The following is a 56,408-nucleotide window of genomic DNA, read 5'->3' as shown; positions in this document are numbered from 1 at the left end:
TGCCGAGCAGCTGGGTGATCTCCTCGCCGATCTCCTGGTGCGAGCGGCTGAGGCCCTTCCACTCCCCGCCGGGGGTCTGCTCGCGCAGGGCGCCGTGGGCCCGCTCGCGGGTGTGGCCGGTGCCGCGCTTCTTGGGGCGGAGCTGCTCGGGGCGCCGGGTGATCTCCAGCCGCCGCCCGCCGGCGGTCAGCTCCAGCACGACCTCGGTGAGGGTGCCGGGGTCGGCGTGGTCGCTGCGCAGGGTCAGGCCGGCGGCCTGCCGGGTGCCCGGGACGCTGCCGTAGAGGGCGTAGCAGACCGCGTCCAGGACGGAGGTCTTGCCCGCTCCGGTGGGCCCGTGCAGCAGGAAGAGGCCGGCGGCGGACAGCTCGTCGAAGTCGATGTGCTGGGTGCCGCCGAAGGGGCCGAAGGCGGTGACGGTGAGCCGGTGCAGTCTCAACGGGTCACCTCGCGGACAGTCTCGTCGAGCCGCACGGCGTCGAGCGCGGCGGTCAGCACAGCCTGTTCGGCGGCGTCGGGGCCCTGTCCGCCGCGCACATGGGCCACGAAGTCCTCGGCGATCTGCTGGTCGGTGCGGCCCCGGAGCCGCTGGGCGTAGGAGGCCAGCGGGTCCTCGGGGGCGTGGTCGGGCTCGAAGGCGAGGCTCAGCGTGTGCGGGAAGCGGCGGGCGAGCCGGGCCATGGGCTCGTCCGGCCGCACCGGGTCGGTGAGGGTCGCCTCGACCCAGGCCTCCGTGTGCGGCTCCAGCCGGGGGTCGGCCAGCAGGTCGTCCAGGCGGCCGCGGATCCGGGCGAGCGGGCGGGGCACCGGGCAGTCGACGCGCGCGGCGGTCACCGAGCCCTCGGCGTCCAGGTCGACCAGCCACATGGTCTTGCGATGGCCGGCCTCCGAGAAGGAGTAGGCGAGGGGGGAGCCGGAGTAGCGGATCCGCTCGGTGAGGGACTGGCAGCCGTGGAGGTGTCCGAGGGCGGTGTAGTGGACGCCGTGGAAGACCTCGGCGGGGACGGAGGCCACGCCGCCGACGGTGATGTCGCGCTCGCTGTCGCTGGGCGTGCCGCCGGCGACGAAGGCGTGGGCGAGGACGACGGCCCGGGTCCCGGCGGGCCGCGCGGCGAGGTCGGCCCGCACCCGGTCCATGGCGGCCTCCAGCACGGCCGCGTGGGCGGCCCGGTCGGCGCCCAGCTCGTCCCGGACGAGGGCGGGCTCGAGGTAGGGCAGCCCGTAGAAGGCGACGTCGCCGTGCGCGTCGGCGAGCAGGACGGGCGTGCCGCAGCCGGCGGGGTCGGTGCGCAGGTGGATGCCGACCCGCTCGATGAGGCCCGCGGCCACGCCGAGCCGGCGGGCGGAGTCGTGGTTGCCGGAGATCATGACCGTGGGCACGCCGAGGTCCGCGAGCCGGTGCAGGGCCTCGTCGAACAGCTCCACGGCGGAGAGCGGCGGCACCGCGCGGTCGTAGACGTCCCCGGCGACGAGCACGGCGTCGACGTGCTCCTCGCGCACGGTCCGCACGAGGTGGTCGAGGAAGGCGCGCTGGGCGTCGAGCAGGCTCACGCGGTGGAAGGACCGGCCGAGGTGCCAGTCCGATGTGTGCAGGATCCTCAACGCTCCGCTCCGCCCCGCATGTTCGTCTTCCTCCGCCGGTGATCCGCCGATGATGCCGTTGCCCCCGGTGCGCCGGGGGCGGGGTGCGCTCAGGCGTCCCCGTACGCCTCGCCGCCGAGTTCGAGGACGGCGGTGCCCGCGGTGGTGTCCGCGAGCCACGCCCGGAACTCCGGCAGGTCGGCCTCCGGCAGCCCGATCTCGATGCTGACCCCCGTACCGTAGGTCACATGGCGCACCGCGCGCCCCGTCGCCCGCAGTTCGTTCTCCAGTTTTCCGGCCCGCTGGTGGTCGACGGTGACCGTGGCCAGGCGGTACCGGCGGCGGGTCACGGTGCCGACGGTGTCGAGGGCCTCGCCGACGGCGCCCCCGTAGGCGCGGATGAGGCCGCCCGCGCCGAGCTTGATGCCGCCGAAGTAGCGGGTGACGACGGCCACGACGTACCGCATCTCGCGGCGCACCAGCATCTGGAGCATCGGCACGCCCGCGGTGCCGCCCGGCTCCCCGTCGTCGCTCGCCTTCTGGACGGAGCCGTCGGCGCCGATGACGTAGGCCCAGCAGTGGTGCCGGGCGGTGGGGTGCTCCTTGCGGATGCGCGCGATGAAGGCCTGCGCCTCCTCCTCGGTCGCGGCGGGGGCGAGGGCGCAGATGAACCGCGATTTGTTGATTTCCGTCTCGTGCACGCCCTCGTGCGCGACCGTCTTGTACTCGTCCTGCATCCCACCCGCCCTGTCCCAGCGTCTGACCTGGTCAAACAAGTCAATCGGGAATTTTACCCACCGGTGAGGCGGGCCGTGATGCGGGCCAGGGCCGCCAGGTCCTCCGGCGGGAGGGCCAGCAGGGCCGGGGGCGGGGTGCCGAGGATGTGCTCGGCGCGCTCGGCCGCCGCGCGGCCCGCCGGAGTGACCGAGACGATCTTGGAGCGGCGGTCCGCCGGGTTGGCGGAGCGTTCGACCAGGCCGCGGCCGGCCAGGTCGTCGACCACGAGCGTGGTGTAGGGCCGGTCGGTCACCAGCTGCTCGGCCAGCTCCCCGAGGGTCAGCGGTTCCCGGGCGATCCTGCGCAGCGCCTTGATGCGGAAGAAGCTCATGCCGAGCGCGTCGACCACCTCCTTGCGACGCTCGTTGCCGCCGAGGACGATCTCCCGGAGGTTCTTCCAGGCGCGGCGGGCGTCGGCGGTACGGGCGTCGTGGGCGGTCATCGTGTCGTCACCGGGATCCTGCTCTGTTCGCTGTCCAAACGGACCGCCGAGCGCTCGGCGGTCCGGGCCGCCCAGCGGCCGGTGGTGATCGTACCGATGACGAGGACGGCCAGTCCGCACACGGTGACGATCCACCAGCCGGTGCGCTGCGCCCCGGCCGCGGCAGCGCCGATGACGGCGACGCCGAGGGAGCTGCCGACCTGGCGGCTGGTGGAGGCGACGGCCGCGGCGACCCCGGCCCGGGAGCGGGGCATGCCGGAGACCGCGGTGTTGGTGATGGGCGCATTGACGAGCCCGAAGCCGATGCCGAAGACGACGTACGCGGCAGTCATCAGGAGGCCGGAGGAGGATCCGGCGTCGAAGGCCGCGAACATCACGCCGCTCGCGGTCATGGCGAGGCCCGCGAGCACGAGCGGCAGCCGGGGACCGCGGGCTGCCACGAGCCGGCCCGACAGCGGGGCGAAGACCAGGCACATGAGGGCCATGGGCAGCATGTGGAGGCCGGCCTGGAGGGCCGACAGTCCGCGCTCGTTCTGCAGGCGCAGGGTGTTGAGGAAGAGGAAGCCGCTGAGCGCGGCGAAGGCGCTGACGGCTGTGGCGGTGGCCCCGCTGAAGGGTGCGCTGCGGAAGAGCCGGGGCTCGACGAGGGCGTCGACGCGGCGTCGTTCGTAGCCGGCGAGGGCGGCGAGCGAGCCGGCGGCGACGGCGAAGCAGCCCAGGATGAGCGGCGACGTCCAGCCCGCGGCCGGACCCTCGATGACGCCGTAGGTGAGGGTGCCGAGCAGTGCGATCACCAGCAGCTGGCCGACGGGGTCGGGGCGGCGCGGCCGGGGCGCGCGGGATTCGGGCACGTAGCGGGCGGTGAGGGCGAGCGCCGCCAGGCCGACCGGCAGGTTGATCCAGAAGATCGCGCGCCAGCCGGTCGTCTCCACGAGCGCGCCGCCGAGGACGGGGCCGGCAGCCATGCTGATGCCGACCACGCCGCCCCACACGCCGATGGCGCGAGCCCGCTCCCGGGGGTCGGTGAAGGTGTTGGTGATGATCGACATGGCGACGGGGTTGAGCATGGAGCCGCCGACGGCCTGGACCGTACGGAAGGCGATCAGCCAGCCCAGGCCGGGAGCGAGGCTGCACAGCACGGATCCGGCGGTGAAGAGCACGAGGCCGGCCTGGAAGACGCGGCGGCGGCCGAGGCGGTCGGCGGTGGAGCCGGCGAGCATCAGGAGCGAGGCGAGCACCAGGGTGTAGGCGTCGACGGTCCACTGCAGTCCGGAGACGGAGGCGTGCAGTTCCTTCTGCACGGAGGGCAGGGCGACATTGAGGATGGTGTTGTCGAGGCTGACCATCAGCAGGCTCGTGCAGCAGATGGCCAGGACCAGCAGCCGATGGCGCCGGGAGATTTCGGGCACGGGACCCCCCAGTTGAGAACCCGGAGAATTAGTTGTAATCCTGCAATGGTTTAAAGAGTACAACTACCCGGGCCGGCGCACACAACACCGGTGCCGGATCACGGGAATGGTCCGGCAGGACGGCTCGTTGAGCGGGCATGTATGCAGAACCGGGGATCATCCGGAAGATCATCGAGGGGACCGGCGACACGTGGGCAGTGGTCGGTCTGTCGTCCAATGAACAGCGCGCCGCGTTCCGCGTCGCCGAGGTGCTGCAGAGTCACGGCAAGCGGATCGTGCCCGTCCATCCCAGAGCCGATGCGGTGCACGGGGAGCGGGGGTACGCCTCACTGGCGGAGATCCCCTTCCCCGTCGACGTGGTCGACGTGTTCGTGAGATCCGAACAGGCCGGCGGGATCGCGGACGAGGCGGTCCGGATCGGCGCGAAGGCGGTCTGGTTCCAGCTCGGAGTGATCGACGAGCAGGCGTACGCGCGGACCCGGGACGCCGGTCTGCACATGGTGATGGACCGCTGCCCGGCGATCGAGATCCCGCGGCTGCGCCGGTGACGGAAGGAGGGGCGGCCCGGAGCGGGCCGCCCCTCCCCGTTCAGCGGGCGGGCGGGACGGCGACGACCATCGTCATCCCGACGGGCTCCGCGCCGTCGTTGCGATAGGTGTGCGGGACGTTCGCCTCGAAGGTCGCCGACGTGCCGGCCGGCACGCGGTGCTCCGCGCCGTCCACCACGAGCGTCAGCTCACCGGCCGTCACCCGGAGCATTTCCACCGTGCCGGGCGGGTGCGGGTCCGAGGAGCTGTGGTCGCCGGGCACGATCAGCCACTCCCACAGCTCCAGCGGCCCGCGCGCCTCGGTGCCCACGAGCAGCGAGGTGTGACTGCCGGCCTCGGTGGACCACATCCGCACCACCTGGTCCTCCGGCACGAGCCGGACGCGCGCGCCCTGCTCGTAGTCGAGGAGGGTGGTGATGCTGACGCCGAGGGCGTCGGCGAGCTTGACCGTGGTGCCGACGCTGGGGTTCGTACGGGCCTGTTCGATCTGGATGATCATGCCGCGGCTGACTCCGGAGCGGGCCGCCAGGGCGTCGAGGGTGAAGTTGCGCTCGCCGCGCCAGCGCTTGAGGTTGCGGGCGAGCGACTGCGTGAGCTGGTCGAGATCGGTCACGATCCGTCACGTCCAATATATTAATTAATGAAGTTCAGCGGCCTGTACTACGGTGTAGGGACTCACCGTCCACCACACTGTACTGCGAGGTCTTCCCCATGACACCGGTCTTCGCCCTGGCCACCAGCCTCATGTGGGGGCTGGCCGACTTCGGCGGCGGGCTGCTCACCCGGCGCATGCCCGCCCTGACCGTGGTCCTGGTCTCGCAGCTGCTGGCGGTGGGCGCGCTGGGCACGATCGTGGTCGCCACCGGCGGCTGGTCCGAGGCCGGACCGCAGCTGTGGTACGCGGTGGCGGCCGGTGTGGTGGGCCCGGCGGCGATGCTCGCCTTCTACCGCGCGCTGGCGCTCGGGCCCATGGGGGTCGTCTCGCCGCTCGGCGCGCTGGGCGGGGTGGCCGTGCCGGTCGGCGTCGGGCTCGTCCTCGGCGAGCGGCCCGGGGTGCTGCAGGTGGCGGGCATCGCGGTCGCGGTGGCCGGGGTCGTCCTGGCCAGCGGACCGGGGCTCGGCGGGGCGCCCGTGCAGCGGCAGACCCTGGTGCTCACGCTGGTGGCGGCCTTCGGCTTCGGCTCGGTGATGGCGCTGATCTCCCAGGCCTCGCACAACCTCACCGGGCTGTTCCTCGCCCTGTTCGTCCAGCGGCTGTGCAACGTGGCCGTCGGCGCGGGCGCGCTCTACGCCTCCGTCCGCCGGGGCACGCCCGCGCTGCCGGCCGAGGGGTGGAGCGCGATCCGCTCGGCGCTGCCCGCGCTCGCCTTCGTCGGACTGGCGGACGTGGCCGCCAATGGCACGTACAGCGTGGCCGCGCACCACGGCCCGGTGACCGTCGCGGCCGTCCTCGCCTCGCTCTACCCGGTGGTCACGGCGCTCGCCGCCCGCGGCGTGCTGCGCGAGCGGCTGCGCACGGTGCAGGCGGCGGGCGCGGGCCTGGCCCTGGTGGGCACGGTGCTGCTGGCCACGGGCTGACTCAGCCCGCCCTCCCCCGGCCCGCCGCGGCGTCGCGGTGGGCCTTCGCCAGCTCCAGGTACATCGCGGCATTCACGCGAATGTGCTCGCGCTCCTCGTCGGTGAGCTGCCGCCGGACCTTGGCGGGCACCCCGGCGACCAGGGAGCCGGGCGGCACCTGCATGCCCTGGGGCACCAGCGCCTGGGCCGCGACCAGCGAACCGGCCCCGATCACGGCCCCGTTGAGGACGGTCGCCCCCATCCCGACGAGCACGTCGTCCTCGACGGTGCAGCCGTGCAGCACGGCGTTGTGGCCGACGGTCACCCGCTCGCCGACGGTGACCGGGAAGCCCGGGTCGACATGCACCGTGCAGTTGTCCTGGACGTTGCTGCCCGCCCCGATCCTGATCGGGCCGCAGTCGGCCCGCAGCACGGCGTGGTACCAGACGCTCGCGCCCGCGGCCAGGGCCACGTCGCCGAGCACGACGGACGTCGGCGCGGTGAACGCCTCCGGGTCCACCTCCGGCTCCTTGCCGCCCACACCCGAAACCAGCGCTTCCACTGCTTCCTCCTCGCCCGTCACACGATCATCGTCCGTGACGGCACGTTAGGCGACGGGGCCGCGGGAACGCGAAGGGGCCCCCGGCCTGAAGCCGGGGGCCCCTTCCGCCGTACGCCCCGTCACTCCGCGGCGGCGACCGGCTCCGTCTCGCGCGCCTGCTCGGCGTCGTGCGCGGCGGCGGCCTTCTTCGCCTTGATCCGCATCACCACGAACGAGCCCAGGCCGAAGAGGAGGGCGGCCACCAGGCCGAGCCAGGAGAACTTGCCGATCCACTCCTCGGCGACCTTGCCCACGGTGTAGATCAGCGCGACCGTGCCGCCGGCCCAGCAGATGCCGCCGAGCACGTTGGCGATGAGGAACTTCCAGTACGGCATCTTCAGCACGCCTGCGAGGGGACCCGCGAAGATCCGCAGCAGGGCGATGAAGCGGCCGACGAAGACGGCCCACATGCCCCACTTCTGGAAGGCGCCCTCCGCGGTGGCGACGTGGTGGGGGCCGAAGTGCTTGGGGAACTTCCGGCCGAGCCACTCGAGCAGCGGCTTGCCGCCCTTGCGGCCGATCAGATAGCCGATGGAGTCACCGACGATCGCGCCCGCGACGGCGCAGGCGCCCAGGACGTAGGGGTTGATGTGGTCCTGGGAGGCGGCCAGCAGCGTGGCGCTGACGAGCACGATCTCACCGGGAAGCGGGATGCCCAGGCTCTCCAGCCCGATGACCCCGCCCACCAGAAGGTAGACGGCGATCGCCGGTACTGTCTCGAGCCACTCCTGGATGTGCAACGCCGGTTCCTCCCCGGTTGACGCCTGATACCCGGCGTGCGCCCACGCAGGGACGCACGCCGGGAAGCCTACTGGAGGTAAGGACTCGTTCCGAGGCCGGCCGGTTGAGGGGAGGCGGCTACTTGTTCGGACGCAGGGTCCACACGACGGTCATCTCGCCCGTTTCCGCCCCGTCCTCCCGCGTGATCGAGATCCGCACCGGGAACTCCGGGCGCTCCCCCGCGTCCAGCTCCGCGACCACGTCGGCGGCCGGGCGGCCCAGCTCGGCGGTGGCGGTGACGGGGCCCATGGCGAGCTTCTTGTAGCCGATCTCGGCCCGTACGGCCAGCGGCACGGCCCGGGAGAGCTGGTCGCCGAAGGCGGCCAGGACGATCGCGCCGCTCGCCGACTCGGCGAGGGTGAACATCGCGCCGGCGTGCGGGCCGCCGACGTGGTTGTGATAGTCGGGCTGGTCGGGCAGGCGGACGACGGCGCGCTCCGGAGTGGCCTCCTCGAAGACGAGGTTGAGGGTGCGGGCCATGGGCACGGTGGCCAGGAGGGCGTCGCCGATCGCGGGCTGGGTCTGTGACATGCCGGTAAGTTACCAGCCGGTAGCAACGCCGGGAAGGGGTGCCGTAGTACAACTGTCGGAGCGGCCCTCTATGGTTATCGGCCATGTGGCCAGGACAGCAGCCGCCCGGGGGCGAGCAGAACCCGCAACAACCGAACCCGTACCAGCAGCCGGGTCCGCACCAACCCAACCCGTATCAGCAGCCGGGTTACCAGCAGCAGCCCAATCCGTACCAGCAGCCGGTCGGGGCGCAGCCCAACCCCTATCAGCAGCCGACCCAGCAGTGGCAGGCCCCGGCCGCGCCCCCCGGCGCCCCGCAGCCGCCGCCGGAGAAGCGCAGCAAGCGCACCACGGTCATCGCCCTGACGGCGGCCGTGGCGGTGGTCGCCGCCGCGGTGATCACCGGAGTGGTCGTCATGAAGGACGGCGGCAAGGGCGACGACCAGAAGGGCAACGAGGCCAAGACCTCGTCCTCCGCGCCCGCCGCGCCCTCGGCCTCGGCCTCCGCGAGCCAGGGCGGGGACTCCCCGGAGGACAACCCGCGCGCGGGCGGCGACGTCAAGCCGGTGATCGACGGCTGGAAGCCCGTCGTCAACTCCAAGCGGCACGACGCCTTCGACGTGCCGCCGGACTGGACGGTGGAACCGCCGTCGCAGTCCCACGCCTTCGGCGACGACAAGGGCCAGCCCATCGTCGTCATGTCGTCCACCGCCACGTACAAGAAGGACGAGTGCGCCAAGAACACGTCCCGGGGCGGTGCGGGCACCAAGGGCGCGCAGGGCGCCAAGAGCCCGGAGGACGCGGCCGAGACGGAGGCGCTGAACTGGGTGTTCGCGGCCTACGACCAGAAGAAGACCGGCAAGTTCGACACCACCAAGGCCAAGCCGTTCAAGAGCGACAACGGGCTGACCGGCGTCACGGCCTCGGCCACCGTCACCGGGGTCACGAAGACCGACAAGTGCTCCTCCGACGGCAAGGCCTTCACGGTGACCTACAAGGACACCTCCGGTGACCTGGCCACCTGGGTGCTCTACGCCGACAAGGGAGTGGACGGAGAGCTGCCCGACGACGTGATCCAGAAGATCATGAGCACGCTCCGTCCCCTTCCGTCCTCCTGAGACACGCCCTGAACCCCGAGCCGCCGGGCAGCCGTCAGCCCACGCTGAACGCGCCGCCCGGCGGCTCGGGCGACTGCACCGCGTCCGCGTCCGCCACCGGCACCGCCCCGCTCGCGAACCGGGCCAGGGCGGCGCCGTGCTCGACCCGCGCCGGGAAGGCGTCGGCCGCGGCGCGGCGGGCCAGCTCGGCGACGGGCAGCGGAGTGTGCGCGGCGACGAGGACGGCGTTGCCGAAGCGGCGGCCGCGCAGCATCGAGGGCTCCGCGATCAGGCACAGCTCCTCGAAAACGGCCGCGAAGGTGGCCACCTGGGCGCGGAGGAAGGCGAACGGCGCCCCGTCCGCCAGGTTGGCCAGGTAGTGGCCCTCCGGCCGCAGCACCCGGGCGGCCGTGCGCGCGTACTCGAGCGAGGTCAGGTGCGCGGGCACCCGGGAGCCGCCGAAGACGTCCGCGACGATCACATCGGCGGAGGCATCGGGAGCGGTCTCCAGCTCCCGGCGGGCGTCCCCCTGCCGCACCTCGATGCCGCAGTCCGCGGGCAGCGGCAGGTGCTCCTCGACCAGGGCGATCAGACCCCGGTCGGCCTCCACCACCCGCTGGCGCGAGCCGGGCCGGGTAACCGCCGTGTAGCGGGGCAGGGTGAGCGCACCGCCGCCCAGGTGGAGGACGTCGAGCGGCCGGCCCGGTTCGGCGACGGCGTCCAGGACGTGCGCGAGGCGCCGGGCGTACTCGAACTCGAGGTACGTGGGGTCGTCCAGGTCGACGTACGACTGGGGTGCGCCGTCGACGGTCAGCAGCCAGGCCCGGGAGCGGTCCACATCGGGCAGAAGCTTGGCGGTGCCCGAGTCCACATCGCGCGTCACGGGTATCGGTTCGTTCACCCCTTCATTCTGCCTGCCGGGGCGGCTCGCCCCCGGACCGCTGCGCCCGGCCCGTCCTGAAGCCGTCCAGCCACGTCTGGACCATGTGCCGGATCACCGCCCTGAGCTGCTGGGCGGTGAGCACCTTCTCCAGATGTCCCTGGCGCAGCGCCAGCCTCGCCCTTCGCTCGGCCGCCACGAACAATGCCATCCGGTCGGCCTGACCGTCCCGTTCCACAGCCCCTTCCCGCCCCTCTTCCATGGCAGCAACCCTAGGTCGGGCCCCGCTCGGGGGCACGTGATTTCCCGGCGGGCGGCCCGGGTGCCCGGACGCCGGGCGGATGATCGAGGACGACCGTTCGCCACCGTTCCGTTGCCATCTCCCGCGGAGCGCCTCACCAGGGCATCCGCGTCGGTTACGCTCCTTCGATGCTCGATCCCGCCGCGCCGCCCCCCGGCCTCGCCGAGCGTCGCACCCGTGTGCTGCTGTCCCCGTGGTCCCGGCTGGGGCTGCTCGTCGTGCTGCTCGGCTGTGCCGTGGCGACCGTCCTGGTGTGCCGCCCCGAACGGCTGCTCACCGAGTGGCGGCCGGAGCGGCTGTCCGGCGGCGTGGCCGTCGTGCTGTTCGCGCTCGCCTACGGGCTGTGCACCGCGGCGTTCGTACCGCGCCCGGTGCTCAATCTCGCCGCGGGCGCGCTCTTCGGCGGCCCGCTCGGCACGGGGCTCGCCGTGGTGGGCACGGTGCTGGGCTCGGCCGCGGCCTTCGGCCTGGGACGGCTGCTGGGGCAGGACGCGCTGCGGCCGCTGCTGCGCGGGCGGTGGCTGAAGGCCGCCGACCGGCAGCTGGGCCGGCACGGCTTCCGGTCGATGCTGGCGCTCCGGCTCTTCCCCGGGCTGCCCTTCGCCGCCGTCAACTACGGCGCGGCGGTCTCCCGGGTGGGGTGGCTGCCCTTCCTCCTGGCCACCGCGCTGGGCAGCACGCCCGCCACCGCGGCCTATGTGATCGCGGGCAGCCATGCGACGTCCCCCACCTCGCCCGCGTTCGTCGCGGCGACGGCCTTCCTCGCGGTCACGGGGGCGGCGGCGGTGATCGTGGCCTGGCGCAAGAAGGGCCGGCTGCGGCCCGGCCGTCCGCGCCGGAGCTGAAGGCGCGCACACATTTGCCATTGATTGCCCCCGGTACTCCCCTGTTGTGGAGGATTGGGGTCCGGAGCAATGGGAAGCGAGAAGGCGGAAGCGACTGATCCGCCTCATTCCGCGCACGACGGGCACACCCGTCCCGACACCCACCGTCGGCACCACGCACTCCGGAGCACGTGTGAAGAAGGCTGTCGTCCCCACCCCCGTCACGGCGCCGGGAGCCCTGCCCCTCCTCGGCCACGCACTCCCCCTGCTGCGCGATCCCCTGCGATTCCTGACCTCTCTCCCGGCCCACGGCGACCTGGTGCGGGTCCGGGTGGGCCCGTACGACGCACACCGGAGACAGCGCCGCATGGTCCAGCCCGCCTTCCGCCCCTCCCGGCTGCCCGGTTACGCCCGGGTCATGGCGGAGCAGATCACGGCGGTCACCGGAGCCTGGCAGGACGGCGGGATCGTCGACGCCCGCACCGAGATGATGGCGATCACCACCCGGGTCGCCGTGCTGACGATGTTCGGGGGGCGGCCGGCGCCGTCCCCGGCCGTGCTGCAGCGGCTCACCGACGACTTCACCACGGTCCTGACGGGCATCACCCGGCGTGCGCTGCTGCCGCCGCGGGCGGACGGGCTGCCCACGCCCGGCAACCGCCGCTACGGCCGGGCGGTCGGGCGGCTCCGCCGGACGATCCACCGGATGATCGCCGAGCACCGGGCGGACGGCACCGACCACGGGGACCTGCTGTCCATGCTCCTGGCGGCGCGGGACGGGCCGTCCCCGGACGGCACGCCGGGCGCGGCAACCGGCCCCGGCGGCGACGGCACGGGCGCCTGCCCGGCGCACGGCACGGGCGACCCGCGCGACTGGAGGCGGACGCCGTCCTCGGGGGCGGCCCGGCGGCCCTCGGCCACCTGCCGGAGCTGGAGCGGACCGACCGGATCGTCACCGAGTCCCTGCGGCTGTACCCGCCCGTCTGGCTGCTCACCCGCATCGTCACCGCCGACACGCGGCTGGGCGGGCAGCCGGTGCCCGCGGGCACCACCGTGGCGTTCAGCCCCTACCTGCTGCACCGCCGGGCCGATCTCCACCCGGATCCGGAGCGCTTCGACCCGGACCGCTGGGCCCCGGCGCCCGACCGCCTCCGCAGCGCGGCGCAGCGTCCGTACAGCGCCTTCATCCCCTTCGGGGGCGGCGCCCGCAAGTGCATCGGCGACGCCTTCGGTCTCACCGAAGCCGTCCTGGCCCTGGCCTCGATCGCCGCCGGCCGGCGCCTGGAACCCGTCCCGGGCCGTCCGGTGCGCCCCGTGCCGGGGGGCGTGCTGTGCCCGCAGCGGCTGGTGATGCGGACGCTGCGGCGGCAGCCGCGCGTGCATCCCGTGAGCAACGGCCCGCGGTCCAGGAGGCCTTCGGCCCGCGGTTGCCGAGCAAGGAGTCAAGCGCCGGAAAAGGCGGGGAAGTTGCCGGCCCCTCGCCCGCGAAGGCGCGAAAGCCCGCTGGTCGGACGATCCCCCGCATCGCCCGACCAGTGGGCACACCGGTCCCCCCAACCAGCCCCGGAGGAAGGACAACCCGGCACTCACTGAGTATATTGGCTTGGAGCCAGTCAACGCAGGAGTTAATCGGATGTCCCCGCGGAGCGCAGCGGTCAACGAAGAGTTGCGCCGTCGCTCGCGCGAGCGGCTGCTGCAGGCCACGGTCGAGCTGGTGGGCGAGCGCGGCTACGAGGCCACGACGCTCGCGGACATCGCGGACCGGGCCGGTGCGGCGCGCGGCCTGGTGTCGTACTACTTCCCCGGCAAGCGGCAGCTGCTCCAGTCGGCCGTGCACCGGCTGATGCACCGGGAGCTGTCCGCCGGGCTGGAGCGCGAGCCCGGCACGGACGACGGGCGCGAGCGGCTGGCGCGGGCCATCGACGCGGTGCTGGGGCTCGCGCGCGACCGGCCCCTCCTGATGCGCACCCACATGGCGGGGATCCTCACCGCGGAGGGCTTCATCCAGTGCCCCGAGCAGCAGCGGCTGGCCTACCTGCTGCGGGACACGGTGACCCGCTACGGCTCGGCCGACCCGGAGGCCGACTACCGGCTGCTGCGGGCCCTGCTGATGGGCGCGGTCGTGGCGGTCCTGCTGCCGGGCGCGCCGATGCCCGTCGAGCGGCTGCGGGCCGAGCTGTTCCAGCGGTACGGCCTGGCCTGGGAGCTGGGCACGCCGCCGGGTGCCGAGCCGGCACCCCCGGGGGTGTGAAACCGGCCCGTCGGCCGACCCGTGTCCCTCCCGTATCCCGGCTCCCGGTGGGATCCTGGAGGCACTCGCCGGAAGGAGTCCCTCCGTGCTTCGCGTCGCAGTGGTGGGATCGGGCCCGAGCGGGGTGTACACCGCCCAGGCCCTGGTGCAGCAGCAGGACGTCCCCGGAGTGACGGTGGACGTGCTGGACCGGCTGCCGTGTCCGTACGGGCTCGTGCGCTACGGCGTGGCGCCCGACCACGAGAAGATCAAGTCGCTGCAGAGCAACCTGCGGGTCGCCCTGGAGCACCCGAGCATCGGCTTCCTCGGCAACGTCCGGATCGGGGACGGCCCCGGCGGGGTGCCGCCGCGGCGGCTGCTGGAGCTGTACCACGCGGTGGTCTACTGCGTGGGGGCGGCGGCCGACCGGCGGCTGGGGATCCCCGGGGAGGACCTGCCGGGGAGCTTCTCGGCCACCGAGTTCGTGTCCTGGTACAGCGCCCATCCCGATGCCGCGCCGCGCGGGTTCGCCCTCGGCGCGCGGTCCGCCGTCGTCATCGGGGTCGGCAACGTGGCCGTGGACGTCACGCGGATCCTCGCCCGCGGCGCGGACGAGCTGCGGCCCACCGACGTGCCGGACGCGGCGCTGGCGGCCCTCGCCGGGAACCGGGTGACGGACATTCACATGGTGGGCCGACGCGGTCCGGCGCAGGCAAAGTTCACCACGAAGGAGCTGCGCGAGCTGGGCGCGCTGCCGGGCGCCGAGGCCCTCGTCCGGGCCGAGGAGGCGGCGCTGGATCCGGCCTGGGAGGACCCGTCGGGGCTGCCGGGCGCCGTGCGGCGCAACGTCGAGGTGCTGCACGGCTGGGCCGGGGAGCCTGCGGGCGGGCGCGGGCGGCGGATCCGGATGCGGTTCTTCCTGCGGCCGGTGGCCCTGCTGGGTGAGGACGCCGTGCGGGCGGTGCGCTTCGAGCGCACGGCGCCGGACGGGCTGGGCGGGGTGACGGGGACGGGCCGGTTCGAGGAGATCGAGGCGCAGCTGGTGCTGCGGTCGGTGGGGTACCGGGGGGTGCCCATTGCGGGGCTGCCCTTCGACGCCGACCGGGGGACGGTGCCCCACGAGCAGGGGCGGGTGCTGCGGAACGGCGCGCCCTCGCCCGGCGAGTACGTCGCGGGCTGGATCAAGCGGGGGCCGACCGGTGTGATCGGCACCAACCGGCCGTGCGCCAAGGAGACGGTGGCGTCGCTGCTCGCCGATGCGGAGGCGCTGGCGGCACGGCGTACGGCGGAGGATCCGCGGGCCGTGCTGCGGGCGTCCTGCCCCGAGCCGGTGGAGTGGCCGGGCTGGCTGGGGATCGAGGCCGCGGAGGCGGCGCTCGGGCACCGGCTGGGCCGGGGCACGGTGAAGATCCCGGACTGGGACGGGCTGCTCACGGCGGCCCGCGGGCGGGGCTGACCGGCGCGCGGGCGCGGCGGTCACGGGCTGGGGGGTGTCAGCCCCGGCCCTCCGCGCCCAGCCGTGCCGTCTGGGCGGCGTAGCCGGTGAGGACGCTGTCGAGGAGCCCGGGGAACAGGGCGTCGAGGTCGGCGCGGCGCAGGGAGTTCATCTTGGCGGTGCCCCGGTAGATCTGATGGATCACACCGCTCTCGCGGAGCACCCGGAAGTGGTGCGTGGTGGTGGACTTGCTGACCGGGAGGTCGAAGACGGAGCACGACTGCTCGGTCTCCTCGGCGGCCAGCGCCTGGACGATCAGCAGGCGCATCGGGTCGGAGAGGGCGTGCAGCACCTCTTCGAGGCGGATCTGCTCACGTGCGGGGTGCTCGAGGGAGCGGCCCGGGTTCCGTGTCTGCACGGCTGCTCCTCGGTGTGTTCCGGTCGGCGGTGACGGATTCATTGTACGAGAGATCTCGTAGTTCGACGGACATCGTCCGGGTATCCCGGGACGAACGCACGGGCGGCGCCCCCCGGTCCCCGCACCGCCTCACTTCCGCCGCACCGCGCGCCGGCGGCCGCCGCCCATGGCGATCGCCACCAGCAGGTCGGCTCCGCGGGCCGCCAGCCAGCGCCGCCGCTCCCAGCGCGAGCGGGGCCTGACGGCTCCCGGGCTTCGCTGCGGATCGAGGGCGAGGTCGGTCAGGCGCCGCCCGGCGCGGGCGAGGTCGGCGAGGAGCCGCTCCCGGCGCGGCCCGCCGTGCGTGGCGCGCAAGGCGGTGTACAGCCCCTCGATCTCCGCCACGGCCGCCCCGATGCGCAGGTCGGCGCTGTTCGTCGGCGACTTCCTGCCCTGTGCCACCCGCGGCCTCCTTCACGTGAACAGTCGCCCGGCGCACAACACTTGCCCATATGCGCAACTCCGCAACCCTGTTGAGCGGGCGTAAGCCGCGGGCAGGTGCCCGGCGCCGTGCCGTCGCCGGACAAGGGGAGAACGTGCTCGTCAGCCCGGTCGGCCCGTAGCGGCCGACCGCTGCCGGGCCCGGGCGCGCATGCGGTGCCTAGGCGCTCAGTCCCAGCCTGCCGCCGGCGCACAACTGCGGTTCGCCGCCCTCGGTCAGCCCCTGGACGGCCTGCTCCACGACCGCTCCGACGGCCGGCGCGCCGGCCAGGTAGACCGTGTGACGGCCCGCCCTGCGGGAGTCGACGAGACCGGCGAGCCGGAGCTTGGTCAGGTGCTGGCTGACGGCGGGCATGGTCTGACCGGTGTGCCGGGCGAGGCTGGTGACGTTGTGTTCGCCCTGGGCGAGGAGCCACAGGATGTGCAGCCGGACCGGGGAGGCCAGCAGGGCGAAGACGGCGGCGGCGTGGTGGAGCACCTCGGGCGAGGGGTCGTCCGTGTCCGTGCTCGCCGACGTCACCTGGTCCTCCTCGCCGCTCGTTGGTACGTGTCCAGCCTACGCATCCGCGGCCGGTACCGGGAGCAGCTCACTGCGCTGCGCGTCGGTTCACGGCGCGGAGTCCCGTCATCCGTAGGAGAGGTTGGAGCAGACGTCGTCGTCGGCCGACCGGGCCGATCCGGCCACTTGGGAGGGGACGGCCGAAGGTGCCGGTGACGCGGGGGCGGCGGTTGCCGGGGCGGCCGCGTACGCCCGGCCCAGGGTGACCGTGATGCCCGGTGCGCCGGACGTGCGCAGTTCGGCCCCCGGGAAGAGCCGGGCCACGGTCTCGGCGTGGCTCTTCTGCCCGGGCCCGTATGTGATGACGGTGGCCGTCTGCCCGTGTGCGGGGACGGTCGCGGTGCCGGTGACGGTGAAGCCGCTCTCCTTCAGCGTCCCGGCGGCGCGGGCCGCCAGGCCGGAGGTCGCGGTGGCGTTGTGGACGGCGACGCCGATACCCGCCCCGGAGACGGCGGACGGCGAGGGGGCGGCGGAGGCGGCGGGTTCGTCGTCCTGCTGCTTGCCGCCGGCGTTCTGCCCGTCGATGGTGCGGTCGCGCTTGATCGCCTCGAACAGGGCCTCGGCGTCGGGGTGGACGATCGCGACCCGGTTGCCCTGGTAGCGCCACGGCAGGGTGACGAATTTGGTGTTGTGCAGGTCGATGCCCTTCATCGACATGGCGAAGGACATCAGCTTGCGGGCCGAGTCGAGGCCGGGGTCCACGGTCATGGACTTGGTGGCGGCGTCCGCCAGCGGCAGCAGGGTCGTGGGGTCGAAGCCCTGGCCCTTGACCTTCTTGATCAGGCTGGCCACGAAGGCCTGCTGCCGCTTGATGCGGCCGATGTCGGAGCCGTCCCCGATGCCGTGACGCAGTCGCACGTAGTCGAGTGCCTGCTGCCCGGAGACCGTCTGCGGGCCCTTGGCGAAGAGCTTCTTGCCCTTCGAGCCGAGATTGGGGTTGAGGTCGCCCTGGTAGATGTCGTTGGGCAGGCAGACGTCCACGCCGCCGACGGCGGACGTCATCCTCGAGAAGCCCGCGAAGTCGACGACGACCGTGTGGTCGACGCGCAGCCCGGTCAGCTTCTCCACCGTGTTCTGCGTGCAGGCGGGATTGCCCTTCTCGGTGCGTCCCACCGAGAAGGCGGAGTTGAACATCACACCGGTCTGCGGGGCCGTCCACTTGCCGTCCGGGAGTCGGCACGGCGGGACGTCGACCAGGGTGTCGCGGGGGATCGACACGGCGACGGCGTGCTTCCGGTCACCGTAGACGTGCAGCAGGAAGGCGGTGTCCGAGCGGCCGAAGTCGTCGCCCCCGCCGCCCAGTTTCCCGTTGTCCCCGGACCGCGTGTCCGACCCGATGACCAGGACGTTCTGACCGCCGAGGCCGGCGGCGGGGCGGTCCTTGGACACGCCGTCGGCGCCGAAGCTGTCGATGTTGCCGTTCAGCTCGTAGTAGAGCCACCCGCAGCCGGCCACCAGCAGGAGGACGACCGAAGCCGATATGGCGGTGACGAGCCGCACACGGCCGCGCCTGCGCTCCCGGATCCGGGTGGCCCGCCGACTCTGCCGCTGCCGGGCCACCGACGTGCCTGTCATATGTGCACCTTCGTCCGCACGGTTGCCGGCGAACGACCGGCCCACCTCGCCCATCGGTTGTACAGTTGCGCAATGTAGCAAGAGTGAGGGCGTGCGTGGCCCGCCGGGTCCCGGTGACCCGCCGACGAGAGGAAGGGACGGGCGCAGATGCTGAGGAACGGTCTGGAGCCGTGGCACCTGCTGGTCGTGGCGATCGTGATGATCCTGCTGTTCGGCTCGAAGAAGCTCCCGGACACCGCCCGCGCACTGGGCAAGTCCCTGCGGATCCTCAAGAGCGAGACCAAGGCGATGAAGGACGACGACGCCGTACCGCCGCAGGCGACGCCCCCTCAGGAAGACCAGGAGGCGAAGCGCATGGTCCGGGCGGCCCCCGGCGACACCGCCTCCGCCCGCCCCGTCGGCGAGAACGGCCCCACCGCCACCCACTGACGGACCGTCCTCCCGGCACCTGCCGCCCACCGGATGCGCTCTCCTCCGACCTCACGCTTCATTACTTGCGCAATCCGGGAACCATGTTGCCCCGCCCGGCGTTCTTGGGTGGCGAGCATGCGCATCGGCGAACTTTGGAGGATGCAGTGGCAGTGACCCTGGCCAAGGGCGGGAACGTCTCCCTCAGCAAGGAGGCACCGGGCCTGACCGCCGTCACGGTCGGCCTGGGCTGGGACGTGCGCACCACGACGGGCGCCGACTACGACCTGGACGCCTCGGCGCTCCTGTGCGACACCTCCGGGAAGGTGCTGTCCGACCAGCACTTCGTCTTCTTCAACAACCTGCACAGCCCCGAGGGCTCGGTCGTGCACTCCGGTGACAACCTCACCGGTGGCGGCGACGGTGACGACGAGCAGATCCAGGTGAACCTCGCCGCGGTGCCCGCCGAGGTCGCGAAGGTCGTCTTCCCGGTGTCCATCTACGAGGCCGAGCAGCGCGGCCAGAGCTTCGGCCAGGTGCGCAACGCCTTCATCCGTGTGGTGAACCAGGCCGACGGCCGGGAGATCGCCCGCTACGACCTGACCGAGGACGCCTCCACCGAGACGGCCATGGTCTTCGGCGAGCTGTACCGCCACGGCGTGGAGTGGAAGTTCCGCGCCATCGGCCAGGGCTATGCGTCCGGTCTGCGCGGCATCGCCCAGGACTTCGGCGTCAAGGTCTGACGCCGCCGGGCGGGACGGCTCCCCCGGGCCCGTCCCGCCCGCTTCCGCGGGCAACCCCGTCATGCACGGCCACCGGGTCGTGCGCATCCACTGGAAGGACAGAACGGCACCATGGGCATCATCGGCTGGATCGTCCTGGGACTGCTGGCCGGAGCGATCGCGAAGATCCTGCTTCCCGGCCGCGACCCGGGCGGCCTGATCGGCACGACCCTCATCGGCATCGCGGGCGCCTTCATCGGCGGCTGGCTGTCGGCCAAGTTCCTGCACAAGCCGATCACCAAGCACTTCTTCGACGCCCCCACCTGGGGAGCGGCCATCTGCGGCTCGCTGGTGCTGCTGATCGCGTACCGCATTTTCTTCGGCAACTCCCGGGACTGAAGGCGCCGGGAAGACTCCCGGCGCCCCAGATCAGGCGGCGCGCCCGTACTGGACCGGGCTCGCCACCTCGCCGCCGAGTTCGCGGGCGGCACGCCGGGCGAAGTAGGGGTCGCGCAGCAGCTCACGGCCGAGCAGCACCGCGTCCGCCTGACCGTTCTCGAGGATCTTCGCGGCCTGCCGCGCCTCGGTGATCTCCCCGACGGCGGCCACCGGAAGTCCGGTCTCCGCCTTGACCCGCTCCGCGAACGGCACCTGGTAGCCGGGGCCGGTGGGGATCAGCGCCCCGGGCGCATTGCCTCCGGTGGACACGTCCAGCAGGTCGACGCCGTGCGCCTTCAGGTCGGCGGCGAAGCGCACGGTGTCGTCGGCCGTCCACCCCTCGCGCTCGTCGTCCGCGTTCTCCGTCAGCCAGTCCGTCGCGGAGATGCGGAAGAAGACGGGCAGTTCCCCGGGCCACACGGCCCGCACCGCGTCCACGACCTCCAGCGCGAAGCGGGTCCGGTTCTCGTAGGAGCCGCCGTACGCGTCGGTGCGGTGGTTGGTGTGCGGGGAGAGGAACTCGCCGATCAGGTAGCCGTGTGCACCGTGCACCTCCACCACCTCGAATCCGGCCGCCCGGGCCCGCCGGGCCGCGTCGGCGAAGTCGCGCACCACCTGCTGTATCTGCTCCACGGTCAGCTCGTCGGGGACCGGGTGCCCGTCGTCGAAGGGCAGCGGGCTCGGCGCGACCGGCTGCCAGCCGTGTGCCTCGGGGCCGACCGGGGCGCCGCCCTGCCACGGCAGGCCGGTGGACGCCTTGCGCCCGGCGTGGGCGATCTGGATGCCGGGGACCGTGCCCTGGTCCTTGAGGAAGGAGGTGATCCGCCGGAACGCCGCCGCCTGCTCGTCGTTCCAGATGCCCAGGTCTCCCGGGCTGATCCGGCCCTCCGGGGAGACGGCCGTGGCCTCGACCAGGATGAGCCCGGTGCCGCCGGTCGCCCGCGCGCCGTAGTGCGCGAAGTGCCAGTCGCCCGGAACGCCGGCGCCCGGCCCCGTGGCCTCGGCACTGTACTGGCACATCGGGGCCATCCAGATCCGGTTGGGGATGGTCAGCGACCGCAGGGTGTAGGGCTCGAAGAGGGCGTTCACGAAGGACTCCATTTCGCCTGGGCAGCCGCCTCGACTGCGCTTAATGCGATGCCCATCGTACTACGACCATCGTCGAATTACGACACCTGTCGAACAACTCTCCCAGTCGCCCGGGAAGCGCGCCCCGCGGAGGACCCGAAGGGACCGCACGGCCTTCAGGCGAGCGGCTGTTCGGCCCAGATGACCTTGCCCTCGGCCGTGTAGCGGGTGCCCCAGCGGTCGGCGAGCTGGGCGACGAGGAAGAGGCCTCGGCCGCCCTCGTCCTCCGCTGCCGCATAGCGCAGGTGCGGCGAGGTGCTGCTGGTGTCGGACACCTCGCAGATGAGGCTGCGGTCGCGCAGCAGGCGCACCCCGATCGGCCCGGAGGCGTGCCGGATGGCGTTGGTGATCAGCTCGCTGAGAATCAGCTCGGTGGTGAACACCGCTTCCTCCAGGCCCCACTGCGCCAGCTTCCGCGTCACGTCGGCGCGGGCGCGCCCCACCACCGCCGGGTCGGCGGGCAGCTCCCAGTCGGCGATCTGGTCGGCCTCCAGGACCCGGGTACGGGCGACGAGCAGGGCGATGTCGTCGGTCTGACGCTCCGGCAGCAGCGCACCCAGCACCGCCTCACAGGTCTCCTGCGGCGACCGGCCGGGCAGGGCCAGCGTCCTGCGGAGGGTGTCCAGGCCCTCGTCGATGTCCCGCGTGCGGTCCTCGACGAGCCCGTCGGTGTACAGGACCAGGCTGCTGCCCTCGTGCAGCCGCAGCTCCACGGCCTCGAACGGCAGCCCGCCCACCCCGAGCGGCGGCCCGGCGGGCAGTTCGGGGAACTGCACGGTGCCGTCCGGGTCGACCAGCGCCGGCAGGGGGTGGCCCGCCCGGGCCATGCTGCACTCCCCGGAGGCCGGATCGTAGATCGCGTAGAGGCAGGTGGCGCCCGCGATGGCGGCCTCCTCGTCCCCGCCGGCCGCCTCCTGGTCGATGCGGGCGACGAGCTCGTCGAGGTGCCCGAGGAGTTCGTCGGGCGGCAGGTCGAGCGAGGAGAAGTTCTGCACGGCCGTGCGCAGCCGGCCCATCGTGGCGGCGGCGTGCAGGCCGTGGCCGACGACGTCGCCGACGACCAGGGCGACGCGGGCGCCCGGCAGCGGGATGACGTCGAACCAGTCGCCGCCCACCCCGGCCTGGGCGGGCAGATAGCGGTAGGCCATGTCGAGCGCGTCCTGCTCGGGCAGCCCGCGCGGCAGCAGGCTGTGCTGGAGGGTCACGGCCATGGCGTGCTCGCGCGTGAAGCGGCGGGCGTTGTCGATGCACACCGCCGCCCGTGCCGTCAGCTCCTCGGCCAGCGACAGGTCCTCCTCCTCGAAGGGGCCGCTGCCCTCCGTCCGCCAGAAGTTGACGATCCCCATCAGGACGCCGCGGGCCTTCAGCGGGACGGTGATGAGGGAGTGGAATCCGTAGTCGAGGATCTCCTGGGTGCGCATGGGGTCCTGGGTGCGCCAGCCGGTGGAGTCGCCCAGCACGGGGACGAGCACGGGCTCGCCGCTCACGAAGCCCTGGGCCTGCGGGGTGGGCGCGGCGAACCGGTGCAGCTCACCCGCCCGGTACAGGGGGTGGTCGTCACGGATGCCGGCGAGCGCCACGCGCCGCAGCTCCGGCGCCTCGCTGGGCGTTCCCGCCCGCGGCTCCTCGCCGCGCAGCACGGGCTCGGCGAGGTCGACGGTGGCGTAGTCGGAGAACCGGGGGGCGGCCACCTCGGTCAGCTCCTCGGCGGTGCGCTTGACGTCGAGGGTCGTGCCGACGGCCACGCTCGCGTCGTAGAGCAGCCGCAGCCGGCCGCGGGCGACCTCGGCCTTGCCGGCGAGCGCGCGCAGCTCGGTGGTGTCCCGGAGGGTGGCCACGCTGCCGGGCGGGCCGCCCCGGCGGTCGGTCGGCCGGTTGTTGACGGCCAGCAGGCGCTCGCCGACGGGGAGCACCTCGTCGGTCGCCACCCGACGGGAGGCGAGCAGTTCGGCCATCCGGGGGTCGAGCCCGAGGTCGGCGACGAGCCTGCCCTCCACGTCGGGGGCCAGGCCGAGCAGGCGGCGCGCCTCGTCGTTGGCGAGCAGGACCCGGCCGTCGGCGCCGACGATGACCACGCCCTCGCGCACGGCGTGCAGGACCGCGTCGTGGTGCTCGTACATCCGGGTCATCTCGGCCGGGCCGAGGCCGTGGGTCTGCCGCCGCAGCCGCCTGCTCACCAGCCCCGCGCCGGCCGTGGCCAGGGCGAGCGCAGCCGCGCCCGCGGCCAGGACGACCGGCAGCTGCCGGCCGACCGCACTGCTCACCCGGCTGACCTTGATCCCGGACGACACCAGGCCGACGACCGTGCCGTGGCCGTCCGTCACCGGGACCACCACCTGCATCTCCTCGCCGAGGGGACCGTTGACGACCTCGACGGTGGTGTGACCGGTCAGCGACGGGCCGATGGTGCCGACGAACTTCTTCCCGATCAGCTGCGGCTCCGGGTGCGAATAGCGGATTCCCTCGCGGTTCATCACCACGATGAAGTCGACCAGCGCCTTCCGGCGGGCGGTCTCGGCCAGCGGCTGGAGCACCTTGGCGGGGTCGGGGCCGCGCAGCGTGGCCACCATGCCGGGTGAGTTGGCGAATGCCTCGGCGGCGGCGAGCGAACGGTCGCGCGCCGCCTGGAATCGGTCGCTCCGCGCCTGGAGCAGCAGCGTGACCGCCGCGGCCACGACGAGCAGCAGCACGATCAGCACCTGCAGCACGAACATCTGACCGGCGACGCTGCGAGCGCTCGCCATCGACCGCAGGCGCCATCGCCGCCGCTCGTGCGGGTTGCCTGGGCGCCGAGGGGTGAACCAGCGGCCCGAGGGCCTCCAGGAGCGGCCCCGGATTCGGGCCATATCCCATGTCTACCCCGGTGCCCGGTGCGGCGCGAACGATAGACGCCCGGCAATATCGAGCGTACGTACGAAATTCGCGGGCGGGAGCCGCGCCCCGCGCCTCTCGGGGTCGTCCGTGCGGATGACACGGCGGGCGGCGGCAGTACGCGCTCCGGGGCGCTCGGGGGACGTGCTGGCCCGGCCCGGCGGGCCCGACCCGCCGGACGGATGATGTGACCGCCGTCTCCCCCTTCGCGTACGATCCTGCACTTGCGCAATAGTGGGTCCACTTCGGACCAGCGCTTGTCGTACGGGGCTGTACAGGGAGGGGCAGCAGCGGTGGCTGCACGACCGTTGAACGAGATCGTGGAATCGGGCTGGGCCAAGGCCCTGGAACCCGCGGCCGGGCGGATCGCCGCGATGGGCGACTTCCTGCGCGCCGAGATCGCGGCGGGCCGGACCTATCTGCCCTCGGGCGCGAACGTGCTGAGAGCCTTCCAGCAGCCGTTCGACGAGGTGCGGGTGCTGATCGTGGGTCAGGACCCCTATCCCACGCCCGGGCACGCCGTCGGCCTGAGCTTCTCGGTCGCGCCCGAGGTGCGCCCCCTGCCGGGCAGCCTGGAGAACATATACCGCGAGCTGCACACCGACCTGGGGCTGCCCCGGCCCTCCAACGGCGACCTGACGCCGTGGACCCGGCAGGGCGTCCTGCTCCTCAACAGGGCGCTGACCACCGCCCCGCGCAAGCCCGCCGCACACCGCGGCAAGGGCTGGGAGGAGGTCACCGAGCAGGCGATCCGCGCGCTGGTCGCGCGCGGCCGTCCCATGGTGGCCGTCCTGTGGGGACGTGACGCCCGCAACCTCCGCCCGCTGCTGGGCGGGGTGCCGTGCGTGGAGTCGGCGCACCCCTCCCCCATGTCCGCGGACCGCGGCTTCTTCGGCTCGCGTCCGTTCAGCCGGGCCAACGACCTGCTCGCGCAGCAGGGCGCGGCGCCCGTGGACTGGCGACTGCCCTGACGCGGGCCGGGGAGGACGGGATGCACGGGGCGGGGCCGGCGGGAGACGGGGGCACGCCCGCCGTGCTGCGTCGCACCGATGCCGTGCGCCATGTCCTGGGCATCGATTCGGGCGGCTCGGGCCTCCGCGTGGCCCTGGCCGCCGCCGACCACGACGGCCCGCGCCCGGCGCGGGCGGCGTGGTCCTCCCCCACGCCGGTACGCACCGGGGAACGGGGCATCGACGCGCAGGACTTCCTCCGCCGCGTCCTCCCCGCCGCCACCGGTCTGCTCCACGAGGCCGGCGCCGCGCGCTGCGCGGCCGTCTGCGTGGGCGCCGCGGGCATGTCCACGCTCGGCGAGGACCTCTGCACGACGCTGCCCTCCGCCCTCCGCGAGGCGCTGGGCGCGCCCCGCCTCGCCCTGGCCTCGGACGCGGTGACCGCCTACGCGGGGGCGCTGGGCCAGCGGCCGGGGGCGGTCGTGGCGGCCGGGACCGGCCTGGTGGCGCTGGGCACCGATCTCGCCCCGGGGAACGGCTGGCGGCGTGCCGACGGCTGGGGGCACCTGCTGGGCGACTGCGGCAGCGGCGCCTGGATCGGCCGGGCCGGGCTCGAGGCGGCGATGCGCGCCGTGGACGGGCGGGCCGGCGGCTCGCCCGCCCTGCTGACCCGGCTCGAGGCCCTGTTCGGCCCGGCACGGGAACTGCCGGGAGCCCTCTACCCGCGCCCGGACCGGGCCGCCGTGCTGGCCTCGTTCGCCCCCGAGGTGGGCCGGTGCGCACCGCACGACGCGGTCGCCGCCGGCATCCTGGGGACGGCCGCCCGGCACATCGCCGAGGCCGCGGCGGCGGTCTGCCCGCCACCGGAGCGCCCGGGCGGCCGGGGACACCCGACGAGCGAAGTGGCGCTCACGGGCGGGCTGTTCCGGATGGGCGAGCCCCTGCTGGGCCCACTGCGCACGGAGTTGCAAAAGCAACTCCCTCAGGGGCGGCTCGTCGCCGCCGCGGGCGACCCCCTGTCGGGTGCGTTGCACGTGGCCACGGCTCTTGCGACGGGCAGTCTGACCCTCCCCGTCGATGACACTCTGTTACGAGTCGTTTGCTGATCACATCCGCGCTCATCGTATGACCCAACGAATAAATCCGGACAGACCCCGTTCACTTACCCCCCACCCGAACGGACCGGTTCCATGAACGACTAACATGCGGCGCCATGAGCTCCCCCACAGGGCCGACGCCCGGCCTGCCAGTACGAATGCCGCGTCCCCGCCAGCCCGGACGGCACCGGCGGCCGGAGCCCGCGGTCGCTCCGGCGGGTGCGCCCCCGCTGGTGCTGGCCGTGCCCGGGACGCCCGACCTCACCACGCGGCGCCTCGCCGAGGAGACCCTGAGCATCGCCCGCTCCGAGCTGCCCGGGCTCGATGCGCGCATAGGCTACCTGGACGCCGCCCAGGGCGGCGAGGAGACCGCCGAGGGCTTCCCCTCTCTGGACGCCGTCCTCGGCCACGCCGCCGCGCAGCGCGCCGCTCGCGCGAGCGAAGCCGCCGCCGGGGAGACCGAGGACCCCTGGGCCCAGGCGCCCGACGCCGTCGTGGTGCCGCTGCTGGCGGGACCGGACAGCGCCGTGCTGCGCCGGATACGCCAGTCCGTCATGAGCAGCGGCTCCGCCGCCGAGCTGACCGATGCGCTCGGCCCGCACCCGCTGCTCGCCGAGGCGCTGCACGTGCGCCTGTCCGAGGCGGGCCTGGCCCGCGCCGACCGCGCCCGACTGTTCACAGTTGCAACGGCGGCCGACGGCATCGTGCTGGCGACGGTCGGCGGCGAGGAGGCCGTGCAGTCCGCCGGGATCTCCGGAATGCTGCTCTCCGCCCGGCTCGCGGTGCCGGTGCTGGCCGCCGCGCTGGACGCCGAGGGCTCCATCGCCCGCGCCGCCGACCAGCTGCGCGCCTCCGGCTCCCACAACCTCGCCCTTGCGCCCTGCCTCATCGGGTCCGAGGTCGACGAGGCCCTGACGGCCATGGCCGCCAAGGAGGCCGGCTGCGCGGCCGCCGAGCCGCTGGGCGCGTACCCGGCGATCGGCAAGCTCGTCCTCGCCAAGTACGCGGCCGCGCTGGGCATCGCCGTCCAGCCCGTGCCGCAGGGCACCGCAGTGCGCTGACGCGCCCGTGCCTCCGGCCGGTCCGCCACCGGCCGCACGCTCCCCGGAGGGGGTCTCCGCCACGCGGAGACCCCCTCCGCGCGTTCCGCCGCGGTCAGCGGCCCTCGCCGCCGGAGGGGCCGAACACCACGCAGGAGGCGGCCGGTATCCGCACCGAGCCCGCGCGCGTGGGTATGCCCGTCTCCTGGTCGACGGTGAACCAGGTGACGTCGCCCGACCGCTCGTTGGCCGCGTAGAGCAGGCGGCCGTCCGGATGGGCCGTCAGATCGCGGGGCCAGTGGCCGCCGCAGCCCACGGTGCCGCGCAGTGCGGCGACGTCGCCCGAGGCGTCGAGCGCGAAGGTCGCGATGCTGTCGTGCCCGCGGTTGGCCGCCCACAGGAACCGCCCGTCGGCGGAGACCACCGGCGCCGACGGGTAGTTGACGGGCACGGGCCTCGCGGCCGCGGGCAGCACACGGGTCTCGTCCAGCGGGTGCAGTGTGCCCGAGGCGGCGTCCCAGCGGCAGACGGTGACGGTCGGGTCCAGCTCGCCGAGGACGTACGCGCGCTCGCCGCGGGGGTGGAAGACCAGGTGTCTGGGCCCGCTCCCCGGCCGGAGCCGGGTCTCGCCGTGCGGGGTCACCGTATGCGCGCCCCCGGCCCCGAGGGCGTAGCTCCACACGGAGTCCGTGCCGAGGTCGACGGCGAGCAGCCAGCGCCCGGAGGGGTCGGGCACGACCGCATGCGCGTGCGGGGCGGCCTGGCGGTCGGCGACGGGCCCGCCACCGCGGTGCGGGAACACCGCCGAGGCCGCCCCGGGACGCCCGTCCGCCCCGACGGGGAGCACGCTGACGCTGCCGGAGCCGTAGTTGGCGGTGAACAGCCGCGCCCCCGCCCCGCCCGCACCCGGCGCGAGCGCGAGATGGGTGGGCCCGGAGCCGCGCACCGGGACGGGCGGCCCGAGCGGTTCGGGCCGCGCGGGATCGGCCAGGGAGAAGGCGGCCACCGCGCCCTCCTCGGTCTCGCTCACCGCGTAGAGCACGCCGCCACCGGGCGGGAGCGCCAGGAACGAGGGGTTCGCCACCGCGGCGGTGGCGTGGACGGGGTGCAGCGCGCCCGTCTCCGCGCAGACCTCCGCGGCGGTCAGCCCAGGGCCGCCCGCCTCGGTGAACGAGCCGATGTACGCCCACCGGTCCTGCTGCTGTCCGTACCCGGCCATCGTGCCGCCCTCCCCCGCACCGGACTCCATGTGACCACGAAGTTACACGGTGCCACTGACAACGCCCGCGGACGGCCGGACCGGACTGCGCCCGCCCGGAGCGGCGCGAGCCTCACACCTGGGCGAACACTCCGCGCGGGGCGTCGCGCAGCGGCGTCGCCAGCGACGCCAGCGAGGCCTCCAGGTCGTGCAGGTGGGCGAGGGCGCGCTCCGCGCCGGGGTGGTGGTGCGGAGCGGCGTCGAGGTCGGCCGCGGAGCCGGGCGACTCGCCCTGGGCGACCAGCGCGTGCAGGGCCGCCTCGACCCTCAGGCAGGCGGCGGTCAGGCGGGCGTCGTGGGAGGCGTCCGGGTCGGCCGCGACCTCCGCCAGGCCGCGGGCCTGCCGGGCGCAGTCGTCCAGGTGGAGCATGACCGTCCGGGCCCGCTCCCGGCGTGCCCGCAGCGGGCTCAGCGGGTGCAGCAGCGGGGCCAGGGAGGCGCGCACCCGGCCGAGGAGGAGTTCCAGCTCGGCCACGTGCGGGGTGGGGTCGGCGGACTCGTCGCCCGCGAGCCGGCGGGCCGACTCGGCCGTGCAGCGGCGGACGGCGACCAGCGCGCGCCGGATCCAGGCGTCGGTGGCGGCGTGCGTGGTCACGGGCAGCACGACGGCCACGGCGACGGCCGCGCCGAACGCGCCGACGAGGGTCTGCTCCAGGCGCAGGGCCAGCAGGCCCGGGTGGAGCACGCCGAGGAGCCCGTACAGCAGGCCGGCCATGACCGTCACGAAGAACATCATCCAGCTGTACGAGGGCGCGGCGGTGTAGAAGATCCCGAAGACGCAGGCGGCGACGAGGACGAGCGTGGGTGCGGGCGCGCCGTGCAGCGGGACGGCGACGAGGAGCCCGGCGGCGATGCCGGCGACCGTGCCCACCACGCGGCGGAAGCCCCGGACGAGGGTCTCGCCGCGCGAGGCGGTGTTGACGAAGATCCACCAGGCGGTGCCGACGGCCCAGTACCAGCGCTCGTCGGAGACCAGCTGGCCGATGCCGAGCGCCAGGGCGCACGCGAAGGTGTTCTGGAAGGCCAGGCGGGTGGTGGGGCGGGCGAGGCCGCGGGCCGCCGCCGGGGCGGGGACGGCGGGCGGCGGGGTGCGGCGCTCGATGCACCACACGCCGAAGCGGACGAGCGCGGTCGCCGCGAGGGCGAGGGCGACGGCCGCGTACAGCTCCGGCAGCTGGGCGGGGACGGCGTGCAGGAACTGGGTGGCGAAGAAGCTCATGAACCCGAAGATCCCGAGCGCCTGCCCGCGGGCGCCCCAGCGCCGGGCGTAGACGCCGCAGAAGACCACGGCGAGGAACGCGGCGTCGCGCCCGAGCGGCAGCCCGTGCAGCGCCGTGGCCAGGGCGAGGACGGGGAAGCCGACCGCGGGGAGCAGGGCGGTGGTGACCGCCTGGCGGCGCACGGTCGGGTCGCCGACGGTGAAGAGGGCGAGGAGCGCCGCGAGGCCGCCCATGACGCAGGCGGGCAGCGGCAGGCCGGACAGGGCGGCGGCGGTGACCGCGAGGCCCACGCCGAGCACGGCCCGGGCGCCCGTGCGCAGCCGGAGCCGGCCCGGATCCGGTGCCACGAACATCCTCTTCAGAGCGGCCGCCCCCTTCTGCTCATGCCGGTGCGCCGGTGCGCGGGCCGAATCCCGCACACCTCGTGGGCGCATGCAAAAGGCGCTGCGGGGTCGGTTCCGGCTTCTTCGCCGTCCGACGCAGCCCAGCAACGCCATCGATGAGTAGAGGAAAACATCCGAAGCCTCAATGGCTCAACACCTTCTCGGACGATTGAGCCATTGGTACAGTGCAAGCCCTTGATCACCGACCACGAGGGAGCCGATGGCCCATGGCCGTGGACGCGCTCGACGCCAGGATCCTCCGGCTGCTGCTGGAGCAGCCGCGCACAAGCGTGCGGGAGTACGCGCGGCTGCTGGGGATCGCCCGCGGCACGCTGCAGGCCAGGCTGGACCGTCTGGAGCGGGACGGCGTGATCACCGGGACCGGCCCCCGGCTGTCCCCCGCCGCCCTCGGCCACCCGGTGCTGGCGTTCGTCCATATCGAGGTGACCCAGGGGAACCTGGACACGGCGGCGAGCGCGCTGGGCGAGGTGCCCGAGATCATCGAGGCGTTCTCGATAACGGGGGGCGGCGACCTGATGGCGCGCGTCGTCGCGCGGGACGCGGCGCATCTGGAGGACGTCATCCAGCGGCTGGTGCAGTTCCCGGGCGTGGTGCGCACCCGTACGGAGATGGTGCTGCGCGAGCGGGTGCCCTACCGGATGGTGCCGTTGGTGGACTCGGTGGGACGGGCTGCGGGAGGCTCGTGAGGCGGGGCTCCTGAGGGGGAGTCAGGGAAAGCCTTCCCCGCTTTCTCCTTGCAACGGTAGCGGTGCGATTATCTGCTCGCTCATACCGACCAGCAAGGAAAAGGTACTGACATGGAGCGAAGTGGGAGAAGACCCACACATCGCTGGGGAGTGGCCGTGGTCGCCTCGACGGCTGCCGTGGCCGTTGCGCTGCCCGCCGCCACGGCCGAGGCCGCGAGCGGCCCTTCGGGCATAGCGGCCGGCGGCGCCTTCCTGCTCGACAGCGGGGCCGACCGCGCGCTGTGGGGCAAGGAGGCCGACACCAGGCGGCAGATGGCCAGCACCACCAAGATCATGACGGCGGTCACGGTCCTGGACACGCGTGGTGTGGACCTCGACAAGAAGGTCACCGTCAAGCAGTCGTACCGCGACTACGTGGAGCGCACCGGAGCCAGCACCGCCGATCTCCGCACGGGCGACACCGTCACGGTGCGGCAGCTGCTGTACGGCCTGATGCTCCCGTCGGGCTGCGACGCCGCGTACGCACTCGCCGACACCTTCGGCACCGGCAGCACCGAGGCCGCGCGCACGAAGTCGTTCATCGCCAAGATGAACAAGACGGCCGCGGACCTCGGCCTGAAGAACACGAAGTACGACTCGTTCGACGGCATATCGCAGGCGGGGAGCAACTACACGACCCCCCGCGACTCGGCGAAGCTGGCCCGGCACGCGCTGGCCAACGGCACGTTCGCCACGGTCGTGAAGACGACCCGCACCCAGCAGAAGGCGGCGAACCGCAACCGCACCTACTACTGGGACAACACCAACAAGCTGCTCGGGTCCTACAAGGGCGCGATCGGCATCAAGACCGGCACCGGCACGGCCGCCGGCCCCTGCCTGGTGTTCGCCGCCCAGCGCGGCAAGCGCACGGTGGTGGGCGTGATCCTCAACGACCCCACCAACCGTTACCCGGACGCGGCGAAGATGCTCGACTGGGCCTTCAACACGAAGACCACCGTGAAGCTGCGCCAGCTGCCGCAGTCGGCGCAGAAGGACTGACCACCGCCCCGGCCGGGGAGGGCCGGCCGGGGTCCCGCAGCCTCACCTCCGCGGTTTCACACCGCACACCCCGTAAAGGATCTTCGTGGACCTCGTGCGCCGCATGTGCACGTCGCCCTCGCGGCCCAGCGCCCAGCCGAGGAGGTCCCGGGCCCTGGGCACCAGCCCGAACACGTCCACCGGTACGCCGTGGTCACGGCAGGCGCGTACCAGCTGCTCCGGGTCGACGAAGAGCCGGTGATCGTGAGTCCCCTTGGGCGCCGCCCAGGTGACGGGGATGTGCTCGCCCAGGGTGATGACCGAGACGCGCGCCAGGAACGTGTCCGCGATGGTGTCGATGAGCAGCGTGCCGCCGGGTTTGAGCAGGCGGCAGCATTCGGCCACCACGACGTCCGGCTGCTCGACGTGCTCCAGGCAGTGGCCGGCCACCACGACGTCCGCGAAACCGTCGTCCAGTGGAATGTCGTGGATGTCGCCGATGAGGACGTCGTCAACGCCGTGCCGCAGGGCCACTTCGGCGCTCTTGCTGGACACGTCGACTCCGACGTGCCGATACCCCTTGCCCTCGAGGTACGGATGGAGGAGGCCGCCGCCGCAGGCGACGTCGAGCAGCACCGCATCGGCATGAGCCGCCGGGGGGATGTGCTCGGCGCGGGCACGGGCGATCCACCGCAGCGTGGAGAAGGGGCCGCGGCGCTGCCACCACAGGGACGACCAGGTGTCGTACTCGGGAACCGTGGTCATCGCGCCTCCCCCCGCTCCGTGTGCCGGGCGTGCAGGGCGAGCGCCCACAGGGCATAGGCGTTGGTGAGGGCGTTGTCGACCGCGTAGACGTTGTTCGGGATGATGATCATCCACTCGCGCTCATCGGTCCAGCCGCCGTCCTCCTGCTGGTTCCGCAGGAGGAACGCGACCGCGGCGTCGATGCGCTTCCCGTCCACCACTCCGGCCGTGTAGGCCGCGATCACACACCACGCCGTCTGCACCACCATGCTCTCGCCCGTTGCCCGCCGAGTGGCGTCCAGCGCGGACGGTATGTCCTCTCCCCACCCGCCGTCCTCGTTCTGGTGCTGGTAGATCCACTCCATCGCCGCGGCCGTGGCGGGGTGATCACTCCCCAGCCCCGCCTCCGTCAGTGCGAAGAGCACCTGCGCGGTGCCGTACAGCCGCCCGCCCCAGCGAGCCGGCCAGGACCCGTCGGTGTCCTGCTGTTCGAGCAGCCAGCGCAGTGCACGCCGCACCTTGGGATGCCAGCCGTAGCCTTCCAGGCACAGCATCTCCACGATGTGTGCCGTCACGCACGGCGACGGCGGCTCGACGAAGCCGATGCCCGTCAGGGCCCGCTTTCCGACGAGGGACCAGCGGTAGACGCCATATCCGGACCACCCTCCCGAGTCTGACTGCCATTCGAGAACCCACCTGATGCCCTCGGCGACGGCGGTGTCCGTCTCCCGGGAACGCTCCACCCGCACCTGGTGGAAGGCCGCGATGACCATCGCGGTGTCGTCCACGTCCGGATTGACGGTCGGAATTCCCTCGTAGTCCCAGACCAGCGCGGCCGGGTGAGCGGCGTTGGGGGTGGAGTCGCTGCGGTGTGTCATCAGCCAGGTCACCGCACGGTCCACCGCGGGGTCGGTTCCGGCGCGGCCGCCCGCCGCCGCGAGCGCGCGCAGAGTGATCGCAGTGTCCATGACCGTGCACGGGAAGATGCGCACGCGTCGCGTACCGTCACGCCGGATGCAGTACCGGTTGCACGCCTCGAGCGCCGCGGCAACGACCGGATGCCGGGTGCCGTACCCCAGCGCCCAGAGCGCCAGGACGCAGACCATCGTCTCCGTCCAGCTGCCGCCCCAGCTGCCGTCCGGTTCCTGCCGGCTCAGCAACCAGCGCTCCGCCGTGTGCAGCGCCTTGCGGCGCAGGGGTCGCGGAGCCGTCCGGTTGAGCGCGTTGGCGATCCGGAGAAGGGCGGCGCGGACGGCCCGCCCGGGTCCCGGACGCAACGGGGAGGACGGGGCGCCCGGGCGGCGCAGCGGGCCGATGTCGATGGGCAGCGCGCGCACCGGGCGGACGGCTCCCAGGACACCCACGGCGACGACCAGTTCGCGGGCCAAGGGCTCGAAGTCGCCCACGGTGCCCGGAAACCATGACGGCAGCAGGATCAATTCCGGTGGCAGGGGAGGTATTTCGTCCCAGCTCACGACTCCGGTGAGCGCAAGCCAGAAACGGGTGGGAACGAGTTCGGCCGCCTCGATACCGCCGTGCTCCCTCACAAAGCGCGCGGCGCGGTCGAGCCGTTCGCGGTCCTGGTCGTCACCGGCGAGCTGGAGTGCGAGATGGGTGAGCACGGTGCAGGAGACGTCCGACGGGCCGCCGGTGTAGAGGGGAAATCCTCCGTCACCGTTCTGCTGCGAGAGGATCCAGGCGCGCTGTTCGGCGACATGCGTCCGGTCGGCCGTGCGGAGGAGGTGTTGCATGAGGATGTCGGCGGATTCCCAGGACGTTCCGCCCGTCGCGAAGTCACCGGCCCAACCGCCCTCTTTGTCCTGTTGGTCGCAGACCGCGGTCCGGCCCGCGGTGACAGCCGCGGAAAGGGACCGGTCATCTGAAGCGGCATTCATATGTCTTCCCTTCACCGGTGCTCCTCACCCGAGCGCGCGGGGGCCGTCCGCTCTGTCCTCTTTCCCGGACATCTCCGGCAGCAAGTGGTCGATCTCCGGCATCAGCCTTCTGGCGACAGCGAGCAGCGGGGAAACGGCGTTCACGGGCGACGTGAGTTCCCGGACCCCGGAGAGCGCGTCGGCGATGTACTTCCGTGCGGCCCCGACCGCGCGTTCCCGCACGTGCAGCCGGTCGAGAATGCGCACGATCTCTTCGTGCCGGTCCGCGGAGCGCGGGCACCGTTCGAGGAGGTGGGGCAGCTCGGACTGGTTCTCGCGCAATGCGTAGATCACGGGCAGGGTGAAGATGCCGTTCTCGATGTCCTTGCCGGGAGGCTTTCCGGTAATGCCCGGTGGCGCCCAGATGTCCAGCACGTCGTCCCATATCTGGAAGGCCGTGCCCAGGCTGTGCCCGAAACGGCGCATGATCGCCTGATCGGCCTCGGAGGCCCCTGCGAGGGCCGAGCCCACTTCGGCGCACGCGGCCATCAGCACCGCCGTCTTGCCCGAGACGACAGCGAAGTATTCGCTTTCGGAGCGCTGAAGATTGCCGGCATCGGCCACCTCTCTCATCTGCCCCAGGCAGATCTCCTTGAGCGTCTCACCGGCCACACGCATCTCGTGCTCGCCGAGCCTCGAGAACACGGCGGTCGCGCAGGCGAGAAGGTAGTCGCCGGACAGAAGGGCGGCGTCCTCCCCGAAGGCCGCGTTGACCGTGGGGTGTCCGCGACGCGTCGTGGCCTTGTCGCACAGATCGTCGTGGCAGAGGGTCGCCAGATGCAGGAGTTCCATCCCCGCTGCCGCATCGACGATCAGTTCGCCCTGGGATTCGGAACGGGGAGCACCGAAGACATACGCCGAGACCAGCGTGAGGACCGGGCGGAACAGACGTCCCGGACGCTTCACATAGTGGGTGAAGGGAAGCCCTGCCTGGCGGTGCTCGACGGCAGCGGCCTCGGCCATCGATCGACGGACACGCTCCAGGTCCTGCTCGAGTCGAGCGATCACGGGCCGTGCCGGCGTAGGTGTCGTGTGCGTCGAGGACACGAGATTCTCCATGGTGCCGTCCCTGGGCTCCGTCCCCGCGGCACGAGCCACCGGGGTTCTGACGGTCGGATGTCGTCCTGCGGGCAAGCGCCTTCGTCACCAGGTGGGGGAAAGTTCCGCCGGACGCTAGCAGACGGGTTGCCCCGGCTATAAGGACACGCATGTCCCCACCGGACCTCCGTGTCTCTGGACACGGAGACACCACCGAAATTTCAATCGCAACGGCGTCGAGGCATGCCCCGCAAAACTGCCGGCGGAATGCCCCGGCGAATCGCTCGCCATCACAGTGGAGAACCGCAGATGTCGGAGTCCCGGGCGGAACAGTCGCCTCATTCGCCTGCCACGAGCGTCACGGCAGCGCGGCCGGTCCAGTTGACCCGGGCCTGGGTCTCCGCGCTCGGCCTGCAGATGACCGTGGTGGTCCTGCTGCAGGCGGCCTACGCCCTCGCCGTCGCGCGGCAGCTCGGGCCGCTGTCGCCCGGCCGCGCGCTGCTGACGACGGCGCTGTTCGTTCCGGAGAGCATCGGTCGCCGCCTGATCAATGATTACGACGACTACCGGCACGGAGTCGACCGTGCGGAACGAGCCCGTCCAGGAAGTGCTCTGGCGCTCGGGCTGCCCATGAAGCAGGTCCGCACGGTCGGGCTGGCGTGTTTCACCGTCGCCGTTCTCGACATGGCCTACCTGCTCTACACCACGACCCCGGTCTCGGTTCTGATCCTGCCCTTCGCCTTCGTGACCCTGCTCTACTCCGGGGGCCCTGCCCCGCTCGGGCACCGCGCGCTCGGTGAGGTGGTCGACTTCGCTCTCACCGGTTCACTCGTGGTGGGGGCCGTGATATGGGTGAACGTCCACCGCATCACGCTCACCGCTGTACTGGCGGCCGCGGCGGCAGGTTTTCTGTTCACCGCGACAATGTTCCACAACGACCTGCGTGACACTGCCGAGGACTTACGGGCAGGCAAACGCACACTCGCCCATGCTCTTTCGCCGCGTTCGGCCAAGGCCTGGTATGCGTTCTTCATCACCGCGCCCTATGCCTGTGTGCTCCTCATCGCCTGTGCCTTCCATTCGATCCGCTATGCGGCACCGCTGCTGACGCTTCCTTATGCGGTCGGCATCACGATTGCCGTGCTGCGATCGCGCCTGGGCGACACCATGCCCTCGTGGCTCCACATGCCCCGGCTGCTCGCGTCCTTCTTCGCTCTGCTCGCGTTGGCCGCATGGCTCTGACAATTCCCTGTGCACTGATACGCCGAGGCCGAGGTGGTTCCCCATGTCCGTCCTGTGCCGTCCAGCAGTGCTTTTCCCGGAATACGAGATCACTCTCGAGGACACCCTCGAGGCGGCGCGCCGACTGCACCCGGACCATCCCCGGCTGGACTCCGCCCTTCGCCTCATCGAGCACACGGGCGTGCGAACACGCCGCATACTGCAGCCTCTGGAGGAGACGCTGAGGCACCCGGGCGTGGCCGCCCGCACGGACTTGTACCGGGGAGCGATCCGGACGTATCTTCCCGGTCTCGTCGCGGCGGCGCTCGACCACGCAAGCCTGTCCAAGGACCAGATCGACGCGGTGGTGTTCGTGTCGTGCACCGGGTTCAGCATGCCGTCGCCGATCGTCTGGATGATCAACGAACTCGGATTTCCCACGCACCTCGATCAGCTTCCCATCGCGCAGCTCGGCTGCGCAGCGGGAGCCGGCGCGATCAGCACCTCCGCCCGGTACTGCCGGGCCCACCCGGATCGCAATGCCCTGATCGTCGCATGCGAAATGTGTTCGCTCTGCTACCAGCCCACCGACTCGGATGTGGGTTCACTGCTGTCGGCAGGCCTGTTCGGTGACGGCTTCGCCGCAGCGGTCGTGAAGGGAACCGGAGGCTCTGGCATCAGGATCGAGCGGTCGGCTGCCGAGACCGTCTCACACACGTCCGACTGGATTTCGTACGACGTCAAGGACACCGGATACCACTTCCGGCTGGACAGCCGTGTGCGGTTCACCATGCGCGCCGTGACGCCGGCGATCAGGAAGCTGGTGGAAGAAGCCGCCTGGACTGGCGACGAATTGGACTTCGTGATCGCTCACGCCGGTGGCCCACGGATCCTCGACGATCTGACCAGGCACCTCGACATCGACCCCGGACTGCACCGGTTCAGCCGGGCCGCTCTCGCGGAGCACGGGAACACCGCGAGTGTCCTGATCTTCGATTCCCTGACGCGCTTCTGTGCCAGTGACTCGGCCATCACCGGAGCGCGCGGCGTCATCGCCGGCTTCGGCCCCGGAGTCAGTGCGGACTTCTCACTGGGTGTCGTCCTGTGAAGGGGCCTGTCGTCCTGATCACCGGATGCTCCTCCGGGATCGGCCGGGCCACTGCCCTGGAGGCCGCGGGCAGAGGATTCACCACCGTCGCGACGTCAAGGAACGCCGGACCGCTGCGTGAGCTGGAAGCCGCCGGCTGCGTCGTCCGGGAACTCGATGTGACCCACGACTCGGCTCGTCGGCGTGTCGTGACGGAACTGACCGGTTCGTTCGGAGCGATCGACGTACTCGTCAACAACGCCGGTTACGGAGAGCTGGGGCCGTGCGAAGAGGTCCCTCTCGACCGCTGGGACCACCAGTTCCGGACGAATGTCTTCGGGCCGATGGGACTTGTTCAGCTCGTCCTTCCCGGGATGCGTGCACGCGGGTCCGGCCGCATCGTGAACGTGAGTTCAATGGCTGGGGAACTCGTGCTGCCCGCAGGAGCCGCATACCACGGAAGCAAGTACGCGCTGGAGGCGGCCACGGAGGTGCTCCGCATGGAAGTGCAGCGATTCGGCATCGGAGTCTCCCTGGTCCAGCCGGGCGCAGTGAACACGCGATGGGGCGAGAACGTCCCGGCGCTGAAACGGTACGCGTCCGGCGTCTACGGCGACCTGGTGACCGAGATGGAGCAGCAGATCGCCACACGTCTGCCCCGGGGCGTCTCTCCGGACCGGGCGGCCGCTGCGGTGATGCGCGCGGTCACGGCCCGGCGCCCTCGTGCCCGCTACCGGGTGGGCCCCGACGCGCATGTGCTGCTGGCTCTCAGGCGTGTGCTTCCCGCGTCTGTGTGGGCCCGGTGTGTGCACACGCAGTTTCCCTCGCTGCGGTGCTCCGCGGCCTCCTCCGCAGAACGTGCTCCAGCGGTGAGAGCCGAAGGCGACGGCGGACGGTGCGGACAGTGATCGGGCGGGACGGAGTATGAGGGCTGTGGCGATCAGCGCGCGGCTCGGACGACTGCGTCCGGGCACTCTCGTGGCGGCGGCGGGAGTTCCGCTCTCTGCGGCCGGCCTCGCCGGGGCGTTTCGCGCCCGCGGATCAACGCACTGGCACAGGCTCGCTCTTGGGCACGGCCTGCTGGGCCTGGCCGCTTTCGCCGTCGAACCGGCCGTCCGTCCCCGCCGGATGACCCGGCACGACCTCTCCGCCGCCTTCCGGTTCGGAATGGGAATGTTCGCCGCCGGCTCGTTACTGGACCTGTCGGCACGCAAGTCCGTGCCCCGGCTCGCCCGGGATGCGGAGACGCTGCGGACTCTTTCCTCGGCAATCGGTCCGGCCCGGATGTGTGCATACCTTTCGATCGTCATCGCACCGGGTGAGGAACTGTTCTGGCGGGGACTCCTCCAGGGGCGGCTCGCGCAGCGGTACGGCGCCGGCGGCGCGGCCGTACTGACCAGTGGGCTGTACGGCATCGTCCATGTGGCCACGGGCAATTCCGCGGTGACCGGTGCCGCGCTGGGCATGGGCGGCAGTCTGTCGTTCCTGCGGGCGAAGGGGGCGAGCGTCGAACGCCTGGCGCTCATGCACGCTTTCTGGGTCGTGCCGACGCTGCTGCGGGAGCGGGCGCGGTCCACCGGAGGGAGCCGGGAGGGCCGGACGGCGGCCGCGGCGAAGCCTGACAACATCGACACGGAACGGGGGGCCGATATGGGAGCAATCCAGCACGGTATTCCGACCGGACGCGAGGTGTCCCGGTGGAGCAGGATCGTGCAGCTCGTGAACAACACCGCGCATGTCGCGCTGTATGCGAGGACAGGGGGGCGCCTGGGCAAGCGGATGCTGGGGAATCAGGTCGGGATCCTGACCACCAGCAGGCCCCGTGGCGGGGAACCGTACTCCGTTCCTCTGTTCACGTTCCAGGACGGCGACGACGTCATCGTCGTCGCTTCCTACCGGGGATCGGTCGATCATCCGGCGTGGTTCCGCAACCTCAGGGCGAACCCCGATGCGGTCCTCCGCGTGGGCGACCGTGTATGGCCTGTGCGCGCGGCCGTCATGAATACGGACGAGCGAACCGTATGGTGGCCGCACGTCGTTCGTCGTTTCAAGGGGTATGCCGAATACCAGCGCCGGACGAACCGGGAAATCCCCCTGGTGCGCCTGACCCCTCGACCGGATCCGGAGTGAGATGCCCGCCGCCCCTCGCCATGCCTCGGTCCATGCCGGCCAGGCGGTGTACACACGCTCGTTCCTGTACGCCTACAACGCTCTCGTCTACGGCTTCAATTCCCCGGTCGCCTGGCGCTGCCCGAAGAGCCGGCTCATCGAGCTGTACGACAGAAACGTCTCGGAAAACCACCTGGACATCGGCGTCGCGACCGGGCTGTTGCTCGATCAGTGCCGCTTCCCCTCGGTGGCACCGGACATCACGCTGATGGATCTCAATCCCCACTCGCTCGCTGCCGCGGCCCACCGTCTGCGCCGCTACGCTCCGCGCACGCACCGGGCCGATGTGCTGGGTCCGTGGGGGCTGCCGCAGGACTCCGCGGACTCCATCGGCATGGTCCATCTGCTGCACTGCCTGCCCGGGGCGCTCCCGGCCAAAGCCGTCGTCTTCGAGCACGCCCGCGCGGTCCTGCGACCGGGCGGCAAGCTCTTCGGAGCGACCATTCCCGGGCGGGGAGTCCACCACAACTGGCTGGCGAAACGGCAACTGGCAGCTGCCAACTGGCGCGGAATCATGTGCAACCGCGCGGACCGGCTCGAGGACATCGAGGCAGCTCTCGGCAGCGTGTTCGCCCACTACGAGGTGACGGTCGTGGGCTCGGTGGCACTCTTCTGCGCACGCGCCTCGTCCTGACTCTTGTGCACCCTAATAGGAACTGGTGTACTCGATTTTCTCAATTCGGCACGGCTGTCGCAGATCGTTTTTCCGTAGAGAAAGAGTTCGCAAAGAAAGAGACGGCTACAGGGGGGACTGTGTTCGGGCCGAGAAAGACCGATTTGACGCGCACGTGCCCGATATCGGCGAACAGACCCAGGCTTCCTTATCCCAACGGCTGGTTCGCGGTGGCGTTCAGTGACGATGTGCCGCCGGGGCGGGTGGTGCGGCGCCGCTTCATGGGGGAGGACATCGTCGTCTACCGTACGCGGCAGGGCAGAGTTCGCGCCGTCCGCCCGTACTGTCCGCATCTGGGGGCGCATTTGGGCTTCGGCGGCCGGGTGGATGGCGAAGACCTCGTCTGCCCGTTCCACAACTTCGCCTTCGCTCCCGACGGTACCTGCGTCCGCACCGGGTATGGCACCCGCCCTCCCAGAGCCGGCCTGAGCCGGCTGGTGATGCGGGAGGTCAACGGCGTCATCATGGTGTGGAGCCATACCGATGCCGAAGTGCCGTCCTGGGACGTCCCGGGCGTTCCGGCACAGGATTTCCCGCCGCCGGCCAAGCACGCGCAGATCGATATCGGTCACCCTCAGGAAGTGGTCGAGAATTCCATCGACATCGGGCACTTCGGTCCCGTGCACGGTACTTCCGGTGCCCGTATCACCCGGCCGATGGCGCTGGACGGATCACGGCTGAACATCGGTACAGCCATGCATCGCATGGTGCCCCTGCTCGGCAGATTCGATGTCGAGTTCGATGTGGAAGCCCATGGACTCGGTTATGTCTATGTCACCGCGTATATGCGGCAGATGAATCTTTCGGCACTGGTCCAGATCATGCCCACACCCCTGGACTCCTGTCGCATCGAGACGCGTTTCACCGTCAGCGCCCGGGTGGGCACAGCCGGAAGCAGGATGAGCACCTGCTCATCATGGCTGGCCACGCAATTCTTCGCGAAGCCCTCGTGGAGAGGCGCTGCCCAGGACGTCCCGATCTGGCGGAACAAGACATACCTCAAGCATCCGCGACTCGCCCCGGGCGACGGACCGATCATGCGGTTCCGGAACTGGGCGGAACAGTTCTACTCCCCCGAGCCCGGGTGAGCGGCCACGCCCGGACGCACAACCGGACGGACGGCGGCGGGACGGCGGCGGGTACGCGGCCGGTGTGAGTCTCCACGGCGACGGAGGAAGGGATCGACTCTGTGACGAGCCTGCACGGACACCACGACGAGCGCCAGCACTTCCAGGACGCATACGAAGCCGCACGTATTTTATCGGGCAAATGGGTGTCTGCGGTGCTGGTCCAGCTCGCCAGAGGTCCCAGGTACCACAACGACCTGGCACGCGCCGCGGGTCTGATGGAACACAAGCCGCTGGACCGGACGCTGCACCGGCTCGTGCACATGCAGCTCGTCGACCGGACGGTTCACAACGTGGGAGGTTCCGCGCCACGCGTCCGGTACCGGCTGACGCCACTGGGGCACTCCGTGCTCCCGATCATCGATGAACTGGCTGGCTGGTGGCGGGCCCTGGAGTTCAGCGAGCAATGACCCGCCGCCGACGCGGTGGCTTCAAGACACCTGTAAACGATCACGATCGATGGCTCCAGTCTCAAAGCTGAGCACAAATTACACACATCCCCTCTACATATGCGCTCCGATGGTCTAGATTGCACGTGCTTCAGAGACGCAGGCACGAGGCCACCAAAATGATCTACAGATCCGGCGCCACGAACAGCCAGCAGTCGCGTCCCCGGCGCCAGATGTGGGGTGATCAATTCTTGGAGCCCCGAGAAAGGGCTTTGGGTGCGGGGAGCACCCGGGGTTTCGACGGGTTCCCGTGCACCTCGAGAGTCCGGCAGAACAAGCGAGTCCGCTGCCGCCAGGGTGGGGTGTTCAAGCAGCACTGAAGGAGCCGGGATGTCATGCGCGGGGGGCGTGGGGCCTCCCGAGGGGAGAAACAGTGCGGGGGGCGGGGGCCTCCCGAGGGGGGAGGAACAGTGTTAGGCGAACACGTCGAACCACTGGCGACCTGGGGGGTCCTGTGCGGCAGGGGGGATTAGTCAGCCCGTTTCCGTCGGCGCGAAGACGTCCGGCGAACGGGGCAATCAGTCAGCCCGCAATCGACTGGGAACAGCGGTACCGCCGTACCGTGATCACCAGCGATACCCTGGCCACCGCCTTCGTGGTGGCGGCGATCGGCGGCTTCTTCGGGGTCCGGGACGCGGCCAACTGGCACGAGAAGTGGACCATTCTCGCCTTCGGCACCGAGCTGCTGGTGCTGGGGGCGCTTGCGGTGGGCCGGGCATGGGCTCCGGCCGTGCTCGGCCAGGGCGCCGAGGAATTCCGCCGGCTCGGACGCTCACTGTTCACGGCGGCCGTCGTATTGGCGCTCGGCGGAATCGCCCTCAGCTCGCACAACATCAAGCTCTGGATCTTCGTCGCGATCCCCGCGATCGCGCTCATCAGCATGACCACGCGGTATCTGCTGCGCCTCTGGCTGCACAAACAGCGGAAGGAAGGACGGTGCCTGCGACCGGTGCTCGCTGCCGGGAGCCCGGCCACCGTGCGCGATCTGATCACCCGGACCCGCAAGTTCCCGCACCTCGGCTGGCAGGTGGAGGCGGTGTGCACGCCGGACGGTCTCGGGCCCGACGGTGACCAACTGGACGGAGTGCCGGTCGTCGGCCGACTCGCGGACGTCGCCAACCACATCCGCCGCGACGGCTACCGTGTCGTCGCGGTCACACCGGACCCGCACTGGTCACCGGACCGGCTGCAGCGGCTGGCCTGGAACCTCGAAGGCAGCGACGCCGAGATGGTCGTGGCCCCCGTGCTGATGGAGGTGGCCGGCCCGCGGCTGCACGTCGATGCGGTGCTCGGGATCCCGCTGCTGCGGGTCAGCATGCCGGCCTTCACCGGAGGCCGCCGGGCGGTCAAAGGGGTCGTCGACCGGATGGGCGCGGCGATCCTGCTGATGCTGTTCGCGCCGCTGATGGTGCTCGTCGGGCTGCTCGTGCTGGTGGACAGCCGGGGTGGGGCGTTCTACCGCCAGCGCAGGGTCGGCAAGGACGGCCGCGAGTTCACCATTCTCAAGTTCCGCACCATGGTCGCCGGGGCCGACAGGGCACGTGCCGAACTGGCCGACCGCAACGAAGGCGCCGGCCTGCTGTTCAAGCTCCGCCGGGATCCGCGGGTGACCCGGGTGGGAGCAGTGCTGCGCCGGTACTCGATCGACGAACTCCCGCAGCTTTTCAACGTGCTCACCGGATCGATGTCGCTCGTCGGTCCGCGGCCTCCGCTACCGGAGGAGTCCGCTGCGTACGGCCCGGACATCCGGCGGCGGCTGCTGGTCAAGCCCGGGCTCACCGGCCTGTGGCAGATCAGCGGACGCAGCGACCTGCCGTGGGAGGAAGCGGTCCGGCTCGACCTGCGGTATGTGGAGGACTGGTCGCTCGCCCTGGACACAGTGATCTTGTGGAAGACGCTGCGTGCGGTGCTCTACGGGCAGGGGGCCTACTGATGCGCGGGGGGCTGCGGCTCAACCGTCCCGCCGGCGCGCGGACCGCAGGCCGGGAGGGCCTGCCTGGGGGGAGGAACGGATCATGAGGGTCAGCGTTTTCGGGCTCGGCTACGTGGGCTGCGTGTCGGCCGCGTGCCTGGCGAGCCTGGGTCACGAGGTCATCGGGGTGGACGTGAACCAGGTGAAGGTCGACCTGGTCAACGACGGCAAGGCCCCGGTGGTCGAGGAGCGGATCGGCGAACTCATCGCCGAGGTCGTGCGGACCGGAGCGTTACGCGCCACCGGCGACGTCCGCGAGGCGATCATGGGCAGCGAGGTGTCGCTGGTCTGCGTGGGCACGCCGTCGGAGCCCAACGGCAGCCTGTGCACCACGTACCTGGAGCGGGTCACCGAGCAGATCGGCGCAGTGCTGGCGGAGCGCAGTGGGCACAGCGGGCGGCAGACCGTCGTGTTCCGCAGCACCATGCTCCCGGGCACCTGCCTGAACCTCCTGGTACCGATCCTGGAGAAGTACGTCGGCGGCACGGCCGGGGTCGACTTCGGGGTCGCTGTCAACCCGGAGTTCCTGCGCGAGGGCACGAGCGTGCGGGACTTCTTCGACCCGCCCAAGACCGTCATCGGCGAACTCGACCCGGCAAGCGGCGACACGGTGATGGCGCTGTACGACGGCTTGCCCGGCGAGGTGTTCCGGGTGCCCGTCCCGGTGGCCGAGGCGATCAAATATGCGGACAACGCGTTCCACGGCCTGAAGATCGGCTTCGCGAACGAGCTGGGCGCGGTATGCCGGGCGCTCGGGGTGGACTCGCACCAGGTGATGGACGTGTTCCTGGCCGACCGCAAGCTGAACATCAGCCCCGCCTATCTGCGGCCCGGCTTCGCCTTCGGTGGCTCCTGCCTGCCCAAGGACCTGCGCAGCCTGATCCACGCGGCGCACCAGGCCGACGTCTCGGTGCCCATCCTCGCCCACGTGCTGCCCTCCAACTCCGCACATCTGCAGCGCGCGGTGGAGCTGGTCGAGCGCACCGGCAAGCGCCGGGTGGGCCTGTTCGGGCTGTCCTTCAAACCCGGCACCGACGACCTCCGCGAGAGCCCGCTCGTCGAGCTGGCGGAGAGGCTCTTCGGCAAGGGTTACGACCTGCGGATCCACGACGCCAACGTGAGCCTCTCCCGGCTGCTCGGCGCGAACCGCGAGTACATCGAGACCCGGCTGCCGCACCTCGCGCAGCTGCTCGCGGATTCCGTCGACGAGGTGCTCGAGCACGCCGAGGTGTGCCTGGTCGGGACCAGGGATCCGGCCGTGCTGTCGGCGCTTCCCCATGGCGACGGCCCGGTGATCGTCGACCTCGTCCGCCTCCCCGACGCCGAGACGCGCCGGGCCGAACCGGGGTACATGGGCCTTGCTTGGTGACACATCGTTCAGTGACACAGCGTTCAGTGACACAGCCGGCGGCGACCGGCCGGGCCGGCGCGCGCTGATCCTGGTGGAGAACCTGTCGGTGCCGTTCGACCGGCGGGTGTGGCAGGAGTGCACGACGCTGCGCGACGCGGGCTGGAAGGTGCACGTCATCTGTCCCCGGGGGAGCAAGCGGGACACGGAGCCGGAGGCGGAGATCGACGGGGTGCGGATCCACCGCTACCCGTTGCGCGCGGCCACCGGAGGGCCGGCCGGCTACCTGCGGGAGTACGGATCGGCGTTGTGGCATACGGCCCGGCTGGCCCGCAAGGTCGGCCCGGTCGACGTGGTCCACGCCTGCAACCCGCCCGACCTGCTGTTCCTGCCGGCACTGTGGCTGAAGCGACGCGGCGCACGGTTCGTCTTCGACCAGCACGACCTGGTACCCGAGCTGTACCTCTCCCGGTTCGACCGCGGCGAGGATCTGCTCTACCGCGCCGTGTGCGCGCTGGAACGGCTGACCTACCGGGCCGCGGACGTCGTGCTCGCCACGAACGAGAGCTACCGGGACGTCGCGCTGCGCCGTGGCGGCAAGCGGCCGGCGGACGTCTTCGTGGTGCGCAGTGCACCCGCCGTCGACCGGTTCCAACCGGTGCCGCCCGAACCGGAGTTGAAGCGCAGCAAGCCTCATCTGCTGTGCTACCTCGGCGTCATGGGCCCTCAGGACGGCGTCGACTACGCCTTGCGGGCCCTTGCGAAGATGCGCGACGAGCTCGGGCGGACCGACTGGCACGCGGTGTTCGTCGGCGGCGGCGACGCCTTCGACGCGATGGTGGAGCTGTCCCGGCGGCTCGGGCTCTCCGAGCAGGTGCAGTTCACCGGGCGTATTCCGGACGCCGATCTGGTGCGCTACCTGTCCACCGCGGACGTGTGCCTCTCCCCCGACCCGCGCAATCCGCTCAACGACGTGTCGACCATGAACAAGGTCCTGGAGTACATGGCGATGGGCCGGCCGATCGTCTCGTTCGACCTCCGGGAGGCGCGCGTCTCCGCCGGTGACGCCGCCGTCTACGCGCCCGCCAACGACGAGGCCGAATTCGCCAGGCTCATCGCGCTGCTGCTGGACGATCCGGAGAGGCGGGCCCGGATGGGCAAGATCGGCCAGGAGCGGGTCAGCGGGCAGCTTTCCTGGCGGAACTCCCAGCAATCGCTGCTCGCCGCCTACGCCGCTGCCTGCGCACAGGGAGGAGGCCGCGCCATTGAGCGATGACACGATACGCCTGGTCACGATCGGGCGGATTCTCCGTCGGCGCTGGCGGCTTCTCGCCGTCCTCGCCCTGGTGGGCGCGCTCGTCGGCTACGGCACCTCGGTGGTGCTGTTCCCGCCGCGTTACACGGCGTCGGCATCGGTACTGCTGCCGGGGCAGTGGGAGGAGCGCCAGTTGCTGACTCAGGCGGAGATCGCGACCAGTTCGGCGGTGGTCGACCGCGCGGCCGCCGCGCTCGGCTGGACGGGCGTCAGCGGCGGCAAGCTGCGGGATCGCGTGAGCGCCAAGGCCGCTGACGGGAACATCATCAAGATCTCGGGTACGGCCGACACGCCGGAGCGCGCGCAGCGGCTCTCCGACCAGTTGGCCCAGCAATTCGTCACCTTCGCCGCGCGGATCGCAGGCGACAGCACCGACCCCGACGCGGCGGCGGGGCCCGAGGCACTGCGGCAGAAGGTGGAGCAGACCAGCCGCCGCATCACCGACCTGGCCAATGCGGCCGATCCGGGGCGGACCGTGGAGAGCGTGCAGGCCCGCACCGAACTCGAGAAGCTGCGCACCGCGCTGCAGGAGGCCATGAAGAAACTGGACCAGACCGACCCGGCGGCCAACAAGGCCGGCATGGTCGTCATGGGGCCGGCTGCCCGGCCGACCGGCGAGGCACCGCCGACAAGGGTGCAGCTCGTCGTCGCCGGGGCGCTGCTGTTCTTCCTGCTCGCGGTCATCGGCCATCTCGCCGCCGCACGGGTGAACCGCCGGCTGCGCACCGAGCCGGAGATCGCCGCGGCACTGGGCTCGGCGCTGCTGGGTACCGTCGACGTACCTGGTGAACGGCCCGCGCACCGGCCGGAAGGCCGTGGTCCGCGGGCCTGGATCCGCCGGCTGCTGGGCGTCGACACCCGGTGGGACACACCGGCCCCGCGGATGTCCGGCGACGAGGCCAGCAGGCGGATCCGCTACCGGCGGGTGTGCGATCGCCTCCGGGAACAGCTGCCGGCCCCCCGGCGGCTGCTGGTTGTCGTACCGGACGGCGACGAGGTCGCCCGCCGGGCCGCCGGGCAGCTCGTCGCCGAGGCCAAGAGCGGTCCGCTGCTGCGGGTGGTGGGAGTTCCGGTGTCCCGGCCGATGGTGCCGGACCGCGACACCGAGTCCGGTGCCCTGGTCGTGCTCAGCGCGGGCAGCTGGACCGCTGAGGAGCTTGCCGGCATCGCCGAGGCGTGTGCGGACGCAGGGCATGAGGTCGTCGGCATCGTCGTCGCCGGCACGGTCCGGGACCGTCCGGCGCGGTCTGCCGGTCATCCCCCGGACAACGCCACTTTGGCGCTCGCGGTTCGCGGCCACGCGAGGGGAGGTTCTGTGTGACGACGAGCAAGACTGCGGAGATGTCGGCCGCCGCTCCGCTGCTGGACCTGCAGGCGCTGGTGGTGGCGGTGCGCAGGCGCCGCCGCCTCTGGTGCTCCATGGCGCTGCTGGGGCTGCTGGCCGGCGCGGTGATGGCGGTCCTGCTGCCGCCACCGCCGAGCGCGGTGGCCAAGGTGCTGGTCGCGCATCAGGCGGACCAGCCGAACGACACCGGAACGCTGATCCGCACCGACGTCGAGCTGCTCCGGACCACGCGGATCGCCGGCGAGGCCCTGCAGTCCCTCAAGTCCCCGGAGAACCCGGAAGACTTCATGCGGGACTACCGGGGTACCGGCCTGACCAACAACCTGCTGCAGATCGATGTGACAGGTGACAGCGACGCGAAAGCGGTGGCCCGGGCCAAGGCGCTGGCCGATGCGTTCATCGCGGACCATGTGAGACGGATGCAGGAGGCCGCGAAGGCCGAGGCCAAGGCCCTGTTCGACCAGCGTGACCGCATGCGGGACGAACTCGCCCAGGTCAACAAGGAGATCGGGGACCGATCGCCGGGGAGCGACCCGAAAGCATCGGCGAGCATCGAGTCGCTCTTCGCCCGCCGGGCCGAGCTCACCTCGCGGATCGCCGATTTCGACCAGCGCGCCACGGAGGCGCGCACCGGCACGCCCAAGCTCATCGCCGGCACGCAGATCGTGGACGGCCCGCGCGCGGTGTCGCACTCCCTGCCCGGGGCCGCTGTCACCAACGCCGCGATCGGGCTCGTCCTCGGGCTCGGCCTCGGGCTCGCGGTGGCCGCGGTCGGCACGGTGGTGGCGGACCGCCCCGTGCTGCGCCGGGAGATCGCGGCGAACCTGGGCGCCTCGGTCATCGCGGAGCTGCCCCACGCGCCCCGCCGGTCGGCCGGGCCGTGGCAGCGCCGGCGGACCCGGGCGGCACACGAACGGCTCACCGCGACCCTGGCCCGCACCGTGCGCGGCTCCGCGGAACCGGTGTCGCTGCTCGAACTGGGCTGTGCGCACAGCACGAGCGTGATCGCCCTGGACCTCGCCGAGGCACTGGCGCCGGACGGGCCCGTGGTGATCGTCGACGGTCTGCCCGGCCCGCAGCCGGCCCATCACGGCCGGAAGCCAGGAGGCCCGACCGTGGTCAGCGGCAAGGACGCTGCGGATGTGTCGCCCGAGGAGCACCGGTTCGGCGTCGGCTCGGTCGCGCCCGGCACGGCGTGGACCGACCTCCGGTACCTCGGCAGCCGGACCGTGCTCGTCGTGCGGGCCGGGCACGGCAGCGCCGCGTGGCTGCACACCGTGGCGCGGCAGCTCGCGGACCAGCGCATTCCGGTGATCGGTGTGGTGCTGATCGACCCCGATCCGCGTGACCGGACCGACGGCACGCTGTGGGACGGGCTGCACACCGCGCTGCGCGGCCATGACGAGCGGCCGGCCCGGCAGAACGATGGGGGTACCTCCCACGCCGTCAAGGCAGTCGGGGAGGGCCGGCAGCGGACGGAGCGGCCGTCGATGCCGGCCGCACGGGTCCCGGACAGCGACCAGGAGGCGCGCTAGAACATGTGTGGCATCGCAGGCACTTACCAATGGCCGGACGGGAAGGCCGTGACCGACCGGCTCACCGATATCATCGCCCACCGCGGGCCGGACGGGGCGGGCCGGTACAGTCACCCCGCCGGTGACGGCGAAGTGCACCTCGGGCACCGCCGGCTGGCCATCATCGACCTGTCCGGGACCGGCGCCCAGCCGATGGTCTCGGGCGGCCTCGCCCTCACGTACAACGGCGAGCTGTACAACGCGCCCGAACTGCGTGCCGAACTGGCAGCCGCCGGGGTGCGCTTCCGCGGTACCTCCGACACCGAGGTGCTGCTGGAGGCCTGGCGGCGCTGGGGCACGGACTGCCTGCCCCGGCTGCGCGGCATGTTCGCGTTCGCGATCTTCGACGAGCGAACCGGTGACCTGGTGCTCGCCCGCGACCAGCTCGGCATCAAGCCGCTGTTCCTGCTCCGGCGCGGTGCGGGCCTGGTGTTCGCCTCCGAGCTCAAGGCGCTCGCCGCCGTGACCGGCGGGTCGCTGGAGGTGGACCATGCGGCTCTGGTGGCCTCGCTGCTGTACTACTGGGTGCCGGACTCGCGCTGCGCGTTCCGCGAAGCGGAGAAGCTGCCGCCGGGGAGCTGGCTCAGGTGCCGGCCCGACGGCCGGGTGGAGCGCGTCCGGTTCTGGCACCTGAAGGACGTCGCGGCCGAGGGCCGGGAGCGTGCCCGGAGCGGCGAGCGGCCGGACCTGACTGCCGTCGTCGAGGAGTCGACCCGGCAGCACCTGCTCTCCGACGTACCCGTGGCGACCTTCCTCTCCGGCGGTCTCGACTCCAGCTATCTGACCGCGCTGGCGGCCCGCCACCGACCCGGGATCTCCGCCTACACGATCGGGTTCCGCGCCGAGGACGCCAAGTTCGAGGCGATGCCGGACGACCTGCGCTATGCCCGGCGGGTGGCCGAGCGCTTCGGCGTCGACCTGCACGAGATCGAGATCGCTCCCAACGTGCTCGACCTGCTGCCGCAGATGACGTACCACCTGGACGAGCCGATCGGCGATCCCGCCGCGATCAACACGTTCCTGATCTGCTCGGCCGCCCGGGAGGCCGGGGTCAAGGTGATGCTCTCGGGGATGGGTGCCGACGAGCTGTTCGCCGGTTACCGCAAGCACCTGGCCAACCTGCTCGCGCTGCGCTACCAGCGCATCCCGCGGCCCCTGCGGCGCGGGGTGTCCGCCACCGTGGACCGGCTGCCGGTCGCCACCTCCCGCCGGGGGTACCGGTCGGTGCGCTTCGCCAAGCGGTTCCTCTCCTTCGCCGATCTGCCGGAGGAGACCGCGTTCCGGCGCAGCTACACCATGTACGACCAGGACGAGCTGCTCGCCCTGGTCCATCCGGACCTGGCCGGGACGGTCGAGGACGTGCTGACCGAGCATGCGGACATCTACCAGGACAACGACCTCGACGACTTCGTCAACCGCATGTGCCTGGGCGACGCCCGGATGTTCCTGCCGGGCCTGAACCTCACGTACACGGACCGGTCGAGCATGGCCGCGTCGACCGAGGTGCGGGTGCCGTACGTGGACGTCGAGGTGGTCAAGGCGGCGTTCGCCGTGCCCGGCGATCGCAAGATCGTCGGACGGCAGGGCAAGGCCGTCCTCAAGGAGGCGGCCACCTCGATCCTGCCCCGGGAGATCGTCTACCGGCCCAAGGGCCTGTTCAGCGCCCCGCTGCGCGCCTGGATGAGCCGGGATCTGGCACCACTGGTGCGCGAGGTGGTGCACGACGGCGTGCTCGTCCGTTCCGGGTTCCTGCGCCGCGACGCGCTGGCGCGGCTCGTCGCCGAGGACGCCGCCGGGCAGCGGGACTTCTCCAAGCATCTGTGGCATGTGCTGACCCTCGAGTACTGGTATCGCGACGCGACCTCTGGGTCCGGCCAGAGCACTCGGTTAACGGCTTAGGAATTCAGAGGAGTTCGGGTGAAACAGGTTGTGCAGAACTACAAGAGCGGCGAGCTGGCGGTGCTCGACGTGCCGGTGCCGGGGTGCAAGCCGGGCGGTGTGCTGGTCCGCAGCGCCTACTCGCTGATATCCACCGGGACCGAGCTCATGAAGGTGTCCGAGGCCGGCATGTCGATGCTGGGCAAGGCCCGCTCCCGTCCGGACCAGGTGGCCAAGGTCGTGCAGAGCGTGGCCACCAACGGGGTGCCCGCCACCTACCGCAAGGTGATGGGCAAGCTGGACTCCTACACGCCGCTGGGCTACTCGCTGTGCGGGGTGGTCGAGCAGGTCGGCACCGGGATCGACGAGGTGAAGGTCGGCGACCTCGTGGCCTGCGCCGGCAATGAGCACGCGCTGCACGCCGAGCTGAACTGGGTACCGAAGAACCTCTGCACCCGGGTGCCGGACGGCCTCGCGCCGCGGCACGCGGCCTTCGGCACCGTCGGGTCGATCGCGTTGCAGGGCGTCCGCCGCGGCGAGTCACAGCTCGGCGACGTGGCGCTGGTCATCGGCCTCGGGCTGATCGGGCAGCTGGTGGTGCAGCTGCTGACTGCCTCGGGAGTCCGCGTCGTCGGGGCCGACCCCGACCCGGTGCGCTGCGGGCTCGCCGAGCGCCTGGGCGCTGCGGCCTGCGGCGATCCCGCGTCCGCGGCCGTGGAGGCCGCCGTCGCCGAACTCACCGGCGGTCACGGCGTGGACCAGGTGTACCTGGCCGCCGGCGGGGGCAGCAACCAGCCCGTCGAGCTGGCCGCCCGGCTCTGCCGGGACCGCGGCCGGGTCGTCGACATCGGCAAGTGCCGCCTGGACCTGCCGTGGAACGCGTATTACGAGAAAGAGCTGGACGTCCGGTTCTCCCGCTCGTACGGCCCCGGGCGCTACGACCCGGAGTACGAGCTCGAGGGGCGGGACTACCCGATCGGCTATGTGCGCTGGACCGAGCGCCGCAACCTGGCGTGCTTCCTCGATCTCCTCGCCCGCGGCCGCGTCGACGTGGAGCCCTTGGTCTCCCACATCGCCGACTTCGACGACGCGGTCGAGACGTACCAGCGCCTGAAGGACGGCGACCTGAAGGCCGTGGCCGTGCTGTTCCGGTACCCCGAACAGGCGGGAGAGCCGGAGGCTCCGGCGGTGACCGTGCCCGCGGTGAACGTGAAGCGGAGTCAGGCCCGGACCGCCAGGACGCCGGTGCGGCTGGCGTTCGTCGGCGCGGGAAACTACGCGACGTCGATGCTGCTGCCGCACCTGGCACAGCGCGACGGCGTCGAGTTGTCGACCGTCGTCACCACGACGGCGCTGTCCGCGGCCAACGCGCAGCGGAAGTTCGGCTTCGCCGGGGCGACCACCGATCTCGACGCCGTGCTCGGCGACAAGTCCATCGACGCGGTGTTCGTGGTCACCCGGCACAGCTCGCACGCCGAACTGACCCGGAAGGCACTGCTGGCCGGCAAGACGGTGTTCGTGGAGAAGCCGTTGGCACTCACCGAGGACGAGCTGGCCGGGGTACTCGCGGCGGTGGAGGAGTCCGGCAACGACCGGCTGCAGGTGGGCTTCAACCGCCGGTTCGCGCCGCTGCTGAACGAGGCCAGGAAGCGGTTCGGCGCCCGTTCCGGTCCGGCGAGCCTGCGCTACCTGGTCAACGCGGGCCGGCTGCAGCACGGCAGCTGGTACCTCCAGCAGGGCACCGAGGGCTCGCGGTTCGCCGGCGAGGGCGGGCACTTCATCGACACGGCGAGCTGGCTGCTCGCGGCCGACCCGGTCTCGGTGTACGCGGTCGCCACGTCCGGCAACGAGGACCTGCAGGTCGTGCTGCGCTACCCCGATGGGTCCACCGCCACCATCAGCTACGTCACCACCGGCGCGCCCGGCTTCCCCAAGGAGACGCTGGACCTGGTCGCGGACGGCAAGGTGCTGCGGCTCGACGACTTCGTCCGTGCCTCGGTGTATTTCGACAGCACAGCCGGCCGCAAGCGATGGGTCAGTTCGCGGCTGCCCCAGGCCCGGGACAAGGGCCAGTCCGCCGAGCTGGCCGCGTTCGTCAAGGCCGTGCGGACCGGCGGGCCGATGCCGGTGCCGCTGGAGTCGCTGGTCGCCACCACGGCGGCCACCCTCGCCGTGCAAGCCGGCCTGGCCAGCGGCGCGCCGGTGACGTTGGCGAGGGCGCGATGACTGTGAGTTCGGGGAGTCCGGGCTGGTACCTGCGGCGGCTGTCCCGGATGGGACCGCGGGAGGCCGGCGGCCGGGTGGGCGACGCAGTGCGCAGGCGGCGGTGGCGGTCGGCGCGGCCGGACTGCCCGAGCGTGACCGGCGCCCGGTTCACCGCGGTCCTGCCCGCCGGGGCGATCGCTGCAGTGCCACCGGACGCCGCGAAACGTCTCATCGCCGAGGCGGACCGGCTGATGGAAGGGCACGCCGAGTATTTCGGGGTGGACCGCGACGACCTCACCGACCCGGATTGGTGGTACGACCCGAAGACCGGGCGCCGGGCTCCGTGGGGCTACGCCTTCGACGTGCCGTACCGGAACGAGGACGCGGTCGGGGACATCAAGCAGATCTGGGAGCTGTCCCGGCACCAGTACCTCACCGTGCTCGCCGCCGCCTACGCGATCACCGGGAACGAGCGGTACGCCGAGCGCGTGGCCGAGCACCTGCGGTCGTGGTGGGCGGCCAACCCACCACTGCGCGGCGTGCACTGGATCAGCGGCATCGAGCTGGGCATCCGGCTGCTGTCCTGGGTGTGGATCCGGCGGCTGCTCGACGACTGGCCGGGCGTGGCCGGGCTGTTCGAGGACAACCCGGTGGCGCGGAACCAGATCTGGCACCACCAGCGCTGGCTGGCCGCCTTCCCCAGCCGAGGGTCCTCGGCGAACAACCACGTCGTCGCCGAGGCCGCCGGGCAGTTCGCAGCGGCCTGCGCGTTCGGGTGGTTCCCCTCCTCGGCGCGTTGGCGAGCCGACGCGCTGCGGTCGCTGGAGCGGCACCTGCGCAGCAACACCTTCGCCTCCGGTCTCAACCGCGAGCTGGCCACCGAGTACCACGGACTTGTGCTGGAACTCGGCCTGGCCGCGGTGGCCGAGGCGGATGCCGCCGGCGTGCCGGTCCCCGCGTCCGTCCGGCTGGTGCTGCTGCGGATGACCGACGCGCTCGCGGCCGTCGTGGACAGCCGGCTGCGGCCGCCGCGTCAGGGGGACGCGGACGACGGCCATGGTCTGGTCCTGGACGGCGCGGGCACCGACCGCTGGGCCTCGCTGCTGGCCACCGGGGACGCCGTGTTCGGCCGGCTCGCCTGGTGGCCGGAGGTGACCGGCACCGATGTGCGCACCCCGCTGCTGGCCGCGCTCATCCGGCCGTACTCGAAGAACGGAACCGCACCGGCTGTGAGCCGCCCGGCAAGCAGGCCGGGCCACTTCGCCGACGCGGGCATGACGATCCTGCGCGGTCCGGCGGAGACGGCGGAGATCTGGTGCCGCTGCGACGCCGGCCCGCACGGCTTCCTGTCCATCGCCGCGCATGCCCACGCGGACGCGCTGTCCGTGGAGGTCCGGCACGACGGGGTCGACGTGCTCGCCGACCCGGGGACGTTCTGCTACCACGGGCAGCCCGAGTGGCGGCAGTACTTCCGGTCGACCCTCGGCCACAACACCCTGCAATTGGACGGCGGTGACCAGTCCGTCTCCGGCGGCCCGTTCCTCTGGACCCGGCATGCCCGCAGCCGCGTCCTGGTCGCGGACACGTCCAACGAGGATATGGCCCGCTGGAGCGCCGAGCACGACGGTTACCAGGGCTCCGTGCACCGCCGCCGGGTGGAACTGACGGCCGCGCACCAGGAGCTGAGGGTGGTCGACGAGGTGCGCGGCCCGCGCCGGGCCGTGCGCCTGGCGTTCCACCTCGGCCCGGCGATCGCCGCGGACCTGGTGGGGAACCGGGCCGTGCTCACCTGGGCCCGGGACGGCGAGGACCGCTCCGCGGTGCTCGACCTGCCCGGGCAGCTGTGCTGGCGGGCGCATCGCGGCGAGACCGACCCGCCCCTGGGCTGGTACTCCGCCGGCTTCGGGCGCAAGGAACCCGCCACAACGCTGGTCGGCACCGGCTTCGCCGACGGCGCGGAGGAGTTCACCACCGTACTCGGGTTCCGCGGCTAGGGAGGACGCGTGGGGATCAAGTGGCGGAACTGGGCGTTGCCGGCGGCACCGCTGGCGCTGGTCCTGCTGGCGACCGGCTGTGACAGCACGCCGGGCGCCCCGGCGGCGGAGCCGAGCGCCCGGCCATCCACGTCCGTGGCCGGGGTGTGCGCCAAACCTGCGGCCGGGCCGGCGAAGGCGCCGGAGGGCGCAGTGACGGTCGACCCCGCGGTGGCCGGTGACCTGGCTGCGAAGACCAAGAGCAGCCCCCCGAACACCACGTTCTGGCTTCAACCGGGCAAGCACAGCCTCGAGCCGGACCGCTACGCCCAGGTCATCCCCAAGGACGGGGACAGCTACCTCGGCGCGCCCGGCGCAGTGCTCGACGGCCGGAAGACCAACCAGTACGCGTTCGGCGGCACCGCCCGCAACGTCTCCATCCGCTACCTGACCGTGCAGGGATTCGTCGCGCCGCAGAACGAGGGCGTGGTCAACCACGACTCGGCCGACGGGTGGGTGATCGAGCACGCGACGATCCAGAACAACTCCGGCGCCGGGCTGATGGCCGGTGCCCGCCAGCAGGTCCGCGCCAGTTGCCTCCGCAGCAACGGACAGTACGGAATGAACGCATACAAGACCGGCGACCCCATCAGCGGCCTGGTGATCGAGGGCAACGAGATCGTGGCCAACAACACCGAGGACTGGGAGCGGCGGCAGCCGGGCTGCGGCTGCACCGGAGGCGTCAAGTTCTGGGCCGTCAACGGCGCCGACGTACGCGGCAACTGGGTGCACGACAACCGCGGAACCGGGTTGTGGGCGGACACCAACAACAACGACTTCCGCATCGAGGACAACGTGCTCGAGGCCAACGACGGTGCCGCGCTGATCTACGAGACCAGCTACAACGCGGTCATCCGGAACAACACGATCCGGCGGAACAACTTGGTCGAGGGCCGCAAGTACGCCGACCGCGGCGACAACTTCCCGTTCGCGACCGTCTACCTGTCCGAGTCCGGCGGCGAACCACAGATCCGAGCCCGCACGGACAAGATAGAGATCTACCGGAACGTACTGGAGAACAACTGGTCCGGAATCACCCTGTGGGAGAACGCC

General features: G+C 72.0%; 53 protein-coding genes (2 of these 53 only partly in view). 31 read left to right on the top strand and 22 right to left on the bottom strand.

Going from position 1 to position 56,408, the window contains the following annotated elements; all coding sequences use genetic code 11:
- The 5 genes from AC1Z4A_RS29575 to AC1Z4A_RS29555 all read right to left on the bottom strand — a co-directional run.
- On the bottom strand, window positions 1-439 hold the 5' portion of the coding sequence (locus tag AC1Z4A_RS29575; RefSeq protein WP_483682932.1) for an AAA family ATPase. 2,633 nt of this gene lie to the left of the window's left edge; only the first 439 of its 3,072 coding nucleotides appear in the window; its start codon is at window positions 437-439; the stop codon falls past the left edge of the window.
- Window positions 436-1,602, bottom strand: coding sequence for an exonuclease SbcCD subunit D (locus tag AC1Z4A_RS29570; RefSeq protein ID WP_483682931.1), 1,167 nt, complete (start codon window positions 1,600-1,602; stop codon window positions 436-438). Before AC1Z4A_RS29570 ends, AC1Z4A_RS29575 begins: the two co-directional genes overlap by 4 nt.
- 89 nt (window positions 1,603-1,691) lie before the next feature.
- On the bottom strand, window positions 1,692-2,318 hold the full coding sequence (locus AC1Z4A_RS29565; protein WP_483682930.1) for a YigZ family protein: 627 nt from the start codon (window positions 2,316-2,318) through the stop codon (window positions 1,692-1,694).
- Window positions 2,319-2,371: 53 nt separating this feature from the next.
- Window positions 2,372-2,800 carry a MarR family winged helix-turn-helix transcriptional regulator gene (locus AC1Z4A_RS29560; RefSeq protein WP_483682929.1) on the bottom strand — a complete coding sequence of 143 codons (429 nt, stop codon included), beginning with the start codon at window positions 2,798-2,800 and terminating at the stop codon, window positions 2,372-2,374.
- Complete coding sequence (locus AC1Z4A_RS29555; protein WP_483682928.1) at window positions 2,797-4,209, bottom strand: MFS transporter; 1,413 nt, start codon at window positions 4,207-4,209, stop codon at window positions 2,797-2,799. The genes AC1Z4A_RS29560 and AC1Z4A_RS29555 overlap by 4 nt, the downstream gene beginning before the upstream one ends.
- A gap of 137 nt (window positions 4,210-4,346) precedes the next feature.
- Here AC1Z4A_RS29555 and AC1Z4A_RS29550 point away from each other — a divergent pair, with 137 nt between their 5' ends.
- Window positions 4,347-4,757 carry a CoA-binding protein gene (locus AC1Z4A_RS29550; RefSeq protein WP_483682927.1) on the top strand — a complete coding sequence of 137 codons (411 nt, stop codon included), beginning with the start codon at window positions 4,347-4,349 and terminating at the stop codon, window positions 4,755-4,757.
- 40 nt (window positions 4,758-4,797) lie between these two features.
- On the opposite strand, the gene AC1Z4A_RS29545 is transcribed toward AC1Z4A_RS29550, so the two are convergent.
- On the bottom strand, window positions 4,798-5,370 hold the full coding sequence (locus AC1Z4A_RS29545) for a helix-turn-helix domain-containing protein (protein ID WP_483682926.1): 573 nt from the start codon (window positions 5,368-5,370) through the stop codon (window positions 4,798-4,800).
- A 98-nt stretch (window positions 5,371-5,468) separates the two neighbouring features.
- On the opposite strand from AC1Z4A_RS29545, the gene AC1Z4A_RS29540 reads away from it, so the two are divergent.
- Window positions 5,469-6,335 (top strand): EamA family transporter, encoded by an 867-nt coding sequence (locus AC1Z4A_RS29540; protein WP_483682925.1) that lies wholly within the window; start codon window positions 5,469-5,471, stop codon window positions 6,333-6,335.
- A 1-nt stretch (window position 6,336) separates the two neighbouring features.
- Here the strand turns inward: AC1Z4A_RS29540 and AC1Z4A_RS29535 are convergent, their stop codons facing one another.
- The 3 genes from AC1Z4A_RS29535 to AC1Z4A_RS29525 form a co-directional block, all read right to left on the bottom strand.
- Window positions 6,337-6,867 carry a gamma carbonic anhydrase family protein gene (locus AC1Z4A_RS29535; RefSeq protein ID WP_483683773.1) on the bottom strand — a complete coding sequence of 177 codons (531 nt, stop codon included), beginning with the start codon at window positions 6,865-6,867 and terminating at the stop codon, window positions 6,337-6,339.
- Window positions 6,868-6,995: 128 nt separating this feature from the next.
- Entirely contained in the window at window positions 6,996-7,655 is a 660-nt protein-coding gene (locus AC1Z4A_RS29530) for a DedA family protein (protein ID WP_483682924.1), read from the bottom strand.
- Between the two features lie 118 nt (window positions 7,656-7,773).
- Window positions 7,774-8,226 (bottom strand): DUF4442 domain-containing protein, encoded by a 453-nt coding sequence (locus tag AC1Z4A_RS29525; protein ID WP_483682923.1) that lies wholly within the window; start codon window positions 8,224-8,226, stop codon window positions 7,774-7,776.
- An 83-nt stretch (window positions 8,227-8,309) separates the two neighbouring features.
- Here AC1Z4A_RS29525 and AC1Z4A_RS29520 point away from each other — a divergent pair, with 83 nt between their 5' ends.
- Entirely contained in the window at window positions 8,310-9,323 is a 1,014-nt protein-coding gene (locus AC1Z4A_RS29520; RefSeq protein ID WP_483682922.1) for a DUF8017 domain-containing protein, read from the top strand.
- A gap of 34 nt (window positions 9,324-9,357) precedes the next feature.
- On the opposite strand, the gene AC1Z4A_RS29515 is transcribed toward AC1Z4A_RS29520, so the two are convergent.
- Entirely contained in the window at window positions 9,358-10,203 is an 846-nt protein-coding gene (locus tag AC1Z4A_RS29515) for a spermidine synthase (RefSeq protein WP_483682921.1), read from the bottom strand.
- A 4-nt stretch (window positions 10,204-10,207) separates the two neighbouring features.
- Window positions 10,208-10,393, bottom strand: coding sequence for a hypothetical protein (locus AC1Z4A_RS29510; protein WP_483682920.1), 186 nt, complete (start codon window positions 10,391-10,393; stop codon window positions 10,208-10,210).
- 218 nt (window positions 10,394-10,611) lie between these two features.
- On the opposite strand from AC1Z4A_RS29510, the gene AC1Z4A_RS29505 reads away from it, so the two are divergent.
- The 4 genes from AC1Z4A_RS29505 (at window position 10,612) to AC1Z4A_RS29490 (ending at window position 14,993) form a co-directional block, all read left to right on the top strand.
- Window positions 10,612-11,328 (top strand): TVP38/TMEM64 family protein, encoded by a 717-nt coding sequence (locus AC1Z4A_RS29505; protein ID WP_483682919.1) that lies wholly within the window; start codon window positions 10,612-10,614, stop codon window positions 11,326-11,328.
- A gap of 69 nt (window positions 11,329-11,397) precedes the next feature.
- Complete coding sequence (locus AC1Z4A_RS29500) at window positions 11,398-12,900, top strand: cytochrome P450 (RefSeq protein WP_483683772.1); 1,503 nt, start codon at window positions 11,398-11,400, stop codon at window positions 12,898-12,900.
- 40 nt (window positions 12,901-12,940) lie between these two features.
- Window positions 12,941-13,558: a TetR/AcrR family transcriptional regulator gene (locus tag AC1Z4A_RS29495; protein WP_483682918.1), complete on the top strand. Its 618-nt coding sequence runs from the start codon at window positions 12,941-12,943 to the stop codon at window positions 13,556-13,558.
- 85 nt (window positions 13,559-13,643) lie between these two features.
- On the top strand, window positions 13,644-14,993 hold the full coding sequence (locus AC1Z4A_RS29490; protein ID WP_483682917.1) for an FAD-dependent oxidoreductase: 1,350 nt from the start codon (window positions 13,644-13,646) through the stop codon (window positions 14,991-14,993).
- Window positions 14,994-15,030: 37 nt separating this feature from the next.
- Here AC1Z4A_RS29490 and AC1Z4A_RS29485 read toward each other — a convergent pair whose 3' ends face one another.
- From AC1Z4A_RS29485 to AC1Z4A_RS29470, 4 genes are all read right to left on the bottom strand, one after another.
- Window positions 15,031-15,432, bottom strand: a complete 402-nt coding sequence (locus AC1Z4A_RS29485) for an ArsR/SmtB family transcription factor (protein WP_483682916.1) — start codon at window positions 15,430-15,432, stop codon at window positions 15,031-15,033.
- 87 nt (window positions 15,433-15,519) lie between these two features.
- Window positions 15,520-15,831: a hypothetical protein gene (locus AC1Z4A_RS29480; protein ID WP_483682915.1), complete on the bottom strand. Its 312-nt coding sequence runs from the start codon at window positions 15,829-15,831 to the stop codon at window positions 15,520-15,522.
- A 199-nt stretch (window positions 15,832-16,030) separates the two neighbouring features.
- Complete coding sequence (locus AC1Z4A_RS29475) at window positions 16,031-16,390, bottom strand: ArsR/SmtB family transcription factor (RefSeq protein WP_483682914.1); 360 nt, start codon at window positions 16,388-16,390, stop codon at window positions 16,031-16,033.
- Between the two features lie 105 nt (window positions 16,391-16,495).
- Window positions 16,496-18,004 carry an LCP family protein gene (locus AC1Z4A_RS29470; protein ID WP_483682913.1) on the bottom strand — a complete coding sequence of 503 codons (1,509 nt, stop codon included), beginning with the start codon at window positions 18,002-18,004 and terminating at the stop codon, window positions 16,496-16,498.
- Window positions 18,005-18,151: 147 nt separating this feature from the next.
- Between AC1Z4A_RS29470 and tatA the strand changes: the two genes are divergently transcribed.
- The 3 genes from tatA to AC1Z4A_RS29455 all read left to right on the top strand — a co-directional run bounded on the left by tatA (window position 18,152) and on the right by AC1Z4A_RS29455 (window position 19,533).
- A complete protein-coding gene (gene tatA, locus AC1Z4A_RS29465) occupies window positions 18,152-18,433 on the top strand; it encodes a Sec-independent protein translocase subunit TatA (RefSeq protein WP_483682912.1) in 282 nt (93 codons plus the stop codon).
- 146 nt (window positions 18,434-18,579) lie between these two features.
- Window positions 18,580-19,155 carry a TerD family protein gene (locus tag AC1Z4A_RS29460; RefSeq protein ID WP_483682911.1) on the top strand — a complete coding sequence of 192 codons (576 nt, stop codon included), beginning with the start codon at window positions 18,580-18,582 and terminating at the stop codon, window positions 19,153-19,155.
- A gap of 111 nt (window positions 19,156-19,266) precedes the next feature.
- Window positions 19,267-19,533 carry a GlsB/YeaQ/YmgE family stress response membrane protein gene (locus AC1Z4A_RS29455; RefSeq protein ID WP_483682910.1) on the top strand — a complete coding sequence of 89 codons (267 nt, stop codon included), beginning with the start codon at window positions 19,267-19,269 and terminating at the stop codon, window positions 19,531-19,533.
- 30 nt (window positions 19,534-19,563) lie between these two features.
- On the opposite strand, the gene AC1Z4A_RS29450 is transcribed toward AC1Z4A_RS29455, so the two are convergent.
- Both AC1Z4A_RS29450 and AC1Z4A_RS29445 read right to left on the bottom strand, forming a co-directional pair.
- Window positions 19,564-20,661 (bottom strand): NADH:flavin oxidoreductase/NADH oxidase, encoded by a 1,098-nt coding sequence (locus tag AC1Z4A_RS29450; RefSeq protein ID WP_483682909.1) that lies wholly within the window; start codon window positions 20,659-20,661, stop codon window positions 19,564-19,566.
- 155 nt (window positions 20,662-20,816) lie between these two features.
- Window positions 20,817-23,444: a SpoIIE family protein phosphatase gene (locus tag AC1Z4A_RS29445; RefSeq protein ID WP_483682908.1), complete on the bottom strand. Its 2,628-nt coding sequence runs from the start codon at window positions 23,442-23,444 to the stop codon at window positions 20,817-20,819.
- A gap of 420 nt (window positions 23,445-23,864) precedes the next feature.
- Between AC1Z4A_RS29445 and AC1Z4A_RS29440 the strand changes: the two genes are divergently transcribed.
- From AC1Z4A_RS29440 to AC1Z4A_RS29430, 3 genes are all read left to right on the top strand, one after another.
- Window positions 23,865-24,542: a uracil-DNA glycosylase gene (locus AC1Z4A_RS29440; RefSeq protein ID WP_483682907.1), complete on the top strand. Its 678-nt coding sequence runs from the start codon at window positions 23,865-23,867 to the stop codon at window positions 24,540-24,542.
- A 20-nt stretch (window positions 24,543-24,562) separates the two neighbouring features.
- On the top strand, window positions 24,563-25,627 hold the full coding sequence (locus AC1Z4A_RS29435) for an N-acetylglucosamine kinase (protein WP_483682906.1): 1,065 nt from the start codon (window positions 24,563-24,565) through the stop codon (window positions 25,625-25,627).
- Window positions 25,628-25,734: 107 nt separating this feature from the next.
- A complete protein-coding gene (locus AC1Z4A_RS29430; protein ID WP_483682905.1) occupies window positions 25,735-26,679 on the top strand; it encodes a sirohydrochlorin chelatase in 945 nt (314 codons plus the stop codon).
- 94 nt (window positions 26,680-26,773) lie between these two features.
- Here the strand turns inward: AC1Z4A_RS29430 and AC1Z4A_RS29425 are convergent, their stop codons facing one another.
- Both AC1Z4A_RS29425 and AC1Z4A_RS29420 read right to left on the bottom strand, forming a co-directional pair.
- Complete coding sequence (locus AC1Z4A_RS29425) at window positions 26,774-27,907, bottom strand: lactonase family protein (protein WP_483682904.1); 1,134 nt, start codon at window positions 27,905-27,907, stop codon at window positions 26,774-26,776.
- A gap of 82 nt (window positions 27,908-27,989) precedes the next feature.
- Window positions 27,990-29,489 carry an FUSC family protein gene (locus AC1Z4A_RS29420; RefSeq protein WP_483682903.1) on the bottom strand — a complete coding sequence of 500 codons (1,500 nt, stop codon included), beginning with the start codon at window positions 29,487-29,489 and terminating at the stop codon, window positions 27,990-27,992.
- A 257-nt stretch (window positions 29,490-29,746) separates the two neighbouring features.
- Here AC1Z4A_RS29420 and AC1Z4A_RS29415 point away from each other — a divergent pair, with 257 nt between their 5' ends.
- Together AC1Z4A_RS29415 and AC1Z4A_RS29410 are read left to right on the top strand one after the other, a co-directional pair.
- Entirely contained in the window at window positions 29,747-30,226 is a 480-nt protein-coding gene (locus tag AC1Z4A_RS29415) for an Lrp/AsnC family transcriptional regulator (protein WP_483682902.1), read from the top strand.
- Window positions 30,227-30,337: 111 nt separating this feature from the next.
- Window positions 30,338-31,264: a D-alanyl-D-alanine carboxypeptidase family protein gene (locus AC1Z4A_RS29410; RefSeq protein ID WP_483682901.1), complete on the top strand. Its 927-nt coding sequence runs from the start codon at window positions 30,338-30,340 to the stop codon at window positions 31,262-31,264.
- Between the two features lie 42 nt (window positions 31,265-31,306).
- Here the strand turns inward: AC1Z4A_RS29410 and AC1Z4A_RS29405 are convergent, their stop codons facing one another.
- The 3 genes from AC1Z4A_RS29405 to AC1Z4A_RS29395 are packed head-to-tail and all read right to left on the bottom strand — an operon-like array spanning window position 31,307 to window position 34,980.
- Window positions 31,307-32,008, bottom strand: coding sequence for a methyltransferase domain-containing protein (locus AC1Z4A_RS29405; protein WP_483682900.1), 702 nt, complete (start codon window positions 32,006-32,008; stop codon window positions 31,307-31,309).
- Complete coding sequence (locus AC1Z4A_RS29400) at window positions 32,005-33,882, bottom strand: prenyltransferase/squalene oxidase repeat-containing protein (RefSeq protein WP_483682899.1); 1,878 nt, start codon at window positions 33,880-33,882, stop codon at window positions 32,005-32,007. Before AC1Z4A_RS29400 ends, AC1Z4A_RS29405 begins: the two co-directional genes overlap by 4 nt.
- 24 nt (window positions 33,883-33,906) lie before the next feature.
- Window positions 33,907-34,980 (bottom strand): polyprenyl synthetase family protein, encoded by a 1,074-nt coding sequence (locus AC1Z4A_RS29395; protein ID WP_483682898.1) that lies wholly within the window; start codon window positions 34,978-34,980, stop codon window positions 33,907-33,909.
- A gap of 288 nt (window positions 34,981-35,268) precedes the next feature.
- Here AC1Z4A_RS29395 and AC1Z4A_RS29390 point away from each other — a divergent pair, with 288 nt between their 5' ends.
- The 16 genes from AC1Z4A_RS29390 to AC1Z4A_RS29315 all read left to right on the top strand — a co-directional run.
- Entirely contained in the window at window positions 35,269-36,201 is a 933-nt protein-coding gene (locus AC1Z4A_RS29390; protein WP_483682897.1) for a UbiA family prenyltransferase, read from the top strand.
- Between the two features lie 43 nt (window positions 36,202-36,244).
- A complete protein-coding gene (locus AC1Z4A_RS29385; protein WP_483682896.1) occupies window positions 36,245-37,288 on the top strand; it encodes a type III polyketide synthase in 1,044 nt (347 codons plus the stop codon).
- Entirely contained in the window at window positions 37,285-38,175 is an 891-nt protein-coding gene (locus AC1Z4A_RS29380) for an SDR family NAD(P)-dependent oxidoreductase (protein WP_483682895.1), read from the top strand. The genes AC1Z4A_RS29385 and AC1Z4A_RS29380 overlap by 4 nt, the downstream gene beginning before the upstream one ends.
- A 25-nt stretch (window positions 38,176-38,200) precedes the next feature.
- The gene (locus AC1Z4A_RS29375) at window positions 38,201-39,397 is read left to right on the top strand and encodes a nitroreductase/quinone reductase family protein (RefSeq protein WP_483682894.1); all 1,197 of its coding nucleotides are present in this window, start codon (window positions 38,201-38,203) and stop codon (window positions 39,395-39,397) included.
- Between the two features lies 1 nt (window position 39,398).
- Window positions 39,399-40,070 (top strand): class I SAM-dependent methyltransferase, encoded by a 672-nt coding sequence (locus tag AC1Z4A_RS29370; RefSeq protein WP_483682893.1) that lies wholly within the window; start codon window positions 39,399-39,401, stop codon window positions 40,068-40,070.
- Window positions 40,071-40,189: 119 nt separating this feature from the next.
- Window positions 40,190-41,197 (top strand): aromatic ring-hydroxylating oxygenase subunit alpha, encoded by a 1,008-nt coding sequence (locus tag AC1Z4A_RS29365; RefSeq protein WP_483682892.1) that lies wholly within the window; start codon window positions 40,190-40,192, stop codon window positions 41,195-41,197.
- A gap of 101 nt (window positions 41,198-41,298) precedes the next feature.
- The gene (locus AC1Z4A_RS29360) at window positions 41,299-41,646 is read left to right on the top strand and encodes a winged helix-turn-helix transcriptional regulator (protein ID WP_483682891.1); all 348 of its coding nucleotides are present in this window, start codon (window positions 41,299-41,301) and stop codon (window positions 41,644-41,646) included.
- A 493-nt stretch (window positions 41,647-42,139) separates the two neighbouring features.
- Window positions 42,140-43,618: a sugar transferase gene (locus tag AC1Z4A_RS29355; RefSeq protein WP_483682890.1), complete on the top strand. Its 1,479-nt coding sequence runs from the start codon at window positions 42,140-42,142 to the stop codon at window positions 43,616-43,618.
- A gap of 82 nt (window positions 43,619-43,700) precedes the next feature.
- Window positions 43,701-45,026: a nucleotide sugar dehydrogenase gene (locus AC1Z4A_RS29350; RefSeq protein WP_483682889.1), complete on the top strand. Its 1,326-nt coding sequence runs from the start codon at window positions 43,701-43,703 to the stop codon at window positions 45,024-45,026.
- Window positions 45,016-46,281, top strand: coding sequence for a glycosyltransferase family 4 protein (locus tag AC1Z4A_RS29345; protein WP_483682888.1), 1,266 nt, complete (start codon window positions 45,016-45,018; stop codon window positions 46,279-46,281). Before AC1Z4A_RS29350 ends, AC1Z4A_RS29345 begins: the two co-directional genes overlap by 11 nt.
- Window positions 46,271-47,641, top strand: a complete 1,371-nt coding sequence (locus AC1Z4A_RS29340) for a Wzz/FepE/Etk N-terminal domain-containing protein (protein WP_483682887.1) — start codon at window positions 46,271-46,273, stop codon at window positions 47,639-47,641. The genes AC1Z4A_RS29345 and AC1Z4A_RS29340 overlap by 11 nt, the downstream gene beginning before the upstream one ends.
- A complete protein-coding gene (locus AC1Z4A_RS29335; RefSeq protein ID WP_483682886.1) occupies window positions 47,638-49,200 on the top strand; it encodes a Wzz/FepE/Etk N-terminal domain-containing protein in 1,563 nt (520 codons plus the stop codon). Before AC1Z4A_RS29340 ends, AC1Z4A_RS29335 begins: the two co-directional genes overlap by 4 nt.
- Before the next feature lie 3 nt (window positions 49,201-49,203).
- Complete coding sequence (gene asnB, locus AC1Z4A_RS29330) at window positions 49,204-51,138, top strand: asparagine synthase (glutamine-hydrolyzing) (RefSeq protein WP_483682885.1); 1,935 nt, start codon at window positions 49,204-49,206, stop codon at window positions 51,136-51,138.
- Window positions 51,139-51,156: 18 nt separating this feature from the next.
- Window positions 51,157-53,343, top strand: coding sequence for a bi-domain-containing oxidoreductase (locus AC1Z4A_RS29325; RefSeq protein ID WP_483682884.1), 2,187 nt, complete (start codon window positions 51,157-51,159; stop codon window positions 53,341-53,343).
- Window positions 53,340-55,316 (top strand): alginate lyase family protein, encoded by a 1,977-nt coding sequence (locus tag AC1Z4A_RS29320; RefSeq protein WP_483682883.1) that lies wholly within the window; start codon window positions 53,340-53,342, stop codon window positions 55,314-55,316. Before AC1Z4A_RS29325 ends, AC1Z4A_RS29320 begins: the two co-directional genes overlap by 4 nt.
- Window positions 55,317-55,325: 9 nt before the next feature.
- A protein-coding gene (locus AC1Z4A_RS29315) for a right-handed parallel beta-helix repeat-containing protein (RefSeq protein WP_483682882.1) crosses the window boundary here: on the top strand, window positions 55,326-56,408 show its 5' portion. Its footprint extends 438 nt past the window's final position; 1,083 of the gene's 1,521 nt are visible here — the first part of the coding sequence; its start codon is at window positions 55,326-55,328; its stop codon lies beyond the right edge, outside the window.

Source organism: Streptomyces sp. 17_S59, assembly GCF_056930295.1.
Note: the sequence above shows the minus strand (reverse complement) of the source record. Positions and strands in the feature narration are given on the sequence as shown.

Bases quoted from the DNA above. Each gene is read 5' to 3' on its own strand.
- AC1Z4A_RS29565 (WP_483682930.1), bottom strand. From the start codon at position 2,318: ATGCAGGACGAGTACAAGACGGTCGCGCACGAGGGCGTGCACGAGACG.
- AC1Z4A_RS29560 (WP_483682929.1), bottom strand. From the start codon at position 2,800: ATGACCGCCCACGACGCCCGTACCGCCGACGCCCGCCGCGCCTGGAAG.
- AC1Z4A_RS29550 (WP_483682927.1), top strand. From the start codon at position 4,347: ATGTATGCAGAACCGGGGATCATCCGGAAGATCATCGAGGGGACCGGC.
- AC1Z4A_RS29540 (WP_483682925.1), top strand. From the start codon at position 5,469: ATGACACCGGTCTTCGCCCTGGCCACCAGCCTCATGTGGGGGCTGGCC.
- AC1Z4A_RS29525 (WP_483682923.1), bottom strand. From the start codon at position 8,226: ATGTCACAGACCCAGCCCGCGATCGGCGACGCCCTCCTGGCCACCGTG.
- AC1Z4A_RS29520 (WP_483682922.1), top strand. From the start codon at position 8,310: ATGTGGCCAGGACAGCAGCCGCCCGGGGGCGAGCAGAACCCGCAACAA.
- AC1Z4A_RS29510 (WP_483682920.1), bottom strand. From the start codon at position 10,393: ATGGCATTGTTCGTGGCGGCCGAGCGAAGGGCGAGGCTGGCGCTGCGC.
- AC1Z4A_RS29505 (WP_483682919.1), top strand. From the start codon at position 10,612: ATGCTCGATCCCGCCGCGCCGCCCCCCGGCCTCGCCGAGCGTCGCACC.
- AC1Z4A_RS29500 (WP_483683772.1), top strand. From the start codon at position 11,398: ATGGGAAGCGAGAAGGCGGAAGCGACTGATCCGCCTCATTCCGCGCAC.
- AC1Z4A_RS29495 (WP_483682918.1), top strand. From the start codon at position 12,941: ATGTCCCCGCGGAGCGCAGCGGTCAACGAAGAGTTGCGCCGTCGCTCG.
- AC1Z4A_RS29485 (WP_483682916.1), bottom strand. From the start codon at position 15,432: ATGAATCCGTCACCGCCGACCGGAACACACCGAGGAGCAGCCGTGCAG.
- AC1Z4A_RS29470 (WP_483682913.1), bottom strand. From the start codon at position 18,004: ATGACAGGCACGTCGGTGGCCCGGCAGCGGCAGAGTCGGCGGGCCACC.
- tatA (WP_483682912.1), top strand. From the start codon at position 18,152: ATGCTGAGGAACGGTCTGGAGCCGTGGCACCTGCTGGTCGTGGCGATC.
- AC1Z4A_RS29455 (WP_483682910.1), top strand. From the start codon at position 19,267: ATGGGCATCATCGGCTGGATCGTCCTGGGACTGCTGGCCGGAGCGATC.
- AC1Z4A_RS29445 (WP_483682908.1), bottom strand. From the start codon at position 23,444: ATGGCGAGCGCTCGCAGCGTCGCCGGTCAGATGTTCGTGCTGCAGGTG.
- AC1Z4A_RS29435 (WP_483682906.1), top strand. From the start codon at position 24,563: ATGCACGGGGCGGGGCCGGCGGGAGACGGGGGCACGCCCGCCGTGCTG.
- AC1Z4A_RS29430 (WP_483682905.1), top strand. From the start codon at position 25,735: ATGAGCTCCCCCACAGGGCCGACGCCCGGCCTGCCAGTACGAATGCCG.
- AC1Z4A_RS29425 (WP_483682904.1), bottom strand. From the start codon at position 27,907: ATGGAGTCCGGTGCGGGGGAGGGCGGCACGATGGCCGGGTACGGACAG.
- AC1Z4A_RS29420 (WP_483682903.1), bottom strand. From the start codon at position 29,489: ATGTTCGTGGCACCGGATCCGGGCCGGCTCCGGCTGCGCACGGGCGCC.
- AC1Z4A_RS29415 (WP_483682902.1), top strand. From the start codon at position 29,747: ATGGCCGTGGACGCGCTCGACGCCAGGATCCTCCGGCTGCTGCTGGAG.
- AC1Z4A_RS29410 (WP_483682901.1), top strand. From the start codon at position 30,338: ATGGAGCGAAGTGGGAGAAGACCCACACATCGCTGGGGAGTGGCCGTG.
- AC1Z4A_RS29405 (WP_483682900.1), bottom strand. From the start codon at position 32,008: ATGACCACGGTTCCCGAGTACGACACCTGGTCGTCCCTGTGGTGGCAG.
- AC1Z4A_RS29400 (WP_483682899.1), bottom strand. From the start codon at position 33,882: ATGAATGCCGCTTCAGATGACCGGTCCCTTTCCGCGGCTGTCACCGCG.
- AC1Z4A_RS29395 (WP_483682898.1), bottom strand. From the start codon at position 34,980: ATGGAGAATCTCGTGTCCTCGACGCACACGACACCTACGCCGGCACGG.
- AC1Z4A_RS29390 (WP_483682897.1), top strand. From the start codon at position 35,269: ATGTCGGAGTCCCGGGCGGAACAGTCGCCTCATTCGCCTGCCACGAGC.
- AC1Z4A_RS29385 (WP_483682896.1), top strand. From the start codon at position 36,245: ATGTCCGTCCTGTGCCGTCCAGCAGTGCTTTTCCCGGAATACGAGATC.
- AC1Z4A_RS29370 (WP_483682893.1), top strand. From the start codon at position 39,399: ATGCCCGCCGCCCCTCGCCATGCCTCGGTCCATGCCGGCCAGGCGGTG.
- AC1Z4A_RS29350 (WP_483682889.1), top strand. From the start codon at position 43,701: ATGAGGGTCAGCGTTTTCGGGCTCGGCTACGTGGGCTGCGTGTCGGCC.
- asnB (WP_483682885.1), top strand. From the start codon at position 49,204: ATGTGTGGCATCGCAGGCACTTACCAATGGCCGGACGGGAAGGCCGTG.
- AC1Z4A_RS29320 (WP_483682883.1), top strand. From the start codon at position 53,340: ATGACTGTGAGTTCGGGGAGTCCGGGCTGGTACCTGCGGCGGCTGTCC.